Origin of the sequence: Treponema sp. Marseille-Q4132 (assembly GCF_014334835.1) — a bacterium.
Lineage (GTDB): Bacteria > Spirochaetota > Spirochaetia > Treponematales > Treponemataceae > Treponema_D > Treponema_D paredis.
On sequence record NZ_CP060591.1, the window covers coordinates 461,371 to 519,041 of the forward strand.

Consider the following 57,671-nt stretch of genomic DNA (forward strand, 5'->3'; position numbering starts at 1 on the left):
GAGAGAGGAAGGAAAAGATGCGCACCTCGTCGTTTGGAGCGAAGGCGTTCTTCGTCACTCGTTTCCGAGCGGACAGGCCTATTATTCGCTCTATCCTCCCGAAGAGCCGCTTGTGCGCTTTATCGAAAGGATGAACGTACCCTTTATCATCGGCGGTCCCTACGTCGCCGACGGAGAGAAGCGCAGATTCAGCAATGCTTCGCTTCTCTTCGATGGCAAAGGCAATTTCCGCGGCGCGTACGAAAAGATTCACCTCGTCCCCTTTGCCGAAGTTCTTCCCGGAGAAGAATACGAATGGGCGGTCAATCTGATGGATAAGCTCGTGGGAATTTCGGCCGGATGGAAAGCGGGCGATCAATACATCCTCTTCGATATCCCGTGTGAATGGAACGAAGGGCGCGCAAAGAGCGCGTCGAAAATCGTATCGCTTGCAAAAGATGCCGAAGAAGATGCGCAGGAAAAAGAGCTGCCTCTCGTACGTGTCAGCACGCCCGTTTGCTTCGGAGATGCCTTTCCGTCGGACGTGTGCGGTCCGCTTCACAGATACGGCAGCGACGTATTTATCAACATAACCGACGATTCATGGTCGAATACGAAGTCCGCCGAATACCAGCACTTCGTTATCGCTTCTTACCGCGCGATCGAATACCGCACGACGCTCGTGCGCTCGACGAACGCAGGTTATTCGGCAGTACTCGACCCTGCGGGAAAAATCGTAGCCGATATGCCGCTCTTTGAAAAAAACTCGCTCGCGGTTTCCATCCCCGTTTACAAACACAGCTCGACGGTTTATGCGCTTTTCGGAAATTGGCTTCCTTTCATCTTCGGTGTTTTAATAATCGCCTATTGCATATATGTTTCGCTCGCCTTCGTTTTCGGCGACGACTTTATCTACGAAGCGCATTAACAGCAAAGAATACTTTCCGAGGAATATAGGCGAAAAATATAAAGTATCAATGGGTGAATTAAAAAAGCATTGACAAATAAGAAATTTGAAAATATTTTCCTTAACTTCATTTTTATCCGAAACGAGTAACAAATTCCTCACGAAACTAACAGCATAACAACGGGAATCACCGCGATAAATAAAATGGTGCTTGTTGTCACAACGTTCGTTGCATACTCAACGTCACCCTTGCCTTCATCGGCCAATATCGGCAAAACTGTTAACGCCGGTACAGCAGCTTGAACAATTAATGTCCGGCGCAAAACGCTGTCGATTATCATCCCGGTCTCGGCGGAAACAAATATAATAAATGCCGTCACCAGCGGACTCAACACAAATTTTCCAAGGAGCGCCGTCACGGTATCCCTGTCGAAATGAATGCTCTTTAAGCCGGCCTTCGATAAAACAACTCCGATATAAATCAATGAAAGCGGCGTTACAAGATTCCCGAGATAGGTAAAAATGTCCGTTATCATCGCAGGAATTGTAATTCCCGATAATAAAACAGCGATTGCAACGATGAATCCGATGATAGGCGGAGATAAAATCTTTTTGAAATTGATTTTTCCGCAGGAAACGCTGTCCGCTTTGGAATCGTTCGCAATAAGGATGGAACCTATCGTCCATGTCGATATCGTGTTCAATACGTAATATACGAGAAAATATTTGATTGCAGCCTTTCCAAACAGCGCTTCATTCAAGGGCATTCCGATAAAAATCGTATTGGCATTCACAATGGTGTTGACAAATATCCCTCGCCTCCCTTTAGGGATCTTTGTAACCTTCATGAGAAAAAAAGCAAATACATAATTAACTGCAAATGCGGCAGCTCCGATTAACAAAGGAAACGCAAGAGTTTTAAATTCGGACACGGTCAGGTTTTTTGTGACGGAAATAAAAACGGATGCCGGCAATGCGATGTTCATTATAAGATAGGATACATTCGCATTGAATCCGTCATCAATTCTTTTTTTTTGATGAATCAAGTATCCGATTACGACCAAAATTATAATCGGTACGATGCTTTTTATGACATCAACAATTACCATAACCGCCGCCGCTTGCCCGTATAAACCTCTGTATCAGCCTTGCCTTTCCCGTACTTTAATACTCCGGTTTCCAAATACAGTCTTTAACCGTTTTTTCCGCATCATCCGTTACAACGCGGTTTAATTTTTGACGGACGGCGCATGAAGCGACCGCAACTGCAACCGCTTCGGAAAATTCCGTCAGCCGTGCTACCGGCGGTAAAACCGCCTCTCCGGGCTTACCGGTTTCGAGAAATGCTCCAAGCGAGTGTGCGGCTGCCGAGATCATTTCATCGGTCATGAGTTTTGAATTTACCGCGATACTGCCTAAACCCAATCCCGGATAAATCAGCGCATTGTTTGCCTGCCCGATTGTGTACGTGACGCCTTTGTATTCTACCGGATCGGCAGGAATTCCCGTTGCCACCATGGCTCGCCCGTCAGACCAATGAATCAAATCCGAAGCGGTAGCTTCCGCAAGTTCCGTAGGATTGCTGAGCGGGAAAATAATCGGGTGCTCGCACCATGACGCCATAGCGCGAACGATCTCTTCCGTAAAGGTTCCCGGTGTTGTCGACGTCCCCACAAGAATCGTCGGACGAATCGCCATAACCGATTTTGTAAGCGAAGTGAGACTTGCCGCGTCGGCAAATTCGCTGCGTTTCCGAGCAAACGGTTTTTGCTCGGGTGTCAGATCGTCCATGTCATCGAACAGCAGCCCCTGCTTATCGACCATATAAAAATGACTGCGGGCTTCGTCTTCGGAAAGCCCTTGCGAAACCATTTCCCTAAAAATACGATCCGTAATTCCGGCTCCTGCCGTTCCCGCGCCGAAGCATAGATATACCTGATCCGTAAGCTTTTGCCCGTTGATTTTCATAGCGCCGAGGATTCCCGCAAGCGTAATGATACCGGTTCCTTGGCAGTCATCGTTGAATACGGGGAAAGTCTTCCGATACGTTTGCAAAACCTTTGCGGCGTTCGATCTGCCGAAATCTTCAAAGTGAAGGTATAAGTCGGGGAAAAGTTTTTCCGCCGTCGTTACAAATTTATCGATAAAGCGGTAATATGTGTCGCCGTATATTCTCTTGTGGCGATTACCGAGATAGAGCGGATCGTCCAGCAGCGTTTGCCTATTTGTTCCGCAATCCAGTACAACCGGCAGCACTGTTTTCGGGTCAATTCCTGCGGCGGCAGTATAGACCATCAGTTTGCCTACGGAGATGTCAACACCGTTCGTCCCCCAGTCGCCGATACCGAGAATTCCTTCCGCGTCTGTAGCAACGATAAGTCTGATATGTCTTCCGCCTGCGGCATGCCGAAGCGTATCTTCAATTTGCTCCGGAGCATCAATCGACAAAAATGCCGCCCCCTGCGTATCGACAAACTGTTCGCTGTACTGCTCGATACTTTCCGCGATAACCGGATCATAAACAATCGGCATCAGTTCCACAATGTGTTCATGGAATACGTGATAGAAAAGTGTTCGGTTGTGATTGAAGATATCCATAAGAAATCTTCTTTTTTCTATTCCGGAATTCTTTCGTTCCATCTGGCGGTAAATTCTGTCGGCCTGCGTTTTAATATCGTCAATACACGGCGGTAGCAATCCTTCCAGATGATACTTTTTCCTCTCTTCGACAGAAAATGCCGTTCCCTTGTTCAAAAACGCATCGTTGATAAGATCATACCCATATTTTTCCATAAAGATTCCTCCATGATTTTCATTTACAGGATTACGGATATCCGTTTCGGCAAAAAGTATAACACGGGTCCAGCGTGTTGTATAGTCGAACATCGATCAACAAAAATCCGCACCCGTGCTCCGCTGATTAATAGAACATCGTACCTTTTTGTCCCGCGGCAATACTGAAGCGATGACAGCTTGTCACGCGCTCGATTTATTTTTATAATAAACGCGATAAAAGGAGGCACTATCGCCATGAGCAAATTTATCATCAAAAAGGCAAAGACGGGACTTATGTTCAACTTTGTCGCATCCAACGGTGAAGTCGTTGCAACATCGGAAGTGTACACGACGAAAAAAGCGTGCAAAAACGGTATCGCAAGCGTTCAGCGGAACGCGGGATCCGACGTCGAAAACCTTGAAGACAAGGCCGGCGTTCACGTCAAAGGCGCAAAGTACGAAACGTATAAAGACAAGCGCGGCGAATTCCGCTTCCGTCTCAAAGCGACGAACGGTCAGATCATCGCCGTCGGCGAAGGCTACAAAGCGCTCGCAAGCTGCATGAACGCGATCAAATCGATCAAAACGAATGCACCGAACGCGGAAATCGTCGACGAAACGAAAGCCGAAAAAGCCGATGCAAAAAAGCCGGCGGCAAAAGCGAAAAAGGCCGACTGCCCCGTCTGCGGCTGCAAATCGAAAAAATAAACAACCGCATACAGCAAGCGGAAAAGAGCTGTTCGAAAATTGCAAGTCTATCGGCTTGTTCTGAATCGACGGGCTGTCGAAAAAGCAGGCGCTTTTTGAGACAGCCCCTTTTCATTGACTGAAACAGATTGAGGAGATCCAACAAAAATGGAAAAATTTTTCAAATTAAAAGAACGCGGAACGACGGTACGCACCGAAATCACCGCCGGATGCACGACCTTTTTGGCGATGGCCTATATCCTCGCCGTAAACCCCGCGATCCTTTCGCAGGCGGGTATGAACGCGGCGAGCGTCTTTACGGCGACGGCGATCGCAGCGGGCATCGCTACGCTCGTTATGGCTTTTACCGCAAACTTGCCGGTCGCCCTTGCACCGGGCATGGGACTGAACGCATTTTTTACGTTTACCGTCGTTTTGGGCATGGGCTATTCATGGCAGACGGCGCTCACCGCCGTTTTCCTCGAAGGCATTTTATTTATCGTTTTATCGATTTTTAAAGTCCGCCAAGCGCTCATCAAAGCGATTCCGGCAAACTTAAAAAAAGCGGTCGCTGTCGGCATCGGTTTATTTATTACGCTCATCGGTCTGCACGGCGGCGGCATCGTTTCAGGAGATACGGGAACGATCATCGGTTTCGTGCCGGTAAAAGGGGTCGCACTCGTCGCGATCATAGGTCTTATCATAACGATCGTTTTACTGTGTTTGAAAGTAAAAGGCGCAATCATCATCGGCATGATTTTAACGACGATCATCGGCTACCCCTTCGGCGTAACGAAGATCCCCGAAGGCTTCAGCCCCGTCTCCCTTCCTGCAGCCCCGCTTTTCTTTCAGTTCGATTTTTCAACGGTGCTTTCGCTGAAATTTTTTACCGTATTTTTTACTTTCCTCTTTGTCGATATTTTCGATACGATCGGAACACTCATGGGCATCGCCGAACAAAGCAATCTGAAAGATAAAAACGGCGATATCAAAAACGTCAACGAAGCGCTGCTTTCCGATGCCGTCGGAACGGTCGTCGGAGCCGCGCTCGGCACATCGACCATCACGAGCTTTGTCGAAAGCACGGCGGGCGTCGCCGAAGGCGGCCGTACGGGACTCACGTCGGTGACGACCGCTCTCATCTTTTTTATCGCGCTCTTTTTAAGCCCCCTCTTTTTGCTCGTTCCGTCGGCAGCATCCGCTCCCGCTCTCATCATCGTAGGCTTTATGATGATGAGGGCAGCGGCGAATATCGAGTTCACCGATCTTTCGGAAGGCATTCCCGCTTTTATCACGATCATGACGATGCCGTTTTCGTACAGCATCGCAACCGGCATTTCGTGGGGCGTTATGAGCTATGTCATCTGCAAAGCCGCTTCGCGCAAATTCAAAGACATCTCCCCGCTGACGTGGATACTCTTTGCCGTTTTCGTCGTAAAAACCGTACTCGACGCAGTGTAAACTATGGCGGACGAAACGAAATACGCGCGCCCGAGCTGGGACGAATATTTTATGGAAGTATGCCGCACGGTCGCAAAAAGGGCAACCTGCGACCGCGGCAGAAGCGGCTGCGTCATCGCGCGGGATAACCAAATCCTCGTGACAGGCTACGTCGGAAGCCCCGCGGGGCTTCCCCACTGCGACGACGTCGGGCACTTGATGAGGAAAATGATCCACACGGACGGCACGATTTCACAGCACTGCGTCAGGACCGTACACGCCGAACAGAATGCGATCTGCCAGGCGGCAAAGCGCGGCATCGCGATCGACGGCGCAACGGTGTACTGCAAGATGACGCCGTGCCGAACCTGCGCCATGCTCATCATCAACTGCGGCATAAAACGCGTCGTATGCGAAATGCACTATCACGATGAAAAAGATTCGCTCGATATGTTCAAACAGGCGGGTATTCCGATCGAACACGTAAACGATAAAACGCAAACATACAGCAATATGTAGATCGGTTTGCATATCGGTACGCTCTTCGATTCATCTTTGCGCTCCCGAACCTGCATCGCTCTTAACAATAAAACCGCACGGTTCGGAAGCGCTGTTCGATTTATTATGTTCCGCCTTTTGTATAGGCGGTAAGCAGTCCTTCGGCAACACCGGGATTCGTGATGACCGACGGTCCTCCGATACAGCCGCATTCGCACGCCATCACTTCGATGAGATTCGGAGTGCTTTCGTTTTTCGCAATTTTCCCCTGATTTATCATTCCGTATGTCGCAAGCTTTTTCATACCGGCTCTGTCGAGTCCGTTGATTTTGGCGGCTTTGAGGATGCTTTGATCTTTCAGACGCACCCGCACCGCTTCCGCTACCCCGCCCGTTTTTGCAAAACCTCTTCCCGTCGCAGTCGGAACGTGTTCGGGCAGCTTTGCCGGAAGAGAAGCGATATCGATATCCTTTGCGATAAAAAAGGCACGGAGTTCTTCGACCGAAAGCACGTAATCGACCGCATCGTCGTCAAATCCTTCCCGCCGCTTTGCAAGGCAGGGGCCGATAAACACGGTAACGCAATCGACATCTTTTTGTTTTGCGATTTCCGCGGTATAGTGCATGGGGCTTCGCGTTTCGGACACGCAGGGCTTCAAAGCCGGCACGTGAATGTTTACGGCGCGCACGTATGCCGAACAGCACGACGTCGTCATAAGCACATCTCCCCGCTCCATACGCTCTTCGAATTCCTTAGCTTCTTTATCCGCGCAGATATCCGCGCCGAGAGCGACTTCGAGCACGTCGTCGAAGCCCAGAGCCAAAAATGCCGCTTCAAGCTGACCGGGAGCGGATTTGAATTGAGCTGCGATCGACGGCGCATAAAGGGCGACGACACGCCGTTTTTTTTGCATGATATGTTTGATAACGTCGACGAGCTGGCTTTTATCCATCATCGCACCGAAGGGGCATTCGCTCATACAGCGCCCGCAAAAGATGCATTTATCGTAATCGATTTTTTCGTGCCCCGTTTCGTCTTTACTGATCGCGCCGACCGGGCAGGCTTCTTCGCAGGGTACGGGAATTTTGATAACCGCATGATACGGACAGTTTTGCATGCACAGCCCGCAGTTGACGCACTTCGCTTCATCGATAACCGCTCTCCGGTCTACCGTGATCGCTTTGCGCGGACAGTTCATCATGCACGGACGCGCAAAACAGCCCTGACACGCGTTCGTAATCATATAGTGCGTTTTGACGCATGCGTTGCACGCATCGTGCAAAACGGTGAGCATGGGCCAGGTCGGGGAATCCCGTTCGAGGGCGTCTTTCGCGTATTCTGCAAGCGGACGGTCGTCGTCGTAATTTTCGATCGATATGCCGAGCCGGGCAAGGACTCTCATGCGCAAAATCGCCCTGTCGTGGTAGATGCAGCAGCGTATCGGCTTTGAATCGAGCGGCGCCATTTCGCGCGGGATATAGTGCACACCTTCGGCAAGTTTTCCGTCGAGTTGGAGCCGTGCAATACGCACGAGAATTTCGCGTTTTACGTTTGCAGCGTAATTGTTGATATTGAGCATCGTTTTTCCTTATACAATATTTTGTTTACGTGCGGCAGTATAGCATATTTTTACAATTTACGCCAGAAATAGAATGCAAACACACGGCGCAATTTCAAATCTCGTGCCGGGAAAATACTCGCATTTTAATTGTCAACCTATTGCACTCATAAAACACAAATTGTAAACTGAAGACATGAAAATAAACAACACTCGTTTTGTATTTATCGTTTTGTTTGCGGCGATCATCTGTGCAGGTTGCTTTATCGCAGTCCCCATAGGCCCCGGAGGTATTCCGATCGTCATGCAAAATATGTTCGCCGTTCTCGCAGCTCTCACGCTCGGCGGCTTCGGCGGATTTTTTTCGGGGCTGCTCTTCGTCGCGGCAGGCGCGCTCGGACTTCCCGTTTTTTCAGGCGGCGCGGGCGGGATTGCGCGCCTTTTGGGGCCGACGGGCGGATTTCTCATAGGCTATATACTGGCCGCCCTCGTCGCAGGCTGCATCGCACAAAAACCCCGCGCAGGTGAAAAAGCCTTCAGCGCAAAAAATATCGTAAAGCTGTCGCTCGCCTCTCTTGCAGGATTTACGCTCATCTATGTTCCGGGCATTCTCCGCTTTATGCAGCTGACTCACCGAAGTTTTTCCGCATCGATTGCGGCCTGCCTCATTCCGTTTATCCCCGGAGATCTCATAAAGCTCGCCCTCTCAGTTCCGCTTGCGGCAAAGCTCCGCACGGTCGCTGCCCGTTATTTTACCGACAAAGGCGAATGACTCAAGACGATTTACTTACGCAGGGCACTTGGTTTTCGAACGGCGCTTCCCTTTCCGTCGACAAGGTGACGAAAACCTTCCCCTCGTATGAGGGGGAACAAAGGTTTACAGCGCTTTCGGAAGTATCTTTTTCGCTTTGCGAAGGAGATGCGGCCCTCATCGCGGGGGCGAACGGTTCGGGAAAAAGCGTACTCATGTCGATCATCGCTTCCCTCGACAAAGCCGATTCCGGTACGGTGGAAATCCTATGCGACGGAAAGGCCGCGCACTGCGGACTTGTATTTCAGGAAGCCGAAATGCAGCTTTTGGGAGAGACGCCGATCGAAGACGTGATGTTCGGCTTAAAAAATATCGGCTTAAAAAAAGGGGAAGCCGAACGAAAAGCGCTCGACGTGCTCGCCGAAGTCGGCCTTGCGGGAAAAGAAAAATCGAGTGCGCGATTTTTATCGGGAGGTGAAAAAAGACGGCTTGCCGTCGCGGGCATCATAGCGCTCGATATGCCGCTCGTCATATTCGACGAACCTTATGCGAACCTCGATTATTCGGGCGTACGGCATGTGAACGCTCTTATCAAACTGCTGAAAAAAAAAGGAGTGACGATCATCATCCTCACGCACGAACTCGAAAAATCGCTCGCGCTTTGTAACCGCTTTATCGTGCTCTACCGCGGAAAAAAAGTATTCGACGGAAAACCCGCCGAAGGATTGGCGCAAAAGCTCGAAGCTTGGGATATCAAAAATCCGCTTGCTTCCTATAAAAATCTTCGGGATCTCGAATGGTAAGGCTTTTCGCTTATCGAAGCGGTTCGTCTTTTTTGCACAAATGCGATGCGCGCGTAAAACTCATTTCGCTTTTTGTGCTCGGCACCTTCGTTTTCATCCTGCCCCGAAATGCCGCGATCGACTGCATCGCAATTTTTTTTGTGCTTTCCCCGGTAATACGTTTTCCTTTAAAAGAAATCTTTTTATCGCTCAAGCCCGTTATGTATTACGCGCTTATACTCTATATTTCGTCGATAGTATCCGCCCTTTTCGCTCACGCACCCTTTCCGCTTCCGTTCATCCCTTGCGAACGCGACATCGTCATTTTGTGCCGCCTCGCCCTCGCCTTTTTAATTGCAAACTCGATCTACCGCACGACAAGCCCCCTCGAACTTAGAGAAGCCGTCGAATCGATTGAAAAAGGCGTCGTACGGATCTTTCGAAAAAAAACGGAATACCGCCGTCTCCTTTTTTCGGAATCCTTTTCGCTTTTAATCGTACTCATCCCGGAAGTATTCGCCGTCTGGCAGGCGGTTTTTCGCGCGTGGAAAGCGAGGCGCGGAAAAAAAGGTATCCGCATGATAATAACGCTTTTTCCGGTTTTTATCTCCGTGTGCATGAAGCGTACCTATGTAATGTCGCTCGCTCTAAAATCCCGGCGGCCGGAAAACACGTAAAAATCGCAAAAAAAACGGAAAATTTTCGATGCGACATCTTGCCAGATCAGCTATAGCGTTGTATAGTATTAGCATATCGTTTAAAACGCTATATTTAGAGTACAAATTTTAAATAATTTGTTATAAGGGATCGATATGCGGTGTCCGTATTGCGGAAGTCTTGACGACAAAGTTATAGAATCGCGTGCGATGGCGAACGGTGAAAGCATCAGGCGGCGTCGCGAATGCCTCGGCTGCGGCTACCGTTTTACGAGCTATGAGCGTATCGAAGAAAAACCCTTTATGGTCGTAAAAAAAGACGGAAGGCGCGAGCCCTTCGAGCAGGCAAAGCTCGAAAAAGGCATCAGCCGCGCCCTCGAAAAGCGGCCGGTGTCGATGCGGATGGTCGAACAGATCGTATCCGAAATCGAAGACAAAGCCGTCATGAGCGGAAAAGTGAGCCGCGAAATCTCGACTGCGGAACTGGGGGAACTCGTGCTGCAGCGTTTGTATGAAATCGACAAAGTGGCGTATATCCGCTTTGCTTCGGTATATAAGCACTTCGAAAACCTCGACGAATTCATCACCGAGGTAAAAAACATAGAGGGGAAACGGATATGAGCGGTCAGGCAGTATTTCCGGAATGGCGGAATTTTTTGGGCGGGAGCGGAGACAAAGAAACGGCGGGATTTATTAAATCCGTCGTAAAGCGCTCGGGCGACATAGCCTCTTACGATCGCAAAAAAATCGAATCGGCGATCGGACGCGCAATCGAAGCGGTCGAAAAGCGAAAGGATCCCGAACGGGCGGAAAAGCTTACGGACGCAGTGGAAGAAAGGCTCCGCCTGCGCCTTGCGGGAAGCAGAACGCATTCGATTCCCGCCATCGAAGAGATTCAGGACGATGTCGAAAGCGTCCTCATCGAAAACAACGAAGTCGAAGTCGCAAAAGCGTATATCCTCTACCGCGCGCGGCACGAAGCCATCCGCGATGCGAAAAATCTCATGCTCGACATCAATAAAACGATGGACGAATATTTGAGTCAAAGCGATTGGCGCGTCAAAGAAAACGCGAACGTCAATTTTTCCCTCGGCGGTCTCATTTTGAGCAATTCCGGCGCCGTTACCGCAAACTATTGGCTCAACAATATCTATCCGAAAGAAGTGGCGGACGCGCATAAAACGGCTGCCTTCCACATTCACGACCTTTCAATGTTTTCCGGCTACTGCGCGGGCTGGTCGCTGAGACAGCTCATTCAGGAAGGGCTCGGCGGCGTTCCGGATAAAATCACATCGACGCCGGCAACGCACCTTTCGACGCTCGTCAACCAAATGGTAAACTTTCTTGGCATCATGCAAAACGAATGGGCGGGCGCTCAAGCGTTCAGCTCTTTCGACACCTACCTTGCGCCCTTCGTCAAAATCGACAATCTTTCGGAAAAGAGCGTACGGCAGTGCATTCAAAGCTTTTTGTTCGGCGTCAACACGCCGAGCCGCTGGGGAAGTCAAGCGCCCTTTACGAACGTCACGCTCGACTGGGTGTGTCCCGACGACCTCAAAAACAAAAAAGCGATCGTAGGCGGCGAAGAGCAGGAGTTCACATACGGCGACTGCCAAAAAGAGATGGATATAATCAATAAGCAGTTTATCCTACTCATGCTCGAAGGAGACGCTTCCGGACGGGGCTTCGGCTACCCCATTCCGACGTACAATATCACAAAGAATTTCGAATGGGAAAGCGAAAACGCGGAACTGCTTTTTAAAATGGCCTCACAATACGGCACTCCCTATTTTCAAAATTTCGTCAATTCCGATTTGAATCCGAGTGACGTGCGCTCCATGTGCTGCCGCCTCCAGCTCGACAAACGCGAGCTTCGAAAACGCGGCGGCGGACTTTTCGGTTCCGACGAATTTACCGGTTCCCTCGGCGTCGTCACGATAAACCTCCCGCAGATCGGTTTTCTCGCAAAAGACGAAAAAGCGTTTTTCAGACGGCTCGACTACCTCATGGACATCGCGCGCGACAGTCTGTGCATAAAGCGCAAAGTGATCAAGCACCTCCTCGATACGGGGCTTTACCCCTATACGAAGCGCTACCTGCACACGCTCGACAACCACTTCAACACGATAGGGCTCTGCGGCATGAACGAATGCTGCCTCAATTTCCTCGGCACATCGATCGTCGATCCGAAAGGCAAAGCTTTTGCCGAACGCGTACTCGATTATATGAGAAGCCGTCTCGCCGACTATCAGGAAGTAACGGGAGAGCTTTTCAACCTCGAAGCGACACCCGCCGAAAGCACGTCGTTCCGCCTCGCTTCCCACGACAAAAAGAATTTTCCGGGAATCATCACGAGCGGCACGGACGAAAGCCCCTTTTATACGAATTCGACGCAGCTTCCCGTCGACTATACGTCCGACATCTTCGAAGCTCTCGATTTACAGGAAAGCCTGCAGACGCGGTATACCGGAGGCACGGTTTTCCATACCTTTATGGGCGAGCAGATAAAAGACTGGAGGGCGTGCCGCGATTTGGTAAAAGCGGTTACGGCGAACTACCGCGTACCTTACGTGACGATTTCTCCGACCTATTCGATTTGCCGAAGCCACGGCTATTTGAACGGCGAGCACTTCGAGTGTCCCAAGTGCAAAGCGGAAAAGGAAAGAGAGCTGCGTTTAAAGCTCGAACGACTCGAAAAAGAAAAAGCGGCCGTGCTTGCATCCGAACGCGCGTAGCGCTGTGCCGAACGGCAGGGCTGCTGCCGGGAGTGCAGCCGATTTTTTGCATTACACGCTATTCGTTTTGAGAATACGGTTTTTCATGCTGACGCCCTATAAATATAGCGTAAAAAACTTGACAAACGGTCAAAACAACACTATAATTAGCGTATAGCATTTATGTAATACATATATGCCATATCTACAACTATGGGCTTAGGGGGAAATTGTCATGGCTGAACTGAAACGAACGATCAGAGAAATCGATGCGGATATCGAAGCGACGAGGGCGGCGCTTTCGGACGTACACGGATCGGAAACCGAAGTATACGCGCGCATAGTCGGCTATTACCGCGCAGTCCGCAATTGGAATAAAGGCAAACGCGAAGAATACGATCACCGGAAAATGTTCGCCGTTCCCGAAAATGCGGCGTACGAAATTACCGAAGCGGACCGCACATGCGAGTGTGCATCCCCCGCGCGAGTTACGCAGCCTTCGGCAAAAGCGGCACTTTCGTACAAGGCGGATTTTGAAAAAGAAGGCAGGTGGGAACTCTTTTCAAGAAAAACCTGCCCGAACTGCCCGCCGGTAAAAGCGTATATGACAAAGCTTTCAATGAGCGGTAAAACGATCGACGTCGATACCGAAGAAGGACTTGCCGAAGCTGCAAAAAAAGGCGTATTCGCTTCTCCGACGGTCATCGTCTATGACGAATCGGGCGAAGAAAGCGCACGATGCCACAGCGTTGAAGAGCTCGACGCAGTATTCGCTTCCGTCACGGCATGACGGAAAGTTCGATTCCCGAAGCGCTTCTGCACACAAAAGCCGGTGTTCTCGTAAAGACGACGCTCGTCGATTTTCCCGGCCGCGTCGCCTCCTCTCTTTTTTTGCGCGGCTGCAATCTCCGCTGTCCTTATTGTTATAATACGGGTCTCGTACTCGGCGGAAAAGCGGCGGCGGACGATATCTATGCGACGGCGGAAGAAGTTTTTTTCCACCTCGAAAAACGGAAAAACGTTCTCTCGGGGTTTGTCGTAAGCGGCGGAGAGCCCCTCGTAAATCCGCTTACGCCCTACCTCATCCGTTATGCAAAAGCGCTCGGCTACCGCGTAAAGCTCGACACGAACGGCACATTGCCCGACGAACTGAACGCTCTTATCGAAAACGATGAAATGAGGCCGGACTTTATCGCGATGGATATAAAAAGCTCCCCGTCGCGCTACGGTAAACTTTTGGGCAGCTTGAAAACTCAGGACAAATCGGCTGCGGTAAAAATTGCGGAGGATTTTTTTTCCCGCATTGAAAAGACCGCCCGCCTCACATCTTCTCTTCCGCCTTCTTCGCGCGAATGGAGAACCGTACTCGTCCCGACTCTCGTAACTAAGCGCGACATACGGGAGATGGCGGCCCTGCTCCCTTCAGACGCATCGTGGAGATTTGCGCAGTTTCGAAACGAAAACTGCATCGATCCCGCATATAACGATATCGCCCCGTACTCCGACGCGGAAGCCGCTTCTCTCGTCGCATACGCAAAAACCTTTATTAAAGATTCCGAACTCCGCTGACCCGAAAGATGCAAGCCAACTGCATTTTACCGATACGGTTGTTCACGTACGTTCCCCCTTTATCGAAGCGGTATGCCGTCGATAACCGTTTTTCAAATTGCAAGAATCTTGCAGTTCTTGCACGAATTCTTGCAATTCTTGCAATTCTTGCAGTTCTTGCAGTTTTAGAAAACTTACCACTCCGGTATAAGGACACCAGAAATGTAGACACAGAAAATAAACGTATAATTAAAATACAAAAGGCGGAACGCGAGGCAGCGGAACTGCCGCCGAGCTGCTCAGACCGATGGCAAGCAAACTTTTTCATAAAAAGTTTGCGCAGTCCGATTCCAATCACGGTCTGCCGCAGCGAACGGCAGGGCTGCTGCCGGGAGTGCAGCCTGTTTTTTGCGATAACGGTTATTTTCTTTAAAATACAGTTTCTGGTGTCCTTGACAAAATAAAGCGAAATATGCTATGCTCGGTTTTATCACGGCGGCATAGCTCAGTTGGTAGAGCATACGGCTCATATCCGTAGTGTCTGTGGTTCAATCCCACATGCCGCTAATAACTTTACACGATTGTGCGCGGGTAATTTACAAAACTTTCCATTCAAGCTACTATATCACCCATAAGTTATGGAAACATTTAAAGCTCCGTTTAAGGGAAGGTCTCTCCTCAATTGGATCGATTGGTCGCCGGACGAAATCGAAACGCTGCTCGACATCGCATGTACCGTAAAAGCGGAAGCGAAACGGGGAGAAGTTCACGCACGCTTTGCCGGTAAAACGATTGCACTCATTTTCGAAAAACGATCGACGCGCACGAGAAGCGCATTCGAAAGCGCGTTCGGCGAAGAAGGCGGTCATCCGGTTTTTATGTCGACGCAGGACATCCAGCTCGGTGCAAAAGAATCGGTTAAAGACACGGCTCGTGTGCTCGGCAGGATGTTCAACGCGATCGAATTCCGCGGCTTTAAGCAGGAACACGCAGAAGAGCTTTCTCTCTGGTCGGGCGTTCCCGTTATCAACGGGCTGACCGACGCCTTTCATCCGACACAGGCGCTCGCCGATGTGATGACATTGAAAGAGAGGTTCGGAAAACTGAAAGGACTCAAATGGTGCTTTTGCGGCGACGGCAGAAACAACGTCGCGCGGAGTCTCATGCTCATTTCGGCAAAGCTCGGAATCGATTTTTCGATCTACAGTCCGAAAGAGCTTTTTCCGGACCAAGCGATTCAAAACATCTGTGCGCCGTTTGCATCTCAATCGGGAGCAAAGATCACACTCGGCGAAGATAAAAACGTCGTCCGCGGCGCCGACTGCCTTTATACCGACGTGTGGGTATCGATGGGAGAAGAAGCGCTCAAAGATGCGCGCACAAAACTGCTCTCGCCTTTCCGCGTAACGGAAGAGCTCATGAGAGAAACGGGAAAATCGACATCCGTCTTTATGCACTGTCTGCCTGCGGTAAAGGGCGAAGAAGTAAGCGAAGCGGTATTCGAAAGCGAAGCGAGTATCGTATGGGACGAAGCGGAAAACAGAAAACACACGATAAAAGCTATTATGCTCGGTATAATATGACGATACATAAAATAAGCGGTTTTTCCGCGCATAAAGCGCGCCCCGCAAACTCGATTACCGGTTTTAAGGAGTTTTTATGGGAGTTGTTATGAAAAAGATTGCTCTGTGTTTTGCAGCCCTTGTGCTCGGCGCCGCAGCTTTGACGGCGCAAAAAACAACGCAGCCGAAGCTCGACGAAAGCAAATGGTCTTCCGTTACCTATTTCTCCGTCCCTCTGTATAAAATCCTGCAGACGGAAGACGCATACGTCGTCATCTATGCAAAAAATAAAGTCGGAGCGGCTTCGACGATAATTCCGAAAAAATGGGCGAAGGGCAATGCCGAAAATCCGCGCAAATTGAAATTCCGCACGGTGCGCGGAACGCTCCAGCCATTTATGACGGTCGTCAAAGATAACGGCAAATTTTTGCGTGTCATTTTAAGCGTCCCCCCGACAAAGAACACCGATTTTTGGGGATTGGCCGATCCGAATAAAGTAACGGATACCGACAAAGATACGCTCGAAGAACTCGACTTAAACTGAGTAATTTTTTATGAAAGCACTCACCGAAGCGGATGCCGCATCGTTTGGCGATTTTATCGATCGGCATGATTTTTTTTACATCTGCGGTCACAAAGAACCCGACGGCGACTGTGTCTGTTCGTGCATCGCGCTCGGTATGCTCGTGCAAAAAAAGGGGAAAGAATTCCAGCTGCTTTCCGCAGGACCCTTTAAGCGTACCGAAATAAAGCGATATGAAAATCGTTTTTCTTCTTCGATGCGTTTTTTAAGCGAAGAAGAGCGCAAAAAGAGCGCGCTCATCATCACGGACTGCTCGGAATACGTGCGGCTCGGAGACATCGACGGCGACTTGAAAAACCTTGATACCTGCGTCATCGATCACCACAAAACAGCCTCTGCTCCCGAAGGCGCCCTTTGCATCATCGACTCATCTTCCCCCGCCGCCTGCGCGATCGTTCAGCTTTTATATGAAAGCGTCGTCGGGTGCATACCGAAAGATGCGGCGGAAATTCTTTTTACCGGCTTGTGCACCGATACGGGATTTTTCCGCTTCCTCGAATCTGATTCTGCCGAAGTGTTCAAAGCCGCCGCCCGCCTCGTCGAAGCGGGCGCAAATCCGAGAGCGACCTACGACTTTATTACCGGCGGAAAGCCTTACGAAACGCGGAAACTTCTCGGCACCGCTCTTTCCCGCGCGGAACGTTATCTTGACGGAAAACTCATCGTCACGAGCGAAACGACGGACGATACGCAAAAATGGGGCACCGAAGGCCGCGATTCGGATGCGCTGTATACGCTGCTTCTCGCTTCGGAAAAAACGCTTGCTGTCGTTTTCGTGAGACAGGAAAGCGAACATTCGTGTACGATAGGATTCCGTTCGCGCGGAAACGTCGACGTGAGCGCCATAGCGGCAAAATTCGGCGGCGGCGGGCACAAAAACGCGTCCGGCGCAAGTTCCTGCGGAAGAATCGATACGCTCATCCCCCAAATCGTCAAAGAATTCGCCCGCGTTTTATAGCTTATAGAACATCCTTCCCACTTTTCACATGTCTTTCGATATGCATCCAAGTCACCCGCACCAGAAACTATATTCTCTAAAAAAAAACCTATAACATAAAAAATCGGCTGCACTTCCGGCAGCAGCCCTGCCGTTTGCGCGGGGAACTTCGCGCTTCGCGCTCGTTGCAAGTGCCGTGACAGACCGTAATCGGAATCGGACTGCGCAAACTTTTTATTAAAAAGTTTGCTTGCCATCGATCTGAACGGCTCGGCGACAGTGCCGCTGCCTCGCGTTCCGCCTTTTTTATTATATGTTTTTTTCTTGCGTATACATTTCTGTTGCGGTCGACATGACGGTATACCACGCATTCGTTGACATCTCCCGTTCGGGAGGATAAGATATATTCATCGGAACGGAGTATCGATAGGAGGCATGTATATGAGTATTAAAAAGGTTGTTGTAGCGGGCGGCGGCGTTTTGGGAAGTCAAATCGCATTTCAAGCGGCATACAAGGGATTCGATGTTACGATATGGCTGCGTTCCGACGCATCGATCGGGCGCTCTCAGCCTAAAATCGACCGGCTGCACGGAATATATCTTGCCGAATTGGCCGATGCCGAAACTAAAATCGGTACAAAGGGCGCAAGCTTTTCAAGAGGTCTCATACAAGACGGCGAACATATAAGCGCCGAAAAAATTGCCGAACTCAAAAAAAATGCCGAAGCGGCATATAAAAACCTTAAGCTCACAACCGACCTTGCTTCGGCAGTCAAAGACGCCGACATCGTCATCGAAAGCATGGCCGAAAATCCTCAAGCGAAAAAAGACTTTTACGACGCGCTTTCAGCCGTCCTTGAAGATAAAACCATCGTCGCGACGAACTCGTCTTCGATGATGCCGAGCATGTTCCGCGATCACGTTAAAAATCCGAAACGCTATTTGGCCATCCACTTTGCAAACAATATCTGGCGTAACAACATGACCGAAATCATGGGACACGACGGAACCGATCCTGCCGCATTCGACGCGGTCGTCGCCTTTGCCAACGACATCGGCATGATACCGCTCAAAGTTCTAAAAGAACAGCCCGGCTATCTTCTCAATTCCATGCTCATACCGTTTTTAACGGCCGGCGAAGCCCTGCTTGCAAACGAAGTCGGAGATGTAAAAACCATCGACTTGGCATGGAAACTCGGCACCGGAAGCCCACTCGGTCCCTTCCAAATCCTCGATATCGTCGGTTTGGAAACGGCGTATAATATCACGTCGAATTATCCCGACGCATCCGACCCGGCTTCGCTCCACGGACGCATCGCAAAAATCCTCAAAGGGTATATCGACCAAGGAAAAACGGGCATAAACGCGGGCGAAGGTTTTTACAAATACAAATAAACTTATCTCCGCAGCTTTTTTACTTGAAACACCGATCGATATCCGGTCGGTGTTTTTTTTACGCCGCATAAAAATCGATCCGCACATAGCTTGGCATAAACATTGCTTTTCATTTTATACCCTAAACGAAAGGAGGTATGGATATGAAACGAATCGATGATTTGCCAAACTTGGTACAAGCGGGAACGATTTCAACAGAAGAAGCGGTTAAAAAAATTGCCGAATATATTTACCGCGAACCCTACCGTTTCGGTCTTGCAGGATTCGATGACGATTTCAAAAGCGAAATCATCCTCACCGTCTTGCAAAAAGGCGCACAGGTTTTCAAACGGTTCGACAAAAATTGCGGCGCGTTCGGTTCTTACCTCTACGCTTTCGTGCAGGGTTTGATTTTGACGCAAAAACGCGAAGAGATACGGAAATTTATCGCCGACAGCAATATGAAAGCTTTTTCGTACTCTGAAGACTCGGAACGAACGGATGAAAGTCCTCCCCTCATCGTCGCGGAAACGAAAGCCCGATACGCGCCCGTTTCAAATACGAAAATCTGGAAAGCGCTTACGCGAAGATGTAAACCGAAAAGCGCAAGCGATGCGAAAACCGCTCTCATCCTCGCGCTGAAATCGAGCTATTATATTCCGGCTTCTTCGGTCGACGAAGTAAGTTCGTATTGCAAATTGCAGAGCGCGGAACTGCAGCGTCTCATCGCCGAACTCAATTCGCTTTTGTATTCGAGAATCGAACGGCGCAATATGATCGTCAGGCGGCGGGACAACGCGTATTATTTTCATCGAAAATATTATATGCAGCTCAAACTCTGCGATAAAGAAAAAACCGATACCGAACTGCTGCTGAAAAAATACCGCAAGCAGACGGAAAGCTGGAAACGGAAAAATAAAGAATTGCAGCAAAGCCGCTGGCGGGTATGTCCGACAAACAAAATGATTTCGAATATACTCGGCATCTGCGAACGGCAAGTAAGCCACTACATCACGAGGGCGCAAAAGCTCATACGCGAAAAAGAAAGAGAAACCGAAACGGCGGATATCCCCGAATAAAGCGCGGAAAGGACACGGAAAATAAAAGAGCGAAGTTCCGTCCTCGCGTTGCGAAAATATTGCTTCCGCTGTATGATGGATGTATGAAGCTCTACCTCGCTACGAACAATGCGCACAAAAAGCGCGAAGCGTCCGAAATCTTTTCGCCGCATGAAATCGTCATTCCGGCGGACGAAAGAATCGATTTTGATCCCGAAGAAACGGGTGCGACTTTTTTCGAAAACGCTTTGATAAAAGCGCGCGCCCTCTACGACATCGTGCATTGCCCCGTCATCGCCGATGATTCGGGTATTTCGGTCGATGCGCTCGACGGGAGACCCGGCATTTTTTCTTCCCGTTACGGCGGTCGGGATTTTCCCCGAGGCAGAATGGACGGCAAAAAAACCGCACAAGATGCGCAAAACCGCTTTCTCATCGAAGAGCTGAACGATGCGCTTTCCGGAAATACGGGCGATTGTCGTTTTTTGCACGGCAAGCGGAGCGCGCATTATACGTGTTCGATGGTGCTCTATTTGGGAGGCGAGCGCATGTACGCCGCCCAGGAAACGATGGAGGGAGAAATCGTCCCGTCGATCGAAGATGCACGCGGAAACGGCGGATTCGGCTACGATCCGATTTTTTTTATCCCCGAAATCGGAAAAACCGCAGCTGAACTTTCCGACGAAGAAAAAAACGCAATTTCCCACCGCGGAAAGGCGGGCCGCAGTATGCAGAGAATCATCGAAATGCTCCTGTGATACACATAGAGCAACCGTACCGGAAACCATATTCTCTAAAAAATAGTATGTAGTAAAAAATCGGCTGCACTCCCGGCAGTACCGCTGCCTCGCGTTCCGCCTTTTTTGTTTATCTGTGCACTTTTTTATATATACATTTCCGGTACGATTGCCCTTAATGATACATCCCCAAAAGTGAAAAAAAAATTAAAAAATCGCTAAAGTTTTTTGTCCTCCGTGCCGATATTGAGTAAGGATTGGAATTTGCGGCGCGACTTGTCAAGCCGTACCGCCGTAAATTTACGATCCCCTTGCAGAAAAGTGTAGATGTAGCCTTGTAACACAGATGCACTTTTTTGCAAACCGGCAGAAAGGATTCTGCCGTACATCTATTCCACGGAGGAATACCTATGGTTATCAACCACAACATGTCGGCATTATTTGCCAGCCGCCAGCTCGGCGTCACCGGTGTCAGTCTTGCAAAAGATATGGAAAAGCTTTCATCGGGCGAACGGATCAATCGCGCGGGAGACGATGCGTCGGGACTCGCCGTATCTGAAAAGATGCGCAGCCAAATCCGCGGTTTGAATCAAGCGTCGACGAACGCTCAAAACGGCATCAGCTTTATCCAAACGACGGAAGGTTATCTGCAGGAAACGACGGACATCATCCAGCGTATCCGCGAATTGGCCGTCCAATCGTCGAACGGTATCTACAGCGATGAAGACCGCATGCAGATCCAAGTCGAAGTTTCTTCCCTCGTAGAGGAAATCGACCGCGTTGCAAGTTCCGCTCAATTCAACGGTATGAACATGCTCACCGGACGTTTCGCCCGCCCGACGGGAGAAAACACTGTTACCGGTTCCATGTGGTTCCACATCGGTGCGAACATGGATCAGAGGATGCAGGTGTACATCGGTACGATGTCGGCGACGGCGCTCGGACTGCGCGTACTCGGTACCGAAGAAAAGGTTTCGGTCGCGACGCCGGAAGAAGCGAACCGCGTCATCGGCACGCTCGACGAAGCGATCAAGCGGATCAACAAACAGAGAGCGGATTTGGGTGCATATCAAAACCGTATGGAATACGCAATCCGCGGTCTGGACATCGCAGCCGAAAATACGCAAGCTTCCGAAAGCCGCATCCGCGACACGAACATGGCAAAACAGATGGTCGAGTTTACGAAAAACACCGTTTTGCAGCAGGCGGGAACGGCGATGCTCGCACAGGCGAACGCCCAGACGCAAAATGTCTTGTCATTACTGAGATAGTGTAGTACACTTTATAGAGGAAAATCGGGCACTGCCCTTTTTCCTTATATAATTGCAGCTATCGAGCATGTATTCGGACATGCTTCGTTCTTTGACAGTGTGCAATCCATAGGTTGTGGCGGCAGGAAAAATCGGCTTGCAAAAAGGCTGATTTTTCCTGCCGTAACGGGTCTGAATCTGCTTTCCGGGGGCGCACTAACCGGAAAGACAGCCCTCACGGCAAGGACGCAGATCATGATGTTCTGCGGGTACGTAAACATGGAGGGCACAAATTATGATTATCAATCACAATATGAGTTCGCTCTATGCGGAACGTGTGCTCGGCATTTCGAATGCCAACATACAGGGAAACATCGAGAAACTCGCTTCCGGCGAAAGAATAAACAAAGCCGGAGATGATGCATCGGGTCTTGCAGTGTCCGAAAAGCTGCGGAGTCAAATCCGCGGTTTAAATCAGGCGGGGCGCAACATCGAAAACGGTGTGTCGTTTTTGCAGACGACGGAAGGCTATCTTCAGGAAACGACGGATATCCTTCAGCGCGTCCGCGAGCTCGCGATTCAAGCGGCGAACGGCATCTACAGCGATGAAGATCGTATGCAGATACAAGTTGAAGTTTCTCAGCTTGTGTCGGAAGTCGACCGCATCGCAAGTCAAGCGCAGTTCAACGGCATGAATATGCTCACGGGCAGTTTCGGCCGCTGGGACGGCGCAAAGACGATGCAGTTCCATGTCGGTGCAAACGTGGATCAAAACGTCCGCGTATACATCGGCACGATGACGGCAACGGCACTCGGCTTGAAAAACGCAGACGGCGACAACGAGCAGATTTCGATCGCAACGCCGGACTTGGCAAACGCCACGCTCGGCGCCGTAGACAGCGCGCTGCTTCGGGTAACGAAACAGAGGGCGGATCTCGGTGCGTATCAAAACCGCTTCGAGATGGCGTCGAAAGGCGTAAACGTCGCTGCGGAAAACATGCAGGCGGCAGAATCGCGTATCAGAGATACCGATATGGCTGCGGAAATCGTGGACTACACGAAAAACTCGATTCTCACACAATCGGGAACCGCGATGCTTGCACAGGCAAACAGCCAAACGCAAAACGTTTTGGCGCTGCTGCAGTAAAAAAATCGGATTATTGTCCGAGAGACAACCGGATGTCGTCTTTTTGACAATAAACGTAACGGAAAGGATGCGCCCCTTCCCGTTCTTTTTCAGGAGGATTGCCCTATGAATACAATTACAAACAGTATCGGGCAGGCTTTGGCAATGGATGGCCAAAACTACTTCAAAGTCGCTCCGCAGATACTCGGTTCCGGAACAACGACGGCGGGAGTCGCCCGATCGGTGCCGGGAGGAGCTGAAGTAGCGCAAAACATTGCACAAAATCTTGCCGAAATACGGGAAAACGCACAGCAGCTCCAGCGGCTGTCCGATATGGTGATGGGTCGCCGTTCCCTGCGCTTCAGCGTAAATGAAGAGCTTGGAGAAGTCGTCATCAGCGTATTGGATCCGAGCACCAACAAGGTGATCAAGGAGATACCGTCCGAAGATATACAGAAGATGAAAGTCAGCATGAAAAAAGCGATCGGTTTGCTTTTTGATGAAATGATTTAATCGCATCGATCGGACAAACGCGGATTATGCCAGGATTGAACATACCGGGTGTCACCGATAAATACAACACGAACGACACGGTAGAAAAACTTATGAAGGTTGAGCGTGTCCCGCTCGTAAGGGAGCAGGACACGCTGAAAACCTACCAAGCGCAGCAAAACGCGTGGCGGGACGTCAACAGAAAGCTGACGGAATTCCGCGACAGCGTTAAAACGCTGTATTCCTACGAAAATCCGTTCAACAACAAGCTCGCCTCCTCGTCCGACGAATACGCGATTACGGCGGACGCGAATCGGGGCGCGCAGTATCAATCATTTAAAGTCAACGTCATACAGCCGGCGACCGCCGACCGTTTTTTATCGTCCGAACTTCCCGATAACACAAAAGTCCCCCAAGGCACTTACACGTTTCGCGTCGCAGACAAATCCGTTTCGTTCAACTGGAAAGGCGGCTCTCTTACCGATTTTTCGAAAGCGCTCAACAAGAGGGGCGGCGATCTTATCAATTCGCTCGTTATAGGATCGGGAGCGGATACGAAAACGATCCTCATCGAATCGAAAAAAACGGGAGAAGCGAACCGTCTCACCTTTGAAGATGAAGCGAAAAACTTTGCGATCGAAACGGGGATGATAAGAGCGGTAAAATCGGATGCTGCGTCGTTCGGAAAAACGCAAGCGGAATTCCGCCCCGCTCCGCCGCAACGGGCCGCCCTCGAACAGGAAGGACTTCCGCGCCTCACGAATACGCAGATCACCGTTTCAAACGGAAAAGTCGCGATCCCTCCGAGAAGCGGATTTTCACTTGCAGTGCCGCAGGGAAATGAAGGAAAACGCATTTCGTTTACGCTCACAAAAGAAACCGCAGCGGATATAACGGAGTCACTCAACAAAAAAGCGCTTTCCCCCGAACTTCCGAATGCGGGCTATGCGTCGTTTAAGGACGTCGTCATCGACAACAATCCGTCTGATACCCTGCTTCCGAAAAGCCGAGAGACGAGGAGCGCGAATCTTTTACCCGTAACGTCGGCAAGCGTCGTCTACGCGGCCATGAGCGACGGAAGCGAAAGAGAAATCGCGACGCCGAATATATTGACGAGCGACAAAACCGAGATCGATATCGACACGAACGATTATCCGGGTATCGCTTCGATCGTCATCCGAAACCGGAACACGGGCACGGCTTTTACGATGTCGTCCGTTTCGCTCTACGATCCGAAATCCGCAGGCGGTTTTACGCCGAACAATGCCGCGTCGACCGCAGGCGATGCGATCATCACATACGAAGGCATCAGAATCAAGCGGCCCACGAACGATATCGACGACGTCGTACCCGACGTAACGCTGCACGTACACGAAAAAACCGAAAGGACGGCGACGATCAAAATCGATCCGGACGTCAAATCGGCAAAAGACGCGCTCATCACTTTCGTCGGAAAATACAACGAATCGATTGCGCAGATCAATATCCTTTCGCAAAATAAAAGCGAAATCGTGGACGAGCTCACCTATCTTTCGGACGAACAGCGCGAAAAAGAAAAAGAGCGGCTCGGCCTTTTTATGGGAGACTTTTCCCTTACGAATATGAAATCGAATTTTCAATCGATCCAAAGTTCCCGCTATCAGGCAAAAGAGGATGCGGTCATAACGATGCTCTCCCAGCTCGGCATTTCCACGAACGCGAGCGGAAGCACCGGAGGCTATACGGCCAGCCGCCTCCGCGGCTATCTCGAAATCGATGAAAAAAAACTCGACGCCGCCCTCGCCTCTCACCTCGAAGATATTAAAAATATGTTCGGCTATGACAGCGACGGAGACCTCATAGTCGATTCGGGTATCGCGTATCGATTGGATCGGGAACTCGGCGCATACGTTCAAACGGGCGGCATCATCGGCACGAAGATAGGCGCACTCGGTACGCGCATCAAATCGTCGGAAACGAAGATAGCGCAGCTTGAAACGCAGATGGACAAAAAAGAAAAGGAACTTCGAAGAAAGTTTGCGAGTATGGAAGGGTCGCTGAACAGTCTCGAAAGCCAGCAGACGACTATTTCTAATTTTATGCGGCGAAACAACGAATAAAAAATCGATCAAGGAAGTGTTATGGATTTATTTGTCAACGGTGCAAAAATCGACGTGACGCTTGAAGGCGAAAAAACGATCGGAGACGTACTGCGTTCGTTTGAAGCGACCTGTGAAGAAAACGATGCGGCGGTTATCGCCATCCGCGCAGACGGGCAAAAAGTAGACGCTTCTTCATTCGACGAATACGCAAAGCTTCCGCTTGCACCTTCGACGAAAATCGAATTCGAAGTCGTGACGAAACAGTCGATAGCCGATTCTTTTAAAGAGCTTTCCGTTCTCTTTTCATCGCTTGCCGAACGCATGGAACGGGTTCCCGTCGATCTGCAAAGCGGCAAAGGAAAAGAAGCGACCGCCGCCATTGCGGAGCTTGCCGACGACATCGAAGTTTTCTGCCGCACGGCCTCTCTCGCATCTCTTTTTCCCGACACGTACAGCGCTATCGTCGTGGACGGAAAACAAGTGTCCGATTTTTTTGCCGATCTTACGCCCGTGCTTTCGGAATTCGAAAACGCACTCAAAGCGAACGATACGGTACTTGTCGGTGATTTGGCCGAATACGAAATATGTCCGCGCTTAAAGCTCGCCTCAAAGGCGCTCGAGGTTTTCCATGCGCTTTAACGCACCGAGCGGTATCACGCCGCTCCAAGCACGCCTTGCGACAAAGTATTACGCGTACCTGCTCATCCCTGCCTTTATCATTCTCGTATTTTTCGTCATCTATCTGTTATATCAAATTCGTAAGCGCATCCGCACGTCTCCCGAATGGCTTGAAGCGCAAAAAAAACGGCCGACGACATACGGCGACATCGAAAAAACGGCGAAGCGTCTTTCGCTTTCGAAAGCAGAAGCCGCTCTTTTATGGGAAATTTGCCGGGAAAATAAAGCGCCGAATATAAGCCATCTTATCTACAATGCGGCCGAAGTCGATAAACTCTTTTGCGCCCGCTACGCTGCAATGCGGCAAAACGGCACCGCCGAAAAAAAAATCACTTCTCTTTTCAGGCTTCGCCGTAAAATCGAAATACAGGACGCGGCGGATACGTGGATCACATCGACGGCAGGCATACCCGAACAAACGAAGCTTTTTTTCCTATCGCCGCAGGGCGCGCAGATCCGATGCACGCTGAAAAAAAATACTGCGGAAAATATGACGGTTTCAATTCCGAGATCGCTGTACAACGCCGAAAGCAAACCCTCCCCGCTTTCAAAAGCCGATTTCGTATTTGCGACGAAAAGCGGTATGACATACCGTTTTCAAACGCGCGTCATCCGCTATTCGATCGGTTTCGACGACGGCACGGAAATGATACTCTCGCACACAAACGATCTGAATCAGCAGACAAAGCGAAAATCGAAGCGCAGCGATATCAACGTTCCCTGTGTCTTTTCCGCAGCGAACGAAACGCATAAAAAGACGAAAGCGCACGACGGCGTCCTCGCAAACGTTTCAGGAGACGGATGCGCCGTCATAACAAATCTCCCGATAAAAGAAAATCAGCGCATTCGCGTTTCGATCATGCTTTCCGAAAAAACGTATGAAGCCGAAGGTCTCATCGTTTCAGTCCGTAAAAACGCATCAAACAATACGTTTTCACTCGGCATCCTTTTTACGGACATATCGGACGAAGCGCGGAACCGCATATTCGCATACGTGTATCGATACGGCGCCGCACAGAACGGCGAACGGAACGCGCAGACTTGATTATTAAGCTTTATTGCGGTATCGTACAGAAATGAGAGTTGTGGAGATTCGGAACATCTGCCGCGAAGAAGGCAGTATTTATTATCTTCGGAAGTTCAAAGGAGAAGCCGTCATAGAGCTTCCCGGAGGCGATTTTGAAACTCCGGTCGAATTCAGTATAGAAACCGATCCTCTGGGCGTAAAAAAAATCGACGTAATTATTTCCGAAACGATCAATTATCCCGTCGTTCCGATAAAAAACGCATTGAAGACGTATATTACCGCAGCGGATTCCAAAGGAAAGCTTCCCTTATGACGCTTTCGTTTACGACGAAGAGCGCCGAAGAAAGCGAAGCGCTCGGACAAAAGATCGGGCGCTTTCTTCGAAAAGGCGACATACTCGCCATGCGCGGCCCCCTTGCCGCAGGAAAGACGACGCTTACCAAAGGCATCGCCCGTTCTCTCGGCATACGCGATGAAATCACGAGTCCCACTTTTTGCCTCATCAGCGAATACGCAGGAAAGATGCCGCTCTACCACATGGACGTCTACCGTCTCGACGGTGCCGAAGATTTTATCAATCTCGGAACTGACGATATGCTTTACGGAGAAGGCGTGTGCGTCATCGAATGGAGCGAAAAGATCATGAGCGAACTGCCCGATACGGCGATCGTCCTCGATATAAGCGTAAACGGCGACGGCTCGCGCACCGTCCTCATCTCCAACTGGCCGCACGAAGCGATACGGTAGACGTACGCATCTTTTTCGGGAGGATTATATGAAAGCGCTTGCAATAGATTCCGCCGGAACGCGCCTTACGGTCGCGGCAAAAAACGACGATGCCGTCGTCTCTTCGCTTTACGATATAGGCATAAAGCAATCGGAAACGCTGCTTCCCGCAATCGACGCTGTCGTATCGAAAGCGGGCTTACGCATCGACGAACTCGACTATACGGCGCTCTGCCGAGGACCGGGATCTTTTACGGGACTTAGGCTCGCCTTTGCCGCACTCAAAGCAATCGAACAGGCATCAAATGCGCCGATATACGGCATCCCGACACTCGAAGTCTACGCTTATCCCTACCGCGCCCTTCCCTTTCCCGTCGTTTCCGTAATCGATGCGAAAAAAAACAAATTTTATGCAGCCGTATACGAAGCGGGATCGGAAACGCTTAGCGCAGGAGACTATGAAATCGAAACGGTGCTGGGCTTTTTAAAAGATACCGAAGAAGCGCTCTGTACGGGCCCCGACGCAAAACGCTTTGCCGAAGCCGCCCGACAAAACGGTATCGGCACAAAGCTGTATGCGCTCGATTTTTCAACTCTTACGACCGACTCTCTGTTTGCGCTCGCCGAAGCGAAAATCGAAAAAGGAGAAAAACCTCTTGCCGATTTCGACGGCCCCGTATACATCCGCGCAAGCGAAGCGGAAGTCAAACGAAAAGCGGCGGAATTATAATCGATTTTTATCATCGCTGCCGCCCCCGATACAAGTCCGACGAAAGCAGCCGCCATACGGCGAGCGGCGTCCGTAGATTTTAAAACAATCCCGAAATGACTCCGTCGTCGTTCACGTCGATATTGAGCGCGGCGGGTTTTTTCGGCAGCCCCGGCATCACCGTGATGTCGCCCGAAAGAGCGACGACAAAGCCCGCGCCCGCGTAAAGCTGCGCGTCGCGGATCGGAAAGGTATAGCCGCTCGGAGAAGCGAGCAGTTTCGGATCGTGGCTCAGCGAATTCTGCGTCTTTGCGATACATACGGGAAGCGCTCCGTAGCCCGCCTTTTCGAAAGCCGAAAGCTTTTTCAAAGCGACACTTTCAAACGATACAGAACCTGCGCGGTAGATTTCCCGTGCAATGCGCTCCATCTTTTTTGAAAGGGGCATGTCGGAATCGTAGAGCGGACGGAAATCCGTTTTTCCCGCATCGCAGAGCGCGCTCGTTTTTTCGGCAAGCAAAAGCGCTCCCTCCCCTCCCTTTTCCCAGCTTTCGCAGACGGCGCTTTCCGTACCCGTTTCGGCAATGAGTTCGGCGAGGACTTCGAGTTCTTCGCTCGTATCCGATGCGAACTTATTGATCGCGACGATCGCACTCACGCCGAATTTGCCGATATTTTCGATATGCGTTTTGAGGTTTGAAAATCCCGCCGAAAGCGCTTTGAGGTCGGGACGGGCAAGATCGGATTTTTCCGCACCGCCGTGCATTTTAAGAGCCCTCACCGTTGCGACGATGACGGCGCAGGACGGAGCGATGCCCGCCGCACGGCACTTGATATCCATAAATTTTTCCGCACCCAAATCGGCTGCGAATCCGGCTTCGGTTACGACATAGTTTCCCGAAGCGAGAGCGGCGAGCGTCGCGTTGATGCTGTTGCAGCCGTGCGCGATATTCGCAAAGGGACCGCCGTGCACAAAAGCGGGAGTTTTTTCGAGGGTTTGCACGAGGTTCGGACTCAGAGCATCTTTAAGCAATGCGGCGACCGCACCGGTGCATCCGAGTTCTCCGAATGTAACGATTTCCCTGTCGTAATTTTCTCCGATAACGATATTCGAAATGCGCTCTTTCAACTCCGAAATCGTGCGCGAAAGGCAGACGATCGCCATGATTTCGCTCGCGACGGAAATGCAAAAGCGGTCTTCTCGCGGCACTCCGTTCACTCTGCCGCCGAGTCCGACGACGATGTTGCGCAGTTCGCGGTCGTTGAGATCAACGCACCGCTTCCACGAAATCGTGCGGGGATCTATCCTCAGTTCGTTGCCGTGATGAATGTGATTGTCTATAAGAGCCGCGATCAAATTATTTGCTGAAGAAATCGCATGGATGTCGCCCGTAAAGTGTAAATTGATTTCTTCCATCGGAACGATCTGTGCGTATCCGCCTCCGCAGGCTCCGCCCTTTATACCGAAACAGGGCCCCAAAGACGGTTCGCGGAGCGCGAGTACCGTTTTTTTTCCGATACGGTTGAGCGCATCGGCAAGCCCTATAGAAACGGTCGATTTCCCTTCCCCCGCGCTCGTCGGCGTTACGGCGGTAACAAGGATGAGACGAGCGCGCGCGGTTTCGTCCGCAACTCGTTTTTGCAAAGTGCGAAGGGTTTCTGAAGTAAGCTTTGCTTTATACTTTCCGAAGGGTTCGATTCCGTCCGCATCAATCCCGATCCGCTGAGCGATGTCCGCGATCGGAAGCATTCGATTTTTTTGTGCTATTTCGATATCCGACAACATAGCGTAATTATACGCGCGAACGCCGGCCTTTGTAAATCGTTTGGAACGCTTTAATCAAGGCAATCGATCCGATTTGCGCATAAGTTTTTCCTACAGATGATTTTAAGCCGCGCAGCTTTAATCTGCAGCTTTTAAAATCGCCGTTTTAAACTTGACAATGTAAAGATTTCACGCTAATATCCAGACACTGTAAAGATTGCAAAGAAAAAGGAGCCGCTTATGAGTAAATTGAAGTTACCCTACCACCGCGAGGGGTTAAAAAATCTCTTAATCGAAAAAGGCATCGAAATCGTCAATACCGACGGCGTACAATCTTTTTCGCTGAGAAAAGCGGCGGCAGCCTGCAAAGTCAGCCATGCGGCTCCGTACAGCCATTTTCACAACAAAGAGGAATTGCTGAACGCGATGCAGCTGCACATCACCGAACGTTTTTCGAAAACGCTCGAAACGGCTGTCACCGAAAATAAAAAGCCCGCCGCATTGTTAAAAAAATTGGGTATAGCCTATGTTTCTTTTTTTATTGACAATCCCGCCTATTTTCAATTTTTGTATTCCTCGTCCGATATAAAGGTCGATTTAACTTTATCTATACCGGATGAGAAAAACTATAAACCCTTTATTTTGTATAAAAACAGCATCGTGTCACTGCTTAGGCAAACCAAAGTTCCGAAAAAAAAGCAAAACGATATTTTAATAACGATATGGGCTTTTATTCACGGACTTACGGCATTGGCCGCAATGAAAAATGTTCACTACGACAAAAATTGGAAAGAAAAAATCACCGATTTTATGGATTTGCTCGAGCCGTCATTTTTAAAGTAAGGGCGCATGGATTATTGCGGGAGACGATATGAACGGAATTTATTTCAGCGGAACGGGAAACACAAAATACTGTACGGAAGCGTTGGCACAAGCGACCGGCGGCAAAGCTTGCAGCATGGAATCGTGCGAAGCGCTTGAAGTTTTACGCGCGTCGGATGAAATCGCGCTCGGCTACCCGATTTATTTCAGCGACATCCCGCGTATCGTAAAAGCGTTCATTAGGGAACACGCCTCTATGTTCCGCGGAAAACGCGTTTTTATTATCGCGACGATGGGCCTTTTCAGCGGAGACGGCGCGGGACTTGCGGCCAGGCTGCTTCGAAAATGCGGAGCTGCCGTTACGGGAGGCTTACACCTTCGTATGCCGGACTGTATCGCCGATGTAAAGCTCTTGAAAAAAACGCCGGAAGAAAACCGGGCGCTCATAGCGGCGGCACAAAAAAAGATTGCACAGGCAGCGGATGCCATAAAACGCGGAATCTATCCGAAAGACGGCTTATCGTTCTTTCACAGAATCGCAGGCTTATTCGGACAGCGCCTGTGGTTTAAAATGCATGCAAAAAAATTGTGCGAACGGCTTAAAATCCGAACGGAACGCTGCATCGGCTGCGGCATATGCGTGGCACATTGCCCTTCAAAATCATTATATATCGAAAACAATAAAGCCGTATTCCATCCCGGAAACTGCACGATATGCTACCGCTGCATAAACAATTGCCCCGCAAAGGCGATTACGCTTATCGGTACGGACGTATTCGAGCAGTACCGCTTTGAAAATTATGCAGCGCAATAATTAGGAGACAATATGAAAAAAACACGTACCTTATTTTTCCGCATGATATTTTTTGCTACGCTCTATTCCCTGTATTCTCAAGCGGCGGACGATAAAACGCTCTGTGACGTGGAAATCGTCGTTACCGGTATAAAAGAGAATTCGGGAACGATTGTTATAAGCATCCATGATTCCTCTGAAAGTTTTCGTAAACACATTCCGTATCGAAACGTCGAACAGGCGGCGACGGGAGAAAAAGCGGTATACCGTATACGGCTTAAAGCCGGCGATTATGCTTTTTGTGTTTACCACGATGTCAACGGCGACGGAAAATTAAACGCGAATACGATCGGCATACCCAAAGAGCCGTTCGGCTTCAGCAACTACGACGGCAAGGGGCCGCCCGGCAACTTCAAAAAACACAAGGTCTTTATAGACGGCGCAGCGACGGTAAACATTCCTTTGGTAAAAATGAATTAGCGCTTCAAAGAATTTGACACAATGCGCATAAAGTATGTATACTTTTGTTGTGAAGCGGAAAGACTTGATAAAAAAACTGGAAACTAAAGGTTTTATTTTCTATCGGCACGGCGGCAAGCACGACATCTATAAGCGCGGAAGCGACGAAGAACAGATACCGCGGCATACGGAGATAAACGAACTTTTGGCAAAAAAGATTATCAAAAAATGGGAACTTTAATTCCGCTTTTTGAGTAGAATACTTTTCATAGGGGACATTATGACTGTTGTATATCCGGCGATTTTTACACAAACGGGTGATAAAAAAGACACATATCTAGTGAGCATTCCCGACTTGAATGGAGCAACGGAAGGCTACGGTCTTGCCGATGCCATCGGCATGGCCAAAGATTACATAGGTAACGCATTGTACAACAAAGCGGAGCTGCCTGCCGCCCGAACAATTAAAGATATCGATGTGCAAAACAGTGAATTTGCACAAGCGGGGACTTCTTTTGTGTCGCTTATAGATGTCGATTTGGAAGCTTTTCGCAGGATGGAAAAAAGCCGCAACGTCCGTCGTAATATCACCCTCCCCGAATGGCTCGACGATATGGCAACGGCAGCAAAAATAAACGTTTCGGCAGTCGCACAATCCGCTCTCAAAGAAAAATTAGGCGTATCGCGCTGAAGCGCTCACAAAAATTTTCAGATGCGGACAAGCAGTTCGATTTCGTCTTCTGAAAGTTCGCGGTATTCGCCCCGCTCAAGGCTTTCGTCGAGCACAAGCGCACCGATCGCGATGCGCTTCAAATACACGACTTCATTTCCGAGCGCGGAAAATATGCGCTTTACTTCGTGAAACTTTCCTTCGTAGATCGTAAGCGTGCATTCGTCTTTTTCATCGCCGCTTCCGAGCCATACGAGTTCGGCGCTTTTGCAGTCGGCTTCTTTTTCTCTTCCTTCCGCCGCTATGTGTACGCCTTTCGCGCACTCGGAAACGTAGGCCGATCCTTCCGCGTTTTGCACTTTTTTTGCCAGGCGCACAAAATAAGTTTTTCCGCATTCGCTTTTCGGAGAAGTGATGCGGTGCGTGAGTTCTCCGTCGGTTGTAAAGATGAGCAGGCCTTCGGTGTCGCAGTCGAGCCTTCCGATCGTGTGCAGATTGTCTTCGAAAAAAGGCGTACTGTACGCTTCGTCGAGCAAATCGAAAACCGTTCGATGAAGTCCGTCGCGCTTTGCGCACACATAGCCCGAAGGCTTGTGCATCATGAGGTAGACCTCTTTTCGGATTTCGATTTTTTTACCGTCCGCGGCGACGATATCGTTTTCTTCATCGACACGCATCGATGAGTCGAATACGCTTTTGCCGTTTACCGTTACGGCACCCGTGCGGAGAAGTTTTTTTACGGAAGAGCGGGATCCCAAGCCTCCGTGCGACAGCAATTTGTCGAGACGGATCATGAGCGCTTACTTTACGCGCTTTTCGATAGGAACGTAGTCGCGCACGTCGCACACGTTTTTGTATGCCGGCCGGTAAATTCTGCCACCTGCGACGATCTCTTCGATGCGGTGCGCACTCCAGCCGGCGATGCGCGAAATTGCAAAGATGGGCGTGTAGAGTTCGCGCGGAATATTGAGCATGGAATACACAAAGCCTGAATAAAAATCGACATTCGGACAGATTTTTTTGTCGGCGCCGTGCACTTCGGCGAGAACTTCCGGTGAAATATCCGCAATGAGATTGTAGAGTCGGAATTCCGCTTCGCATTTTTTTTCTTTTGCAAGCTTTGCCGCCCGCTCGCGAAGGAGTAGGGCTCTCGGATCGTCGATCGTGTACACCGCGTGTCCCATACCGTAAATCAAACCCGTACGGTCGAACGCTTCTCTCTTTGCAATTTTTATTAAATAATCACGAATCTGCTTTTCGCTCGTCCAATCCTTTACATGGGATTTGATATCGTCCATCATTTCCATAACCCGGATATTCGCTCCTCCGTGTCGATGTCCTTTGAGCGAACCGATAGCCGCGGCGATCGCCGAATAGGTATCGGTGTCTGCAGATGAAACGACGTGCACGGTCAAACTCGAATTGTTTCCGCCGCCGTGTTCGGCGTGCAAAATGAGGGCGAGGTCGAGGATTTCCGCTTCAAGGCGGGAATAGGTTTTATCCGGACGAATGAGGCGCAAAAAATTTTCCGCAGTCGAAAGCTCGGGCAGCGGATTGTGGATATACATGCTCTTGTCGTCGTAAAAGCGCCGTTTCGCCTGATACGCGTAGGCGGCAAGCGTCGAAAAGCGCGAAATAAGTTCGATACATTGTTTGAGTACGTTTGCAATATCCCGACCCTCAGGATCGGTATCGTACGAATAACTTGCAAGCACGCCGCGCGCCATTTTGTTCATAATATCGCTCGACGGCGCTTTCATGATCATATCTTCCGTAAAGTTCGGCGGAAGCGTACGGCGGAGTCCCAAAAACTGCGTAAATTCATCGAGCTGCTTTTGCGTCGGAAGCTCTCCGAAAAGAAGGAGATAGACGCACTCTTCGTAGCCGAACTGCTTTGTACGTTCGGCGTCTTTTACAAGGGAAGCGACATCGTAACCTCGGTAAAAAAGCTTTCCGGGAATCGGCACCTTTTCGCCGTTTACCATATCGTAACCGACGACATCGCCGATGCGCGTAAGCCCGACGAGCACGCCCGTCCCGTTTGCATAACGCAGCCCGCGCTTTACGTCGTACTTCGTGTATAAAGCGGGAGGAATCGGATCGTTGCGTTGGGCAAGTACCGAAAGTTTTTTTAAAAATGCGTTTTGAATTTGTTCTTTCGCCATACATAACCCGCTATAAAAATACGCGCGCATTTACTCCGTCAAACCCTTACGGAAAACTCCCTGACGCGAAAAAGGAAGAGCGGATGCGCGGTAAAAAGCGTTTTCATTATACAGATTTTTTGCCGCCGCGGCAACAGCGGAATTTTTCAATATCATCAATTCCGAAAATTTTCAAAAGCCGCTCGGTTTTCCGACAGCCATCGAGTTTAAAAATCAAGTTTTTAGGCAAGCGTACGCATTGCTCAAACAATATAAAATCGCTACAATCGTACGCATGAAACCGACGCTCATAAAAGATCTGCTTGCATCAAAGCCCGACGGAAAAACCGTCACCGTGTGCGGCTGGGTGAGAACCGTGCGCGATTCGAAAAATCTCGTATTCATTCAAGTAAACGACGGCAGCTCGTTCGCATCGATCCAGCTGACTTTCGATCGTACCTCTCCTTCTTCCGCAGCCGATGTGAAATTAATAGAAGAAAACCTTGCAAAAGCGAATACCGGCGCTTCGGTACGTGCCGAAGGGCTCCTCGTTCCCTCCCCCGCGTCGGGACAGGCGGTCGAAGTGACGCTCGAAAAGCTCACCGTCTTAGGCGAGTGTCCGAGCGAATCCTACCCGCTTCAAAAAAATAAAATGTCCATGGAATATCTCCGCGAAAACGCTCACCTCAGAGCGCGGACAAATACTTTCGGTGCCGTATTCCGTATGCGCAATCAGATGGCCTTCGCCGTTCACTCCTTTTTTCAGGAAAACGGCTTTCAATATATCAACGCGCCGATCATCACGTGCAGCGACGCCGAAGGCGCGGGCGAAATGTTTCAAGTGACGACGCTGTCGCTTGAAAAAATAGCGGAGCTGGGCGTTAAAGCCGGAAACGCGGGCAAAAAGATTGAAAGCGCTTCATCTCTTGTCGACTATTCGAAAGACTTTTTCGGCAAAAAAGCGAGTCTCACGGTAAGCGGTCAGCTCGAAGCGGAAACGCTTGCGACCGCCCTTTCGCGCGTGTACACGTTCGGGCCGACGTTTCGCGCCGAAAATTCGAACACGCCCCGGCACTTGTCCGAGTTTTGGATGATAGAACCCGAAATGGCCTTTTTCGATTTGGACGACGATATGGATTTGGCCGAAAGCTTTATCCAATACCTTTTGCGCTGGGCGCTTGCGAAGTGCCGAAGCGATTTGGAATTCTTCGACAAACGTATTCAAAACGGCCTCATCGCAATGCTCGAACACGTCGCCGAAACGCCGTTTAAGCGGGTTTCATATACCGAAGCGATCGAAGCGCTCGAAAAACACGCCGATAAATTCGAATACAAGCCGTTTTGGGGCTGTGATATTCAAACCGAACACGAGCGCTACCTCACCGAGCAAATCTACAAATGCCCCGTCATGGTCTACAATTATCCGAAAGCAATCAAAGCTTTTTATATGAAGCAAAACGACGACGGCAAAACGGTAAAAGCCCTCGACGTCCTCGTCCCGGGCATCGGCGAAATAATCGGCGGAAGCGAGCGCGAAGAAAACTACGACAAACTGCTGGCCGCATGCAATGAGCGCAATATGGATATGTCGAATTATACGTGGTATCTCGACTTGCGCAGGTTCGGCACGGTACCGCATTCCGGATTCGGTCTCGGATTCGAGCGCCTCCTCCGCTATGTTACCGGTATGTCGAATCTCCGCGACGTTATCCCCTACCCGCGCGCGCCGAAACTGGCGGATTTTTAAAAAGCGCGTTATAATAAGCCGTTAATGAAAAGGCGGCTCAAAAAGCGCTCCGCAAAAAATACGGTCGGCGCGCTCATCTATTTGACGGCATCGTTTTACGCGCGGAACAATCTCTACACGTGCGCGGCGGCGTGTACGTTCGGTTTTCTCTTTTCATTTATACCGATCGTAATGACGGTACTCACAATCCTCGTGCGCATCATCCACGCGTCGCCGGAAATCATCGCTTCGGTTTTGTCGCGCATTTCCGAATACAAAACGATGTTCGATGCCGAATCCTTTATACGAGCGCTTTCGAAAATGAAAACGTTCGGCTGGATCGAATTCGTACTCGCGCTCTTTATCGTACTCATGGCAAGAAAATCTTTCGCCGCGGTCATGCAGGGTATGCAGCGCATCTTTCACAAAAAAATAAAATCCCGCGCGCTTTTCAATCATGCGCTCATCGTCATCGGCGAGCTCGCCCTCATCTTCATCGCTACGGTAATCATACTCGCGGTTTTTACACTGAGAAATTTTTTTATGCTTTCACCGCTGTCATCGCTGCCCGCAGATCTTCCGGCAAAGCTCGGCATTTTACCCGGTACTTTTATCACATCATCCGAGTTCGCTCTCATATTTATCATCGTACTGCTCGCATACCGTTATGCGTCGGAAACGAAGCCGAACGTAAAACTCTGCGCAGCTTGTTCCGCACTGTGTACGCTTTCGTTTTTTGCGGCGGCAAAATTGACGAACGAATTCCTCAATATCACAAATTATAATATCATCTACGGCGTGCTCGGCGGACTTATGGTTTTTCTGCTTCAAACGTATATTTTTTTTACGCTGTTTTTTATCTTCGCACAAGTAATCTATATCGTACAGTTTTTCGATCCTCTGGTTTTGAGCGAATTGTATCTCCTGCCCGGCCGCGACGATACGAAACTCAATTCGATCATAAAGCGCATACTATTCATAAGACCCTCATCCGTCATGAACGAAGGCAACGTCGAAAATTATAAAGCGGGCGCGATCATCTACTCGAAAAACGAGCGCTCCGACGATTCCTACTATGTCGTCAGCGGAGCGGTACGCATCAACAGAAACGGAAATCTTTCATACTGCGATACGGGTTCTTTTTTCGGAGAAGAGACATGCATACTCGATCAAGTGCGCACATCCGAAGCGAAAGCGGAAACCGACTGCAAATTGATGAAGATTTCGGCCGAAGAGTTTCGAAGTCTCCTCGAAATAAATCACAAAACGGCCGAAAAAGCGCTGTCGCATATCTCCGAATATGTTTCGCACGTTTATGGACGAACGGAAACTTTCCTGTTATAATAATAAAAATGGCTAAGTATATATTCATCACCGGCGGAGTCGTTTCGGGACTCGGCAAAGGCATCGCTGCGGCATCTATCGGACTCATCTTAAAAAGCCGAGGATACAAAGTCGTCAATCAGAAATTCGACCCGTATTTGAACATCGATCCGGGAACGATGAATCCCTACCAGCACGGTGAAGTTTTCGTCACCGACGACGGAGCGGAAACCGACCTCGACTTGGGGCACTACGAACGCTTTACCGACGCCTCTCTTTCCAAATCGTCGAATACGACGGCAGGCCGCGTCTACCTCGCCGTCTTGAATAAAGAAAGAGAAGGCGGATTTCACGGCGGTACGGTACAGGTCATTCCGAACATTACCGAAGAGATCCTCCGCCGTATGATGCTTTCGACGGAAGAAACGAAAGCCGACGTCATCATTACCGAAATCGGCGGCACCGTCGGCGACATAGAATCGCTGCCCTTTATGGAAGCGATTCGCCAAATGAAATACAAAGTCGGCGAAGAAAACTGCTGCTACATCCACTTGACGCTCGTACCCTATATAAAAAAACCGCAGGAACTCAAAACGAAGCCGACACAGCATTCGGTAAAAGAACTGCAGGAACTCGGTATCCAGCCGAACATCATCATGCTCCGAACCGAAGAACCGATCGATACGGCAACCCGCGAACGGCTCGCATCTTTTTGCAACGTCGACACGAGCCACGTTATTCAAAACCTCACCGCGAGATCCATCTACGAAGTGCCGCTGCAAATGGAAAACGAAGGACTCGGCAAAGCGGTGTGCGAAGCGCTTTCTCTTAAAAACACGGCGCCCGATTTTGCCGATTGGCAAAAGATGGTCGACAAATTCAATAACCCGAAACACAAAGTGACCATAGCGCTCGTCGGAAAATACGTCGAACTGCACGACGCCTACCTCTCGGTCGCGGAATCGCTCGTGCACGGAGGCATCCATAACGAAGCGGACGTAACGATCCATTGGATAGGATCCGAAACGCTCCCCGACGATAAAGCCGCTCTCGCGCGTTTAAAAGCCGCAGACGGCATCATCATACCCGGCGGCTTCGGCGGCCGCGGTATCGAAGGCATGGTCTACGCCGCAAAGTATGCGAGAACTCACAAAGTGCCCTACTTCGGTGTATGTCTCGGCATGCAGATCCAAGTCATCGAATACGCGAGGAACGTACTCGGCTTAAAAGATGCGAACTCTTCGGAGATGGATAAATCGACGAGCGATCCCGTCATCGATTTGATGCCCGACCAAAACGGAAAAATACTCGGAGGTACGCTGCGGCTCGGAAAATACGAATGCAAAATAAGGCCCGGTACGCTTGCCGAAAAAGCATACGGCGCCGAACGGATTTGGGAACGTCACCGTCACCGCTACGAATTCAATAACGCCTACCGCGACAGATTGATACAAGCGGGCCTCATCATTTCGGGCGTAAACCCCGAACGTGATTTGGTTGAAATATGCGAAGCGCCCGATCACCCGTGGATGCTCGGCGTACAGTTCCACCCGGAATTCAAAAGCCGCCCGAACAGAGCGGGTCCGCTCTTCCGCGAATTTATTAAAGCGGCGTGCGATTACGCCGAAAAAACAAAAAAATAACGGCGGAAACGGACACGGGGAAAGCGCTTCGGACAAAATCGTTTTGCCGCCGTAAAAAAAAGGCGGTAAAACGATTCACGCATTATTAATTAATAATATTTTATCAAAAAATTATCATAACAATAAAAAAGAACAAAAAACAATTTTAAAATCAATACGATAAACGGCGTATAACCTTCACGGTTGAACGTTGTTATAAAAGCGTACGGCAATTTTGCAGCGCATATTGCGAAATACGGTTTTTCGCAAATATTGACTTACTTACAGCCGTGTGCTATTCTTTATTGGTTTCGTATGTAAAGCGCATCGCTTTTCATACGATGAATACCGATAACGGATAAAACGGAATTTGACATTTTTGTTAAATTTATTTTTATTGTTAAATTTATTATGATTGACGGATAATAAATTTTAGGAGATCAAGTATGAGTACATCAATGAAACGGAATCGCCTCGCGATTCTTTTGGTTTCCGTTTTTTTTGTTTTAACAAACTGGTCGGCTTTTGCAAAAAAAGCGGAACCCGCTTTGGTACAACAAGAAGAAGGTTATTACTACGGCTACGGTAAGGGAGCTACCGCAGCTGAAGCCGAGCGCGCCGGAAAGCGCGATCTCGTCGAAAGTGCGCTGACCGCCGCTGTCCGCTCCGTAAACCCGAAAGCGTCAAGAATACAAGTGAGCGACGCATCGGTGAAAGCCCGCATCAACGACATCAAGCCCTATGTTCAATCGAAAAAGAATGAGCCTCCGGCAGTCACGTATCGGATGAAAATCGTCGATTGGGACAAAAAAGAAAAAGTATACGCAGACGCGCTCCGCGCCGATTTAAGCGCCCGCCTTGCTGCAGGCAAAAACAAAAATAATCCCGCGGACAAAGTTTCGGCAGCCCTCGCAGTCCTCGCGAGACTGATCGAAGAAGGAGAAACGGAACTGCTTTCCGCCGTACCCGACGGTACGGAACTGCTTTCACGCAGAGCCGAAGCGCTGTGCACCGATGTTGAAAAAAGTCTCGTCTTTACGTTTTCGGCGCAAGACGGCATCGTCAATGCAAAGACGAAATTTTCGGTAAAAGTTGCCGACGATTCGGGCAATGCTGCAGGCGGACTTCCGATCGAATTTATATGGGAAGCTGCCGATCTCCCCTCGATTACGACAGAAGAAGTCGCCGACGTACGCGCACTTGTAAAAACCGATGCGCTCGGCAACGCATCCGTCGATTTCCCCTCCGATGAAAACTTCCGCAACAGAGCGGTAACGCTCACGGTAAAGACGGCATTGGCAAAGTCCGTTCCGTCATCCGCCGTTTTGAAAAAACTCGACGCACAAACATCCGCCGATGCGCACTATGTCCGCTTCGACGATCTCGATGCCGCATTCCCCTCGGTCGTAGTTCCCGAAGGCGAGTTCAATGCAGGAGCGGTTCCTCAGGATACCCGCGCACAGAAAAAAGAAGTTGCACACACGGCTTCGACTCTTTCCTACGCTATCGGCTTGACGCCCGTGACGAACGCGCAGTATGCGGCTTTCCTTCACACGACGAGAGCTGAAAGCGCTCCCGATTATTTCGACAATCCCGATTACAATCAGGGAAAGCAGCCGGTCGTCGCCGTAAGCTATGCTGACGCCGAAGCATACGCCGCGTGGCTTTCCGAACAGACGGGTTCGACTTATCGTCTTCCGACTGAAGAAGAATGGGAAAAAGCCGCCCGTGCAGGTGCCGACATAATCTATCCGTGGGGAGATGAAAATCCGACCGACGGAAAACGCGCAAATTATAAAGGCAACGGAAAATTTTCAAAGACTTCCCCCGTCGGTTCGTTTGAAAACGGCAACAACGCATGGGGTCTTGTCGATATGTCCGGCAACGTCGCCGAATGGACATCGTCGAATCACGGTATCGAAGGCGAAACGAATCTTCGTACCGTCAAAGGCGGATCATGGATGGACGGTCCGACGGAATTACGCATTTCCAATTTCCGCAATATCAACAGCAAAAACGGATATGCCGACGTCGGCTTCCGTTTAGTTAAGGAGGTTTCAGAATGAAAAAATACGCTGTTATCGTTTCGGCAATTTTAGCCGTTATGCTTATTTCCTGCGCCACGACGAGCAAAGAAAGCCCCGATCAAAGGGCGATCGCCGCAGGCGTAAAAGCGTGGAACGACCGCGAGCCCGAAGCGGCCGCCCCGTATTGGAATGAAATTAAAGACGAAAAAGTAAAAAAGCAGTATGAAAATTACATCACCGCATACAAAGCCGGTGCCGATGCCCTTGAAAGCACCGATTCGACGAAAAACGAATCGAAACTGCTTGCAGCCTGCAATACGGCAATCGCCAAATTCGGCTCGCTCGATCCCGCTTTGAAGGTTCCGTCGGAAGTTGCGGAAAAAGGCGCTTCTCTTTCGGCCGGACGCATAGACGGTTTGGTTGCGGCGGGAAAAACGACTCAAGCGAAAAAGCTCTATGAGTCGGCAGTAAAGCTCTACGGAAACACCGACGAGCTCACGCTTGCAAATAAAGAAACCGATGTCGTAAGCACGCTCTTGGCGAAAAAGGCTTCCCTCAGCAGCCAAATCGAAACGGCGCGTGCAACTCCGAATTTCGAAGAAAAGATTGCAGCATACGATTCCGTACTCGCCTCTTATGCGAGCGCCGAAAAGGAAATCGATGCGGCGGCAAACAATGCAGGCGTTGCAAAAACCGCAGGCGTTTCGTCGAATATCCGCTCGTTCAAAAAGACGCGCCAGGATTTTGCGATCGAACGCGCTTCGGCTATCCGCGCTCGCGCATACGAATATAAAACGCACATCGACGAAGAATTCGCGCGCACTCCCGAAAACGCAGGTGAAAACGGCAAGATGCCGCTCGAAGCGATTCTCGCACACTATCAGTCGGTTCAGACGAATATCGACGCGACGTATCAGGATCTGCTCGGCTTTGCGGCAAAATATCCGAACGATATCGGACAGGATATCATCGACGATATAAACGCACAGAAAAAAGATCTCGAATCGAAGATCGCGCAGGTCAACGCCGAAATCCGCACCGCACAGGAAATCGCGAGCCGCGGCAAAGTCGTCTTCCCGCTCATGATCGGTCTTTTCAACCCCGACCCGCGTTCGACTGCGGAAAGCAAAAAAAGCCGTCCTGCAAAATTCAGCGCGAAAAATGCAAAAGGCAACGAATACTGGTGGGGTATGGTTTCCATTCCGAAAGGACAGATGAACGACCTCGTCGTCACGCTGAAGGATAACCGCACCGTCCGCGTTTTCGCCGAAAACACAAAGAGCGGAAGACTTATCGAAAAAAACAATATGAAAGATCTCGTCAACCGCAGTTATAAAGTCGGAAATTCGTGGCCTGTCCTCAATGCGGGCAGCACGCTGACGACCAACAAATATTTCTTTGAAATACAAAAGGGCAAAACGCCCGACTATGAAGGCGAAGTCGTCGTCTACAGTTCATTCATTGTGAGGATGCGTTAATGAAGTTTAACAAAAAAGGCCTTATTGCCATTATTATCGTCGCACTTATCGTGCTCATATCGGCAGGTGCATTTATCGTCTGGAAAGCACAGCCTAAGGGAGTCGTCGTCGCGGTTTCCACGCTTCCCGATTCATTGAATCCCGTGCTCGAACAAAATACGTCGGGCTTAAATGCGGATGAGCTTTTGTTCGACGGGCTTGTCAATTTCGAAGTCGATAAAGAAAGCGGCTCTCTCTATTCCAATCTCGCCCTTGCGGAAAGCATCGTGCAGAATCCCGCAGATAAAAAAACCTATACGGTAACGCTGCGTGATGTGTCATGGCACGACGGAAATCCCGTCACTGCCGACGACGTCGTCTATTCGTTTGCCGCATACACCGACGAAGCGAACGATTCGCCCAAACGCGGTTATCTCATGTCGTTTATCAAAAGCGTTTCCGCCGAAAACGACAAAACGGTAAAAATCGAATTCATCAATCCCATACCCGAATTCCGCGCCTACCCCGTCTTGACGTTCAAGATCGTTCCGTCGAAATACAACGGACAGAAAATGCGCGTCAATATGCGTGCCGGCGAAAACGAACGCAAGTTCGCAACCGAACCTATCGGAACGGGTCCCTTTAAACTCGCAACGTGGGAAATCGGAAAATGGGTTACTTTCGATGCCAACGGCACCTATTTCGGAAATACGCCGCAGATGAGCAATCTCGTCATGACGCGCGTCATCGACCCGATCATCCGTATGAACGAAATGCGTAAAGGCCGCATCAACGTCATTCTTGAAACGAAACCGACCGACCGCGCGGACGTTGCAAAAATTCCGAACGTCGATATCAACTCGTACATCCCGTACGCGTTCTATGAAGTGGCGATCAACACAAAGCTTTTCCCGAACGCCGACGGACGCCAGGCTATGGCTATGGCACTCGATCGTGAAATGCTCATTCCTTCGATCACCGATCAAAAATCGGGCGTTATCTTGAACTACGGACCCTTCCCGTCGAACCTTTTCGCGGCGAACATTCCCGAATATGTCGACAAACCCATGCCGACCTTCCTCTCCTATGATCTGGCAAAGGCGAAGAGTCTTGCCTCGTCGGGCGGTATTTCGGGTCAAAACGCCATTCTCCTCTACCCCGACTCTATGGGCGAATTCGGCGATAAAATGGCAAGCGGCATCGTCAAACAGCTCGCCGAAATCGGCTTAAACGTCGAAGCGAAGCGTACCGGCGACAGGGTTTTCGACCGCATGGTAAACACCGAAAAATCCTTCGAACTCGCGCTCGTATATTGCGACGGTTTCGATAACCTCTATTCAAGCTTGGGCGACTGGTACCGCTCGAACGGTTCGAAAAACGTTACCGGTATCGCGGACAGCAAACTGAACAGCCTGTTCGACGCATGGGAAAAAGAGATCGTTACCGCAAATTGGATCGACCTCACCCTTCAAATCGACAAGCGCGTATGCGAACTTTCGCCGGCACTGTACTTGTGTTCGCTTGAAAAAGACGTATACTCGCGCGGTTTGGAAAATGTCGCGATCGCTACTGACAATCCTTTCCTTTCAGCCGAAAACTGGAAGGTCAGATAGGAAGCGGTATGCGTTTTTTACGCTTTTTAATCCGAGAATTCATTGTCCACGGCATCATATTTGCCGTGGCAGGGACACTCGTGCTTTCGGCATTTTATCTGCTTTCAATCGGTGCGCCGGCTGAAAGCTATGCCGAAGCGGCACGATCGTTTTTGCTGCTTATTTCGGGTTCGGAAGATTTTTCGATCGCGCATCCGGGTTTCAGCTCAGGTCAAATCATCGCATCGGGGGCAGCCGTCACCTTACCGCTGACGCTGCTCGCGCTCTTTATTTTGACCGTTATAGCCCTTGCCGCCTCAGCCTACGCCGTAACGGGACAGTACATGGCCGAGCACCACGAATATGCCGGAGCGGAACGCTTCAGCGGATTTTTGGGCTTGGTCACGTCGGTCCTTGCAGCGGTGCCGCTGTTCGTCGGCTTTTGGGTTTTGGCCAATGCCTTCGGAAGCGACGCCCCGTTTATTATCATCGCGTTTATCACCGTAGTACTCGGCGGACTTTCATGGGATGCGACTAACTTTCTCAAAGCCGATATGCTCAGGCAAGTCAACTCGACGCACGCTGTCGTGTTTTCGACGCTCGGCCGTAATTTGGGACGTTTGTTTCCGCTGCCTGAAACCTATTCGGGATATCTGTTTTCTTCGAGTCTGCCGCGCTTTATCCCCTATCTTGCGGGAAAAGTACCGGCAATCATCGGAGGAGTTACGATTGCGGAAATCGTATTTTCATTCCCGGGTCTCGGCAGTACGCTGCTCGACGCGCTCCTTGCGACGAATACCGATTTGCTTGTCGCATCGGTGTTTATCCTCCTGTGCGTCAACGCGGTCGTAGCGTTTTTGGTGAAAACCATTCTATTCCTGATTTATCCGAGGTGGTATGAAAAAGCTATTTAAAGTTCTCAAAATACTGTGCATCGTCGTTTTGATATCGCCTCTCGCTCTTTCATGGCTTCCGTCATCTTATTTTGCAGGCCTTGCGCCCCAAAGGATCGTAGACTCCGGTTATTTTGCTTCGCTCGTTTCATCGTTTAAGGAGCTTTCGATTACGCTTGCGGCGACCTTACTTTTCGCGATGCTGTTGAGTTTTATACTCGGCTACATAAGCGTCTTGTGGATGAAAGTCGGCAGAGGCTTTGCAAATATTCTCAACGCAGTAGAATCGATTCCGGCTATCCTCGTAGCGCTGTTTTGCTACGCGCCGGTATCGGGTTACCTCGCACGCCATACGAGCGCGGCTTCGACGATCATGTCGCTTGTCGTATTCGTGCTCGCGGCGACGGTGACGACGCTGCCGGAAGCGGTTCGGAGTATCGCGATCCCGCTCATCGATCTGTACAACCGAAAATACAGCTTGTCGTTCCGCTCATACGGTTTTCCGAAAATGCGTATTCTCGCTATTTTGATGACGACCGATTTGATGCGCAGCACATTCCGCCGTGTCGCGGCGGGTATTTTGCTGAAAACGCTCGTCCTCGACTGTTCGTTCGGTTTTATCATTCAGCTCGGTTTCGGCAGTTACGGTACCCCCGCTCACTTGAGCCCGGGCGCTCTGATCGCCGCTCACCGCGACGCTTTGTTTGAAGGAGGCGATCCTATCCTCTTTTGGATTCCGTCCGCCGTGCTTATCGCGATCAGCGTCGCCTTTTTAATCGTGCTGAACGAAAAAGAGGGAGGAAACGCATGACACCAATTTCTCTTAACAATTTTTCGATCCGGCTCGGTGAGCGCGTGCTCCTTAAAAACTGCAATTTTTCGATCGAACCGCACGCTTCGGCCGTCATCATGGGACCGACGGGCACCGGCAAATCCGTGTTTTTGAAATCGGTCGCGGGTATTCTCTCTACGAAGATTTTTACCTTCGAAGGGGGCATGAAAGTAAACGGTATCCCCGCGTATTTCAATCATAAACTCGGCTTCAGCGAATGGTCGCAGATTGCGCAGTCGGGACTCATGTTCATACCGGCGGAAACCGCACAGGTTATGAACCCCGCTTTAACGCTCGATCAAAACCTCGCATTGCTCGCTCCGGGACAGAGAGCGGTTATCGTAGAGCGCCTGACAAAATATTTTTCACTCGATTTTGAAGCCTTTGCCCGCCTCTACCCCGATGAAATTTCGGGCGGCGAAATGCAGCGCATTACGCTCATGATCCTCCTGTCGAGAAAAGGCAATCTCATCCTCTTGGACGAGCCGACCGTAAACCTCGACCGGAACCTCCGAAAGCATTTCGTAACGTTTTTGAACAACGAAATACTCGGTCCGAAAGATAAAACCTTCCTCATGGTCAGTCATGACCTCGACTTTATCAAGCGCTTGACGCTCGACAAAGCGTTTATACTCAAAGACGGTCTTATCGAACAGATGAAAGAGCTTCCCGAAATGGAAGGCTACGAAAAGCCCGAAGCGAAAAAAGGCGCGTCGGGAACCGCGATCGAATTGAAAAACGTTTCGCAAACGTATTTTAAGCGCGGTATCTTCGGAGAACGCACTTTCACCGCATTCAAGGGATTGAACCTCAAATTCGAACGCTCGACAGTGTACGGACTTACCGGACCTTCCGGCTGCGGAAAGTCCACGACGATCAAAGCGATCCTCCGTCTGCTCGACAGCACGAAGGGACAAATCCTTTTGGAAGATTCCGATTTGGTCGCTTTAAAGCCGAACGAAACGGGAAGAGATCCGAAAGCGTTCAAGCCGTTCCGCCGCCGCATGACGGTCGTACAGCAGGACTCGCGCTTTTCGTTTTTCCCCGACTTGAGCATCCGTGAGTCGTTTAAGCAGATTTCCGCGTCAAGCGAAGGCGGAACGATCGAAGAGCTCGAAAAAAATCTCGAAAAGGTCGGTCTTACGAGTGCACACCTCGACGAGCGGCCGCAGCAGTTGTCGTCCGGAGAGATGAAGCGTATGGATATTGCGCGCGCGCTTACCGCAAAGCCCGATATCCTCCTTCTCGATGAACCCTTCGCGCACATCGACTTCGACACACGATTGAAAGTCATGCAGTCGATTTCCGAATACCTCGCCGTCCACGCGACGATTTTGGTTATCGTCACGCACGAAGATTTCGACCTCCGCTACTTTGTAGAAAAGAGTTTCGATTTCCCCGAACTGGTCGGTCAGTTTACCGGAAATTAAGCGATTCGTATGCGTCCCGCGTAAAAGCGCAGGCGCGCATACCGTCACTTGAAAACGTCCCGCGGGAAGCGGGGCGTTTTTTTTCGGAGATATCGAAAAGCAGACAAGTTTTGAAGCGGCTCATTTTTTATTGCCGGACGGTGATACAAAAAAAATATATACATCGTCTTACAAAAAAAAAATAATGTGATACAATAAACGGACGGCTCGCGCATTTTGAAAAATCGATATTTTCCGCGACGCCGTATTTTAAACAATAGGACACCTCTAAAAACTGCAGTTTTTAGAGGTAACTTTGTGCGATGTTGTAACTCGCGATACTACCAGCAAGTTACAACTCGTCAGCATCTCGAAAAAATCGCTAAAGGTGAGTTTTTCGAGATGCCCAATATTTTTTACAGACAGGATGCACTATGCCGCTCTCAAAAATCATCGTTCTTGATTTCGGAAGTCAATACGCACACTTGATCGCAAAGCGTTTCCGCGCTCTCGGCTATTATTCGGAAATCGCCCTCCCCTCCGCTTCTCTTTCGGAAATCGAAGGTGCAAAGGGGATCGTTTTAAGCGGGGGACCCGCTTCGGTGTACGACGCACATATCCCCGCCTTCAATAAATCGATTTTGGATTCCGACATTCCGATTTTAGGACTCTGCTACGGTCACCAGCTTATGGCGCAGCATTACGGCGGAAAAGTGGAAAAAGGAGAAGCGGGAGAATTCGGAATCGCACACCTTGCGATCGACAAAAATGCGGCCTCTCCTCTTTTTTCCGGCATCGCTTCTCCTATGCAAGTGTGGATGAGCCATCAAGATGAAGTGACGAAGATCGCCGAGGGATTTGAAAAAACGGGCAGCACCGAAAACTGCAAATACGCAGCTTTGCAAAACCTTGCAAAAAAACGTTTCAGTTTGCAGTTTCACTGTGAAGTCGCCGACACGCCGTGCGGAAACGCGATATTCGAAAACTTTGCGCAGGTTTGCGGTATGGAAAAAAATTGGGATGAAAAAGCGGTTTTGGAAATGATCATCGCAGACATACAGCGCGAAGCGAAAGATAAAAACGTGCTCCTTTTTTTAAGCGGAGGCGTCGACAGCAGCGTCACCTTTGCGCTTTTAAATAAAGCGCTCGGACAGGATCGCGTGCTGGGACTGCATATCGATAACGGCTTTATGCGTAAAGGCGAAAGCAAGACCGTCGCCGAACACTACCGTGCGGCGGGCTTTACCAATTTTATCGTTGAAGATGCGAGCGGGCGTTTTTTGAAAGCCGTGAGCGGACTTGTCGATCCGCAAAAAAAACGCGTCGCGGTCGGAGAAACCTTTATCGCGGTTCGAGACGCCATCGTCGCCGAGCGGCACTTGGACGGGGAATCATGGATGCTCGCGCAAGGCACGCTCTACCCAGACATCATCGAATCGGGCGGCACGAAAAATTCGAAGGTCATCAAAACGCATCACAACCGCGTAGAAGGAATTCAATCACTTATAGAAAAGGGTTTGATAATCGAACCGCTGAAAAATCTTTACAAAGACGAAGTGCGGAACATCGGAAAAAAGCTCGGCCTCGCCGCTTCCCTCATCCGCCGCCACCCCTTCCCCGGCCCCGGTCTTTCGATCAACGTGTTGTGTTCGGACGGTACGATGAGCGAAAAAGATAAAAGTGATTTTAAAAACGCGGAAAAAGAAATAGAGACGATGTGCATTCAGCTTTCACAAATTGTAACGGAGCGATATGCTCTTCCGGTGCGTTCGGTCGGCGTACAGGGAGATTTCCGTACCTATCGATTTCCGGCAGTGCTTTCATTCGAAACGCTTGCAGACGGTTTTTACCGCACACCCGAAGATTGGGATGCGCTCGAAGCGGCATCGTCCTACATCACGAATAAGGCTTCTTTTATAAACCGCACGCTCATCAGCCTCTACCGAAAGCCGGGCGCAAAGCTTTCGCTGCAAAAAGGCTATTGCGATAAAGGACGGCTCGACAGGCTTCGCGAAGCGGACGACATCGCACTCGATGCGCTTCACGAATCGGGATGGTACGATAAAGTCTTCCAGCATTTGACGATCGACTTGCCCTATGCGTCCTCACCCGACCGAGCGAGCTTCGTGCTCCGTCCCGTATGCAGCGAAGACGTGATGACCGCGCGCTTTGCGCACTTACCGCAGGATGTACTTGAGCGCATCGTACAAAAAATCACCGCCCTCCCCTTTGTCGACGCGGTCTACTACGACGCGACGAATAAGCCGCCTGCGACCTTCGGCTGGGAATGATCGGTACGCGCGAAATTATTTTTGCAGGAATTATTTCCTACTTGACTTTTCGGCGCGCCTATAGTATATTTGTAATAATCCTTGCAGGTTTTTTCCTGCTTCGATACGCGATGCCGTACGGATTTTATCTTTTTACTGTAGATTCCGTATTGTAAGGTTTTCCGAAAGGCAGTCGCGTCATTGGCAACCCGGCGCAAAGCAAAGCCGGAAGAGGGATTCACTATGCGGAACCGGACCGCAAATCCGGAATTGCGGGAAAGAGCAAGTAGGCGTTTTGCCGAACATCTTTCCCTCTTGTTTTTTAAAGCGCAAAGCCGCGTGGAAGCGATACGGCGTATATACGGCTGTACACGCGGCATAAAATCGCTTACAATAATCCTATGATTTTCCGTGCAGCCCTTCCGTCGGATATCCGCTCGATTATGGATATCGAAGCGGCATCCTTCGACGCCGCTACGCGTGAAAGCGAAGAAGTGTTTTTATCGCGCATCGAAATCTGTAAAAATTGTTTTATCGTTTTCGAAGATGCACCGTCTCATACACTTTGCGGCTATTTCAGTGCGGAAAAATGGGAGTGCATTCCCGACAACGATAAGGCATTTTCGCTCGAACACGATCCCGCCTCGTCGCACCGCCCTACAGGCAGCGTACTTTATTTGAGTTCGTTTGCGCTCCTTCCCGCCTATCGAGCAAAAGGCATCGGAAAAAAACTTTTTTCTCAATCGGTCGACAGGTTTTCATCCGGCAATCCCGAAGTAAAAACCGCTCTCCTTCTCGTAAACGAAGCGTGGCGCGGCGCGCTGCATATCTACCGAAAAAACGGGTTTTCGGAACTCCGCCGTATCGCGAATTTTTTTTCCGAAGACGGGGTACAGACCGACGGCATCGTCATGACGAAAGCGTTGTAAAACGGCATCACATACACACTCGATTTGGATTTTGACTAAATACGGTAAATCAATTACAATACGGCTTGTCAGGGAATGCAGCGTAAGACGGATGCCGGCAAAGCGCGCAAAAAACCTCTCTGAAAAATCGCGGATACGCGATTATCGATTTTTATCAATGAGGTATTTGTATGAAAGAATCCGAAGCGAATTTTTCTCCGGCGGAAAGATGCGGCATTACGAGCGCGCTCTTTACCGATTTTTACGAACTCACGATGGCTCAGGGTTATTGGAAAGAAAATATGAATCGTCCTGTCGTCTTCGATATGTTTTTCAGGCGGCAGCCCTGGTCGGGAGGTTTTTCCGTCCTCGCGGGAAACGAAACGCTCCTCGATCTTCTCACGTCTTTCCGATTTGAAGAGACCGACATCGCCTACCTCGCCGAGCAAAAGATATTTGAAAAAGGTTTTCTCGATTATTTAAAGGACTTTTCGTTCGGAGGCGATGTCTACATGATGGACGAAGGTTCGGTGATTTTCCCTCAGGAACCGCTCATCCGAATTCACGCGAATCTCATCGAAGCGCAGATCGTCGAAGGATTGATTTTAAATTACGTAAACTTTCAAAGTCTCATCGCGACGAAAACTTGCCGCGTATGGCTTGCATCGAACAAGGGAAGCCTCATGGAATTCGGTTTGCGCCGAGCGCAGGGCCCGGACGGAGCGATGAGCGCATCGCGCGCGGCTTTTATCGGCGGAGCTGCGGGAACGTCGAACACGCTTGCGGGAAAACGATACGGCATCCCCGTCATGGGAACGATGGCGCATTCGTGGATCATGTCCTTTTCATCCGAACTCGAAGCTTTCCGCGCGTATGCGAAAATCTATCCGGAACATTCGGTCTTTTTAATCGATACTTACGATACGCTGAAATCGGGAATCAAAAACGCGATCATCGCAGGGAAAGAACTCGCCGAAAGAGGCTGCAATTTCGGCGTACGTCTCGATTCGGGCGACATCTCCTATCTTTCGACGGAAGTGCGGAAAGCGCTCGATGCGGCGGGTTTGCCGAATGCGAAGATTTCCGTTTCAAATGAACTCACCGAAGATATCATTTCGGCGCTTGTCGCCGAGCGCGTTCCGATCGACAGCTGGGGCGTCGGTACGCACATGGTAACCGGCGGAAAAGAATCGTCGTTTACGGGCGTGTATAAGCTTGCCGCCCGGCACGATGAAAAAACGGACGCGCTCATCCCCTCGATGAAGTTTTCCGACAATCCGGCAAAGACGACAAACCCCGGCATAAAAAACGTATTCCGTCTCTACGACGAATGCGGTATGGCAAAAGCCGATATCCTCGCGCTCGACGGAGAAAAAATCGAAGAAGGAAAAGAATACCGCTACTATCACCCGATGATCGACTACCGCCAATTCGCTTTTACGGCATCCCGCGTCGAGCCGCTTTTAAAAAAACGCGTCGAAGGTGGAAAGCGCACGAAAGCGCGCATTCCCGACAGCGAACAGCTTACGATAAGCCGGAAAACGATGCGTGAGCAGCTTGAAACGTTCGACGAATCGTATAAGCGCTTATTGAATCCTCACATCTATAAAGTGTCTATAACGGAAAGACTCAAAGATTTGAAACTGCGCTTTATAAAAGACAATATCGCGCACGGCGAATAAGGAAAAAAGCACCCCCTGTGCCGAGCTTTGCATTTGCAAAACCCGGTACGGGGGATCAAAAATCAATTATTATTTTTTGACGCAAGCACGGTACACGTTTTTAAGGATCGCATTTCCGAGCATACCGCCCGCAACGAGGGCGATTAAAAATATCCATCCGGAAAGCGAAAAGTTTGCGATCGGCGTATAGAGCGCTCCGACGTTGCAGCCGTTCGAAAGGCGCGTGCCGAATCCCATGGCAAAACCGCCCAAAGCATAGACGAGTGCGTCGAGAGGCGTAATTTTAAGTCCGCTCGTAAATACCTTCGTAAACATTCCCGCCATAAGCAGATAGATAAGCGTGCCGACAACGATACCGATATTTTGCATATTCATCGGATTTTCGACAAAGGGCATCGTAAAAGGGCCTGCGGGTTTATTCGTAAACGACGTAATCGCATCGGTTGAGACGCCGAAAACTCTAAGGAGTCTTCCGAACCAAAAACCGAAAGGCGTCGATGCGCCCCAGCCTTCTTTCGTCACGCCCATGAGCAGCGTAAACAAAACGGACAAAATCACCGCGCCTTCGACGAGCGTCCACGGTTTTACAAAGATGCGGTCGTAGGTGGCGCCGCTCAAAAGCTTATAACGAGCGCTGTCGAGGTCGGACAGTTTTTCCTGTACGGTTTCCGTGTCGACGCCGGTATACGTATTCGCTTGCTTGCGCTTTTTTTCATAAAGATACGAAAGCGCGATAACGATGCCGGCAAAGACCATCGTTACGGCTACCGCACCGATGTATTCGATACGCTTGTTGCCGCCGAACCAGTCGGGAATAAAAACGCCGCTCGGAAAAGTCGCCGTCGAAACGAGCGATTTTTTTACCCAGTCCGCTTTTGCTTGGATCGGAAAACCGACGAATACGCCGATACCGAAAAAGAGGAGCGTAATGAGCGCGCGCGGTAAACCGGTTACCAAATCGGTAAGCGTACCGGTCGCACAGCACGACGAACAGCTCATACCGAAGCCGAACAAAACGCCTCCAATGACAAGTCCGGCATTGATCGGGTTTACCCAGAGATCGTATTTTGTCGGATCTCCGAAAATCAAAAACGATGCGGAGAGGATCGACGAAAGGACGAACATGAGCATGAGCGCTCGCATGAGTTTCGTCGAGCCGGTACGATAGGCGCGGTTAATGCTGCCGGCAAATCCGAAAAAGGAACGCGAAAGCACATAACCGAGAGCAAGTCCCATAACCCAGCGGAAAAAAACCATATCCGTTTTTAATAAAGCGGATCCCGACGCGATGCACAAAATAAGCAGCGCGACTCCGACAATCTTTTCAATTGTTTTCATATTATCTCCCATAAAAACTTTTGCAGGAAGTTGCAACTTCCGAAAAAGTTTTTAGCCGTGCGCAAATGCGCACACGTTTAATAATCGAGTTTGCAAATACAGTGTATTGTACTCATACGATTTTTATCGGAACGATATATATACACGTCTTCTGCAAACATCCGGCAAACTCGAGATAAAAAGCAACGACGATATTTCAGACGGCGCTTTTTATCATCTTCCTTTAATAATTATTTAAAATTATATGCCGTAACGATAGGCTTCCGATTTTGCACTTTATCGGTAAAGTATTCGTATTCGCTCACGCCGAGAAAAGAGCCCATGATATTGTACACATTTTTCCAGCCGCTGCCCTGCAGCGCGCAGAGCGCGTTGTAGCTTCTCTGACTCGAACGGCAATGCAAGTACACGGGTCTGTCTTTCGGTATTTCGTTCATGCGCTCGCGCAGAACGCTCAGCGGAATGTTGACCGCGTTGACGATGTGCCCCGCTGCATACTCTTTCGGCTCGCGCACGTCGACGATGCACGCGTTCCGTTCAACAAGTTCGCGCACTTTCGTAACCGGCACTTGCTTAAAGACACCGTTCAATATATTGAGGCCGACGAGGGCTGCGTGATTGACGATATCTTTTGCGGTACCGAACATCGGCGAATAACACAATTCGAGCTCTTTCAAATCTTCGAGCGTTCCGTGCAGCATAATGCAGGTCGCGATGACGTCGATCCGCTTATCGACGGCACCCTTACCTATCGCCTGTGCACCGATGATCGCTCCTGACGGTTTTTCGAAAATCAATTTGAAAAAGAGCGGATTCGCATTCGGCATAAGGCCGACTTTATCGCCGGGGATGACATACACGTAATCGTAATCGATTCCCGCATCTTTACACGCCCGTTCGTTTAAGCCGGTACACGCCGCATTGAAATCGAAGCAGCGGATAACCGACGAACCGATGACACCGGTGTTGCGGTGCGGAATGCGGTACATATCGTCGGCAGCCGCTCTCGCTTCTCTCTGAGCGGGACCTGCGAGCGTAAGGCGCGTTTTTTTATTTGTGATAAAGTGCGTCACTTCGATCGCATCGCCTACGGCGTAGATGTCGGGAACGTTCGTGCGGTAATTGTGATCGACAAGGATACCGCCCGTCGTGCCGATTTCGACGCCTGCCGATTTTGCAAGTTCGGTTTCAGGCCGCACGCCGAGCGCCATGATGACCGCCCCTGCGGCGATCTTCTTTCCGCTTTCGGTCGTAATGTCTTTTTCACCGATCTCTTTGATGCCGTCGCCGAGGACGAGAGCGACGCCTTTGTCGTACATTTCTTTGTGCAAAATCTGCGCCATATCGTAATCGAAGGGCGCAAGTACTTGGTCGAGTTTTTCGACGAGCGTGACGTTTTTTCCGGCAAGCTTAAAGTTTTCGGCGACTTCAATGCCGATAAAACCGCCGCCGACTACGACGATATCGCTTACCGAATGCTCCGTAACGTAATCATCGATCTTTTTGATATCGACGACGTTGCGTACCGAAAACACGTGTTCCCGATCGATGCCCGGAATCGCTCTCGGCATGACCGGAGAAGCGCCCGGAGAGAGGACGAGCGTGTCGTAGCTTTCGTCGAACTCTTTTCCGCTCGTCAAATCTTTTACGGTAACGGTTTTTTGCTCGGCGTTTACTTTGAGTACTTCGTGCGACGTTTTCGCAACGATATTGTACTGTTTTTTAAACTGTTCGGGCGACATAAGCACGAGATCGTCGCTTTCTTTTACGATCCGGCTCAAAAAAAAGGGCAGCGAACAGTTCGAAAACGAAACGTTCGGCCCCTTTTCAAACATAATGACTTCAGCACTTTCATCGAGCCTTCGGGCACGGGCGGCAACGGAAGCACCGCCTGCGACTCCGCCGACGATTACGATCTTTTTTGCCATTTTTTTCAATTCCTCCTGTTTTTTATAGTGAAATATCGTATCAGTATACAACTCGAAATTAAAAACTGTCAAGATTCCTTTATTGCATTTAATTCAAATTTTATAAAAAAACGGCGGTGATTGCTTTACATCTTATCCATAATGTTTGAAAGCAGTACATTGCACGCATCGTCGTTTATGCCGAGCTTTTTGGCAGAGCGTATGTCGGAAAGCGCGCTTTCGTATTCGCCTTTTTCGTAATAAGCTTTCGAACGGTGATAAAACGCATGCGACTGATATTCGTTGATTGAAAGAGAGCGCGAAAAACAATCGATTGCTCCGTCGTTGTTTCCGAGAATGCCGTGTACGATTCCTTCGTAATAGAGCGCACGGAAATTTTTCGGATTATATGCAAAACTCGCTTTAAAATCTTCAAGAGCTTTTTGATATTCACTGTCGGTAAAATATGCCATACCGCGGTGCTTATGAATGACCGATAAGACGACATCGCTCGGCGCGGGAAGCGATTCGATGATTTGCGTATAGATTCTGATCGCTCTTGCCAAATCTCCCGTATTGTGCGCATGGATCGCTTCGAGAAGCAAATCGTCGATCGTCCCTTTTGCAAAAGCAGAAGGGATATCCGGCTCGGCCGATATTTTTTTTATTCCGCGTTTTACCGGATCAAGTTCATCGACTTTTTCATAAAATAATTTTCGCCGCTCGTTTACTTCGCCTTGCAGTTTTTTTTGATAATCGCGGATTTCCTGAAAAATCGTATCGGCAAGGGTGAGCGACGCGTTGATCGACGCGAGTTTTCTTCGAAGCGGCAGATCGAAGGGGGAAAACTCGCTTTTGTAGATAAGCTCGTGTTCCACTTCCGCCCATGCGTCCTGCAAAATCGTTCGAACCTGTATTTCGCATACGATATCTTTCAAAACGGGAAGCGACGGAAAATCGGAGGGCGGCGGAAAACACGAATCCGGAATTTTTACGAGGATGTGAATCGATTCGTATTCGAATGCTTTGAAATTTTCGGCCGGCCCTTTTTGTTCGATTTCCCGCACATCGAAAAGATTTTTGACTTGCGCCGAAACTTCGGAGAGGTCTTCGAGAAACGCACAGATGATGCGTATGCCGACCATATCGGTAAGACAAATGAGAGAGCCGTCTGACGGCGGCGGCACTTTTAAGCGCAGAATCTTTTTATAATAGCTGTCGAAAGATTTTATGCGCGCTTTATATGTCGGAGGAGAAGAGAGCGAAACGCCGTCTTCCAGTCGTTTTTGAATATTTGCCATGACGGCATAAAAATACGGCGCATAGGATTCATACGTTTTTTGAATATGGATTTTTGCCGGCAGATTATCGTAAGACTTGTGTTCCATAACTCGAAA

53 protein-coding genes and 1 tRNA gene (1 of these 54 running past the window's edge) are annotated in these 57,671 nt (G+C 49.9%); 44 read left to right on the forward strand and 10 right to left on the reverse strand.

The window, feature by feature from the left end; all coding sequences use genetic code 11:
- On the forward strand, positions 1–907 hold the 3' portion of the coding sequence (lnt, locus tag H9I35_RS02145) for an apolipoprotein N-acyltransferase (protein WP_187420013.1). 881 nt of this gene lie to the left of the window's left edge; 907 of the gene's 1,788 nt are visible here — the last part of the coding sequence; the start codon falls outside the window, past its left edge; it ends in the stop codon at positions 905–907.
- 137 nt (positions 908–1,044) lie between these two features.
- Here the strand turns inward: lnt and H9I35_RS02150 are convergent, their stop codons facing one another.
- Positions 1,045–1,995: an AEC family transporter gene (locus H9I35_RS02150; protein WP_187420014.1), complete on the reverse strand. Its 951-nt coding sequence runs from the start codon at positions 1,993–1,995 to the stop codon at positions 1,045–1,047.
- Positions 1,996–2,050: 55 nt separating this feature from the next.
- Positions 2,051–3,772, reverse strand: coding sequence for a malolactic enzyme (locus tag H9I35_RS02155; protein ID WP_256397798.1), 1,722 nt, complete (start codon positions 3,770–3,772; stop codon positions 2,051–2,053).
- Positions 3,773–3,916: 144 nt separating this feature from the next.
- Here H9I35_RS02155 and H9I35_RS02160 point away from each other — a divergent pair, with 144 nt between their 5' ends.
- From H9I35_RS02160 to H9I35_RS02170, 3 genes are all read left to right on the forward strand, one after another.
- Positions 3,917–4,369 (forward strand): YegP family protein, encoded by a 453-nt coding sequence (locus H9I35_RS02160; RefSeq protein ID WP_016520185.1) that lies wholly within the window; start codon positions 3,917–3,919, stop codon positions 4,367–4,369.
- Positions 4,370–4,516: 147 nt separating this feature from the next.
- Entirely contained in the window at positions 4,517–5,809 is a 1,293-nt protein-coding gene (locus H9I35_RS02165; protein WP_187420016.1) for an NCS2 family permease, read from the forward strand.
- Between the two features lie 3 nt (positions 5,810–5,812).
- Entirely contained in the window at positions 5,813–6,307 is a 495-nt protein-coding gene (locus H9I35_RS02170) for a deoxycytidylate deaminase (RefSeq protein ID WP_016520187.1), read from the forward strand.
- Positions 6,308–6,410: 103 nt separating this feature from the next.
- On the opposite strand, the gene H9I35_RS02175 is transcribed toward H9I35_RS02170, so the two are convergent.
- A complete protein-coding gene (locus tag H9I35_RS02175) occupies positions 6,411–7,865 on the reverse strand; it encodes a monomeric [FeFe] hydrogenase (RefSeq protein WP_187420017.1) in 1,455 nt (484 codons plus the stop codon).
- Positions 7,866–8,040: 175 nt separating this feature from the next.
- On the opposite strand from H9I35_RS02175, the gene H9I35_RS02180 reads away from it, so the two are divergent.
- The 7 genes from H9I35_RS02180 to H9I35_RS02210 all read left to right on the forward strand — a co-directional run bounded on the left by H9I35_RS02180 (position 8,041) and on the right by H9I35_RS02210 (position 14,316).
- Entirely contained in the window at positions 8,041–8,616 is a 576-nt protein-coding gene (locus tag H9I35_RS02180) for a biotin transporter BioY (protein WP_187420018.1), read from the forward strand.
- Positions 8,613–9,398, forward strand: coding sequence for an energy-coupling factor ABC transporter ATP-binding protein (locus tag H9I35_RS02185; protein ID WP_187420019.1), 786 nt, complete (start codon positions 8,613–8,615; stop codon positions 9,396–9,398). Before H9I35_RS02180 ends, H9I35_RS02185 begins: the two co-directional genes overlap by 4 nt.
- Entirely contained in the window at positions 9,392–10,054 is a 663-nt protein-coding gene (locus tag H9I35_RS02190) for an energy-coupling factor transporter transmembrane component T family protein (RefSeq protein ID WP_187420020.1), read from the forward strand. Before H9I35_RS02185 ends, H9I35_RS02190 begins: the two co-directional genes overlap by 7 nt.
- Positions 10,055–10,189: 135 nt before the next feature.
- Positions 10,190–10,654, forward strand: a complete 465-nt coding sequence (nrdR, locus tag H9I35_RS02195; protein WP_016520192.1) for a transcriptional regulator NrdR — start codon at positions 10,190–10,192, stop codon at positions 10,652–10,654.
- On the forward strand, positions 10,651–12,768 hold the full coding sequence (locus tag H9I35_RS02200; RefSeq protein WP_187420021.1) for a ribonucleoside triphosphate reductase: 2,118 nt from the start codon (positions 10,651–10,653) through the stop codon (positions 12,766–12,768). Before nrdR ends, H9I35_RS02200 begins: the two co-directional genes overlap by 4 nt.
- Positions 12,769–12,982: 214 nt before the next feature.
- Complete coding sequence (gene nrdD, locus H9I35_RS02205; RefSeq protein WP_187420022.1) at positions 12,983–13,537, forward strand: anaerobic ribonucleoside-triphosphate reductase; 555 nt, start codon at positions 12,983–12,985, stop codon at positions 13,535–13,537.
- A complete protein-coding gene (locus H9I35_RS02210) occupies positions 13,534–14,316 on the forward strand; it encodes a radical SAM protein (RefSeq protein WP_187420023.1) in 783 nt (260 codons plus the stop codon). The genes nrdD and H9I35_RS02210 overlap by 4 nt, the downstream gene beginning before the upstream one ends.
- 278 nt (positions 14,317–14,594) lie before the next feature.
- On the opposite strand, the gene H9I35_RS02215 is transcribed toward H9I35_RS02210, so the two are convergent.
- On the reverse strand, positions 14,595–14,825 hold the full coding sequence (locus H9I35_RS02215) for a hypothetical protein (RefSeq protein ID WP_187420024.1): 231 nt from the start codon (positions 14,823–14,825) through the stop codon (positions 14,595–14,597).
- Between H9I35_RS02215 and H9I35_RS02220 the strand changes: the two genes are divergently transcribed.
- The 16 genes from H9I35_RS02220 (at position 14,790) to tsaB (ending at position 28,656) form a co-directional block, all read left to right on the forward strand.
- A tRNA-Met gene (locus tag H9I35_RS02220) sits at positions 14,790–14,862 on the forward strand. The genes H9I35_RS02215 and H9I35_RS02220 overlap by 36 nt on opposite strands.
- Positions 14,863–14,933: 71 nt before the next feature.
- On the forward strand, positions 14,934–15,878 hold the full coding sequence (gene argF, locus H9I35_RS02225; protein ID WP_187420025.1) for an ornithine carbamoyltransferase: 945 nt from the start codon (positions 14,934–14,936) through the stop codon (positions 15,876–15,878).
- An 88-nt stretch (positions 15,879–15,966) separates the two neighbouring features.
- Entirely contained in the window at positions 15,967–16,401 is a 435-nt protein-coding gene (locus H9I35_RS02230) for a hypothetical protein (protein WP_187420026.1), read from the forward strand.
- Positions 16,402–16,411: 10 nt separating this feature from the next.
- The gene (locus H9I35_RS02235) at positions 16,412–17,398 is read left to right on the forward strand and encodes a DHH family phosphoesterase (protein ID WP_187420027.1); all 987 of its coding nucleotides are present in this window, start codon (positions 16,412–16,414) and stop codon (positions 17,396–17,398) included.
- Between the two features lie 420 nt (positions 17,399–17,818).
- Complete coding sequence (locus tag H9I35_RS02240; protein WP_187420028.1) at positions 17,819–18,772, forward strand: 3-hydroxyacyl-CoA dehydrogenase; 954 nt, start codon at positions 17,819–17,821, stop codon at positions 18,770–18,772.
- A gap of 143 nt (positions 18,773–18,915) precedes the next feature.
- Entirely contained in the window at positions 18,916–19,830 is a 915-nt protein-coding gene (locus H9I35_RS02245) for a helix-turn-helix domain-containing protein (protein ID WP_187420029.1), read from the forward strand.
- 83 nt (positions 19,831–19,913) lie between these two features.
- Positions 19,914–20,567 carry an RdgB/HAM1 family non-canonical purine NTP pyrophosphatase gene (gene rdgB, locus H9I35_RS02250; RefSeq protein WP_187420030.1) on the forward strand — a complete coding sequence of 218 codons (654 nt, stop codon included), beginning with the start codon at positions 19,914–19,916 and terminating at the stop codon, positions 20,565–20,567.
- Positions 20,568–20,956: 389 nt separating this feature from the next.
- Positions 20,957–21,817 carry a flagellin N-terminal helical domain-containing protein gene (locus H9I35_RS02255; protein ID WP_187420031.1) on the forward strand — a complete coding sequence of 287 codons (861 nt, stop codon included), beginning with the start codon at positions 20,957–20,959 and terminating at the stop codon, positions 21,815–21,817.
- A 274-nt stretch (positions 21,818–22,091) separates the two neighbouring features.
- Positions 22,092–22,943 (forward strand): flagellin N-terminal helical domain-containing protein, encoded by an 852-nt coding sequence (locus H9I35_RS02260; RefSeq protein WP_016520204.1) that lies wholly within the window; start codon positions 22,092–22,094, stop codon positions 22,941–22,943.
- Between the two features lie 105 nt (positions 22,944–23,048).
- The gene (locus tag H9I35_RS02265) at positions 23,049–23,435 is read left to right on the forward strand and encodes a flagellar protein FlaG (protein ID WP_016520205.1); all 387 of its coding nucleotides are present in this window, start codon (positions 23,049–23,051) and stop codon (positions 23,433–23,435) included.
- 26 nt (positions 23,436–23,461) lie between these two features.
- Entirely contained in the window at positions 23,462–25,513 is a 2,052-nt protein-coding gene (gene fliD / locus H9I35_RS02270) for a flagellar filament capping protein FliD (RefSeq protein WP_187420032.1), read from the forward strand.
- A gap of 21 nt (positions 25,514–25,534) precedes the next feature.
- Positions 25,535–26,134, forward strand: a complete 600-nt coding sequence (locus H9I35_RS02275) for a hypothetical protein (RefSeq protein WP_016520207.1) — start codon at positions 25,535–25,537, stop codon at positions 26,132–26,134.
- Positions 26,124–27,218, forward strand: coding sequence for a PilZ domain-containing protein (locus tag H9I35_RS02280; RefSeq protein ID WP_187420033.1), 1,095 nt, complete (start codon positions 26,124–26,126; stop codon positions 27,216–27,218). The genes H9I35_RS02275 and H9I35_RS02280 overlap by 11 nt, the downstream gene beginning before the upstream one ends.
- Positions 27,219–27,249: 31 nt before the next feature.
- Positions 27,250–27,513, forward strand: a complete 264-nt coding sequence (locus H9I35_RS02285) for a hypothetical protein (RefSeq protein ID WP_187420034.1) — start codon at positions 27,250–27,252, stop codon at positions 27,511–27,513.
- Entirely contained in the window at positions 27,510–27,947 is a 438-nt protein-coding gene (gene tsaE / locus H9I35_RS02290) for a tRNA (adenosine(37)-N6)-threonylcarbamoyltransferase complex ATPase subunit type 1 TsaE (protein ID WP_187420035.1), read from the forward strand. The genes H9I35_RS02285 and tsaE overlap by 4 nt, the downstream gene beginning before the upstream one ends.
- A 28-nt stretch (positions 27,948–27,975) precedes the next feature.
- Positions 27,976–28,656, forward strand: a complete 681-nt coding sequence (tsaB, locus tag H9I35_RS02295; protein ID WP_187420036.1) for a tRNA (adenosine(37)-N6)-threonylcarbamoyltransferase complex dimerization subunit type 1 TsaB — start codon at positions 27,976–27,978, stop codon at positions 28,654–28,656.
- Positions 28,657–28,735: 79 nt separating this feature from the next.
- Here the strand turns inward: tsaB and H9I35_RS02300 are convergent, their stop codons facing one another.
- Positions 28,736–30,421 (reverse strand): formate--tetrahydrofolate ligase, encoded by a 1,686-nt coding sequence (locus H9I35_RS02300; RefSeq protein WP_187420037.1) that lies wholly within the window; start codon positions 30,419–30,421, stop codon positions 28,736–28,738.
- Between the two features lie 219 nt (positions 30,422–30,640).
- Here H9I35_RS02300 and H9I35_RS02305 point away from each other — a divergent pair, with 219 nt between their 5' ends.
- Genes H9I35_RS02305 through H9I35_RS02325 form a run of 5 tightly spaced genes read left to right on the forward strand, consistent with a single transcriptional unit; the run spans position 30,641 to position 33,165 of the window.
- The gene (locus H9I35_RS02305; RefSeq protein WP_187420038.1) at positions 30,641–31,243 is read left to right on the forward strand and encodes a TetR/AcrR family transcriptional regulator; all 603 of its coding nucleotides are present in this window, start codon (positions 30,641–30,643) and stop codon (positions 31,241–31,243) included.
- A gap of 28 nt (positions 31,244–31,271) precedes the next feature.
- Complete coding sequence (locus H9I35_RS02310; RefSeq protein ID WP_187420039.1) at positions 31,272–32,036, forward strand: EFR1 family ferrodoxin; 765 nt, start codon at positions 31,272–31,274, stop codon at positions 32,034–32,036.
- A gap of 12 nt (positions 32,037–32,048) precedes the next feature.
- Entirely contained in the window at positions 32,049–32,495 is a 447-nt protein-coding gene (locus H9I35_RS02315) for a DUF2141 domain-containing protein (protein ID WP_187420040.1), read from the forward strand.
- A gap of 49 nt (positions 32,496–32,544) precedes the next feature.
- Entirely contained in the window at positions 32,545–32,715 is a 171-nt protein-coding gene (locus H9I35_RS02320) for a type II toxin-antitoxin system HicA family toxin (protein WP_187420041.1), read from the forward strand.
- A 39-nt stretch (positions 32,716–32,754) separates the two neighbouring features.
- Positions 32,755–33,165, forward strand: a complete 411-nt coding sequence (locus H9I35_RS02325) for a type II toxin-antitoxin system HicB family antitoxin (protein WP_187420042.1) — start codon at positions 32,755–32,757, stop codon at positions 33,163–33,165.
- A gap of 17 nt (positions 33,166–33,182) precedes the next feature.
- Here the strand turns inward: H9I35_RS02325 and H9I35_RS02330 are convergent, their stop codons facing one another.
- Both H9I35_RS02330 and H9I35_RS02335 read right to left on the reverse strand, forming a co-directional pair.
- The gene (locus H9I35_RS02330; RefSeq protein ID WP_187420043.1) at positions 33,183–33,938 is read right to left on the reverse strand and encodes a pseudouridine synthase; all 756 of its coding nucleotides are present in this window, start codon (positions 33,936–33,938) and stop codon (positions 33,183–33,185) included.
- A 6-nt stretch (positions 33,939–33,944) separates the two neighbouring features.
- Positions 33,945–35,309, reverse strand: coding sequence for a citrate/2-methylcitrate synthase (locus H9I35_RS02335; RefSeq protein ID WP_187420044.1), 1,365 nt, complete (start codon positions 35,307–35,309; stop codon positions 33,945–33,947).
- Between the two features lie 274 nt (positions 35,310–35,583).
- Between H9I35_RS02335 and asnS the strand changes: the two genes are divergently transcribed.
- The 12 genes from asnS (at position 35,584) to H9I35_RS02395 (ending at position 53,029) form a co-directional block, all read left to right on the forward strand.
- Positions 35,584–37,035: an asparagine--tRNA ligase gene (gene asnS, locus H9I35_RS02340; protein ID WP_187420045.1), complete on the forward strand. Its 1,452-nt coding sequence runs from the start codon at positions 35,584–35,586 to the stop codon at positions 37,033–37,035.
- A 24-nt stretch (positions 37,036–37,059) separates the two neighbouring features.
- Positions 37,060–38,358, forward strand: coding sequence for a YhjD/YihY/BrkB family envelope integrity protein (locus H9I35_RS02345; protein ID WP_187420046.1), 1,299 nt, complete (start codon positions 37,060–37,062; stop codon positions 38,356–38,358).
- A gap of 8 nt (positions 38,359–38,366) precedes the next feature.
- On the forward strand, positions 38,367–39,980 hold the full coding sequence (locus H9I35_RS02350; protein WP_187420047.1) for a CTP synthase: 1,614 nt from the start codon (positions 38,367–38,369) through the stop codon (positions 39,978–39,980).
- A 425-nt stretch (positions 39,981–40,405) separates the two neighbouring features.
- Positions 40,406–42,025 carry a formylglycine-generating enzyme family protein gene (locus H9I35_RS02355; RefSeq protein ID WP_187420048.1) on the forward strand — a complete coding sequence of 540 codons (1,620 nt, stop codon included), beginning with the start codon at positions 40,406–40,408 and terminating at the stop codon, positions 42,023–42,025.
- Positions 42,022–43,464, forward strand: a complete 1,443-nt coding sequence (locus H9I35_RS02360; protein WP_187420049.1) for a hypothetical protein — start codon at positions 42,022–42,024, stop codon at positions 43,462–43,464. Before H9I35_RS02355 ends, H9I35_RS02360 begins: the two co-directional genes overlap by 4 nt.
- Positions 43,464–45,056, forward strand: a complete 1,593-nt coding sequence (locus tag H9I35_RS02365; RefSeq protein WP_016520223.1) for an ABC transporter substrate-binding protein — start codon at positions 43,464–43,466, stop codon at positions 45,054–45,056. Before H9I35_RS02360 ends, H9I35_RS02365 begins: the two co-directional genes overlap by 1 nt.
- An 8-nt stretch (positions 45,057–45,064) precedes the next feature.
- On the forward strand, positions 45,065–45,949 hold the full coding sequence (locus H9I35_RS02370; RefSeq protein ID WP_016520224.1) for an ABC transporter permease subunit: 885 nt from the start codon (positions 45,065–45,067) through the stop codon (positions 45,947–45,949).
- Entirely contained in the window at positions 45,933–46,739 is an 807-nt protein-coding gene (locus tag H9I35_RS02375; RefSeq protein ID WP_016520225.1) for a hypothetical protein, read from the forward strand. Before H9I35_RS02370 ends, H9I35_RS02375 begins: the two co-directional genes overlap by 17 nt.
- Positions 46,736–48,190, forward strand: a complete 1,455-nt coding sequence (locus H9I35_RS02380) for an ATP-binding cassette domain-containing protein (protein ID WP_187420050.1) — start codon at positions 46,736–46,738, stop codon at positions 48,188–48,190. The genes H9I35_RS02375 and H9I35_RS02380 overlap by 4 nt, the downstream gene beginning before the upstream one ends.
- A 413-nt stretch (positions 48,191–48,603) precedes the next feature.
- The gene (gene guaA / locus H9I35_RS02385; RefSeq protein WP_187420051.1) at positions 48,604–50,460 is read left to right on the forward strand and encodes a glutamine-hydrolyzing GMP synthase; all 1,857 of its coding nucleotides are present in this window, start codon (positions 48,604–48,606) and stop codon (positions 50,458–50,460) included.
- Between the two features lie 380 nt (positions 50,461–50,840).
- Complete coding sequence (locus H9I35_RS02390) at positions 50,841–51,368, forward strand: GNAT family N-acetyltransferase (RefSeq protein WP_187420052.1); 528 nt, start codon at positions 50,841–50,843, stop codon at positions 51,366–51,368.
- A 170-nt stretch (positions 51,369–51,538) separates the two neighbouring features.
- A complete protein-coding gene (locus tag H9I35_RS02395) occupies positions 51,539–53,029 on the forward strand; it encodes a nicotinate phosphoribosyltransferase (RefSeq protein WP_187420053.1) in 1,491 nt (496 codons plus the stop codon).
- Between the two features lie 69 nt (positions 53,030–53,098).
- On the opposite strand, the gene H9I35_RS02400 is transcribed toward H9I35_RS02395, so the two are convergent.
- From H9I35_RS02400 to H9I35_RS02410, 3 genes are all read right to left on the reverse strand, one after another.
- Positions 53,099–54,367: a YeeE/YedE family protein gene (locus H9I35_RS02400; protein WP_187420054.1), complete on the reverse strand. Its 1,269-nt coding sequence runs from the start codon at positions 54,365–54,367 to the stop codon at positions 53,099–53,101.
- A gap of 230 nt (positions 54,368–54,597) precedes the next feature.
- A complete protein-coding gene (locus H9I35_RS02405; protein ID WP_187420055.1) occupies positions 54,598–56,295 on the reverse strand; it encodes an FAD-dependent oxidoreductase in 1,698 nt (565 codons plus the stop codon).
- A gap of 125 nt (positions 56,296–56,420) precedes the next feature.
- Positions 56,421–57,662: a tetratricopeptide repeat protein gene (locus H9I35_RS02410; RefSeq protein WP_187420056.1), complete on the reverse strand. Its 1,242-nt coding sequence runs from the start codon at positions 57,660–57,662 to the stop codon at positions 56,421–56,423.
- Positions 57,663–57,671: the final 9 nt, after the last annotated feature.

Excerpts from the sequence above, each read along its gene's own strand:
- H9I35_RS02150 (WP_187420014.1), bottom strand. The coding sequence starts at position 1,995 with ATGGTAATTGTTGATGTCATAAAAAGCATCGTACCGATTATAATTTTG.
- H9I35_RS02155 (WP_256397798.1), bottom strand. The coding sequence starts at position 3,772 with ATGTTCGACTATACAACACGCTGGACCCGTGTTATACTTTTTGCCGAA.
- H9I35_RS02160 (WP_016520185.1), top strand. The coding sequence starts at position 3,917 with ATGAGCAAATTTATCATCAAAAAGGCAAAGACGGGACTTATGTTCAAC.
- H9I35_RS02165 (WP_187420016.1), top strand. The coding sequence starts at position 4,517 with ATGGAAAAATTTTTCAAATTAAAAGAACGCGGAACGACGGTACGCACC.
- H9I35_RS02170 (WP_016520187.1), top strand. The coding sequence starts at position 5,813 with ATGGCGGACGAAACGAAATACGCGCGCCCGAGCTGGGACGAATATTTT.
- H9I35_RS02175 (WP_187420017.1), bottom strand. The coding sequence starts at position 7,865 with ATGCTCAATATCAACAATTACGCTGCAAACGTAAAACGCGAAATTCTC.
- H9I35_RS02180 (WP_187420018.1), top strand. The coding sequence starts at position 8,041 with ATGAAAATAAACAACACTCGTTTTGTATTTATCGTTTTGTTTGCGGCG.
- H9I35_RS02185 (WP_187420019.1), top strand. The coding sequence starts at position 8,613 with ATGACTCAAGACGATTTACTTACGCAGGGCACTTGGTTTTCGAACGGC.
- H9I35_RS02190 (WP_187420020.1), top strand. The coding sequence starts at position 9,392 with ATGGTAAGGCTTTTCGCTTATCGAAGCGGTTCGTCTTTTTTGCACAAA.
- nrdR (WP_016520192.1), top strand. The coding sequence starts at position 10,190 with ATGCGGTGTCCGTATTGCGGAAGTCTTGACGACAAAGTTATAGAATCG.
- H9I35_RS02200 (WP_187420021.1), top strand. The coding sequence starts at position 10,651 with ATGAGCGGTCAGGCAGTATTTCCGGAATGGCGGAATTTTTTGGGCGGG.
- nrdD (WP_187420022.1), top strand. The coding sequence starts at position 12,983 with ATGGCTGAACTGAAACGAACGATCAGAGAAATCGATGCGGATATCGAA.
- H9I35_RS02210 (WP_187420023.1), top strand. The coding sequence starts at position 13,534 with ATGACGGAAAGTTCGATTCCCGAAGCGCTTCTGCACACAAAAGCCGGT.
- H9I35_RS02215 (WP_187420024.1), bottom strand. The coding sequence starts at position 14,825 with ATGAGCCGTATGCTCTACCAACTGAGCTATGCCGCCGTGATAAAACCG.
- argF (WP_187420025.1), top strand. The coding sequence starts at position 14,934 with ATGGAAACATTTAAAGCTCCGTTTAAGGGAAGGTCTCTCCTCAATTGG.
- H9I35_RS02230 (WP_187420026.1), top strand. The coding sequence starts at position 15,967 with ATGAAAAAGATTGCTCTGTGTTTTGCAGCCCTTGTGCTCGGCGCCGCA.
- H9I35_RS02235 (WP_187420027.1), top strand. The coding sequence starts at position 16,412 with ATGAAAGCACTCACCGAAGCGGATGCCGCATCGTTTGGCGATTTTATC.
- H9I35_RS02240 (WP_187420028.1), top strand. The coding sequence starts at position 17,819 with ATGAGTATTAAAAAGGTTGTTGTAGCGGGCGGCGGCGTTTTGGGAAGT.
- H9I35_RS02245 (WP_187420029.1), top strand. The coding sequence starts at position 18,916 with ATGAAACGAATCGATGATTTGCCAAACTTGGTACAAGCGGGAACGATT.
- rdgB (WP_187420030.1), top strand. The coding sequence starts at position 19,914 with ATGAAGCTCTACCTCGCTACGAACAATGCGCACAAAAAGCGCGAAGCG.
- H9I35_RS02255 (WP_187420031.1), top strand. The coding sequence starts at position 20,957 with ATGGTTATCAACCACAACATGTCGGCATTATTTGCCAGCCGCCAGCTC.
- H9I35_RS02260 (WP_016520204.1), top strand. The coding sequence starts at position 22,092 with ATGATTATCAATCACAATATGAGTTCGCTCTATGCGGAACGTGTGCTC.
- H9I35_RS02265 (WP_016520205.1), top strand. The coding sequence starts at position 23,049 with ATGAATACAATTACAAACAGTATCGGGCAGGCTTTGGCAATGGATGGC.
- fliD (WP_187420032.1), top strand. The coding sequence starts at position 23,462 with ATGCCAGGATTGAACATACCGGGTGTCACCGATAAATACAACACGAAC.
- H9I35_RS02275 (WP_016520207.1), top strand. The coding sequence starts at position 25,535 with ATGGATTTATTTGTCAACGGTGCAAAAATCGACGTGACGCTTGAAGGC.
- H9I35_RS02280 (WP_187420033.1), top strand. The coding sequence starts at position 26,124 with ATGCGCTTTAACGCACCGAGCGGTATCACGCCGCTCCAAGCACGCCTT.
- H9I35_RS02285 (WP_187420034.1), top strand. The coding sequence starts at position 27,250 with ATGAGAGTTGTGGAGATTCGGAACATCTGCCGCGAAGAAGGCAGTATT.
- tsaE (WP_187420035.1), top strand. The coding sequence starts at position 27,510 with ATGACGCTTTCGTTTACGACGAAGAGCGCCGAAGAAAGCGAAGCGCTC.
- tsaB (WP_187420036.1), top strand. The coding sequence starts at position 27,976 with ATGAAAGCGCTTGCAATAGATTCCGCCGGAACGCGCCTTACGGTCGCG.
- H9I35_RS02300 (WP_187420037.1), bottom strand. The coding sequence starts at position 30,421 with ATGTTGTCGGATATCGAAATAGCACAAAAAAATCGAATGCTTCCGATC.
- H9I35_RS02305 (WP_187420038.1), top strand. The coding sequence starts at position 30,641 with ATGAGTAAATTGAAGTTACCCTACCACCGCGAGGGGTTAAAAAATCTC.
- H9I35_RS02310 (WP_187420039.1), top strand. The coding sequence starts at position 31,272 with ATGAACGGAATTTATTTCAGCGGAACGGGAAACACAAAATACTGTACG.
- H9I35_RS02315 (WP_187420040.1), top strand. The coding sequence starts at position 32,049 with ATGAAAAAAACACGTACCTTATTTTTCCGCATGATATTTTTTGCTACG.
- H9I35_RS02325 (WP_187420042.1), top strand. The coding sequence starts at position 32,755 with ATGACTGTTGTATATCCGGCGATTTTTACACAAACGGGTGATAAAAAA.
- H9I35_RS02330 (WP_187420043.1), bottom strand. The coding sequence starts at position 33,938 with ATGATCCGTCTCGACAAATTGCTGTCGCACGGAGGCTTGGGATCCCGC.
- H9I35_RS02335 (WP_187420044.1), bottom strand. The coding sequence starts at position 35,309 with ATGGCGAAAGAACAAATTCAAAACGCATTTTTAAAAAAACTTTCGGTA.
- asnS (WP_187420045.1), top strand. The coding sequence starts at position 35,584 with ATGAAACCGACGCTCATAAAAGATCTGCTTGCATCAAAGCCCGACGGA.
- H9I35_RS02345 (WP_187420046.1), top strand. The coding sequence starts at position 37,060 with ATGAAAAGGCGGCTCAAAAAGCGCTCCGCAAAAAATACGGTCGGCGCG.
- H9I35_RS02350 (WP_187420047.1), top strand. The coding sequence starts at position 38,367 with ATGGCTAAGTATATATTCATCACCGGCGGAGTCGTTTCGGGACTCGGC.
- H9I35_RS02355 (WP_187420048.1), top strand. The coding sequence starts at position 40,406 with ATGAGTACATCAATGAAACGGAATCGCCTCGCGATTCTTTTGGTTTCC.
- H9I35_RS02360 (WP_187420049.1), top strand. The coding sequence starts at position 42,022 with ATGAAAAAATACGCTGTTATCGTTTCGGCAATTTTAGCCGTTATGCTT.
- H9I35_RS02365 (WP_016520223.1), top strand. The coding sequence starts at position 43,464 with ATGAAGTTTAACAAAAAAGGCCTTATTGCCATTATTATCGTCGCACTT.
- H9I35_RS02370 (WP_016520224.1), top strand. The coding sequence starts at position 45,065 with ATGCGTTTTTTACGCTTTTTAATCCGAGAATTCATTGTCCACGGCATC.
- H9I35_RS02375 (WP_016520225.1), top strand. The coding sequence starts at position 45,933 with ATGAAAAAGCTATTTAAAGTTCTCAAAATACTGTGCATCGTCGTTTTG.
- H9I35_RS02380 (WP_187420050.1), top strand. The coding sequence starts at position 46,736 with ATGACACCAATTTCTCTTAACAATTTTTCGATCCGGCTCGGTGAGCGC.
- guaA (WP_187420051.1), top strand. The coding sequence starts at position 48,604 with ATGCCGCTCTCAAAAATCATCGTTCTTGATTTCGGAAGTCAATACGCA.
- H9I35_RS02390 (WP_187420052.1), top strand. The coding sequence starts at position 50,841 with ATGATTTTCCGTGCAGCCCTTCCGTCGGATATCCGCTCGATTATGGAT.
- H9I35_RS02395 (WP_187420053.1), top strand. The coding sequence starts at position 51,539 with ATGAAAGAATCCGAAGCGAATTTTTCTCCGGCGGAAAGATGCGGCATT.
- H9I35_RS02400 (WP_187420054.1), bottom strand. The coding sequence starts at position 54,367 with ATGAAAACAATTGAAAAGATTGTCGGAGTCGCGCTGCTTATTTTGTGC.
- H9I35_RS02405 (WP_187420055.1), bottom strand. The coding sequence starts at position 56,295 with ATGGCAAAAAAGATCGTAATCGTCGGCGGAGTCGCAGGCGGTGCTTCC.
- H9I35_RS02410 (WP_187420056.1), bottom strand. The coding sequence starts at position 57,662 with ATGGAACACAAGTCTTACGATAATCTGCCGGCAAAAATCCATATTCAA.